This window comes from Gordonia sihwensis NBRC 108236, from assembly GCF_000333035.1.
Lineage (GTDB): Bacteria > Actinomycetota > Actinomycetes > Mycobacteriales > Mycobacteriaceae > Gordonia > Gordonia sihwensis.
This window is the reverse complement of record NZ_BANU01000005.1, coordinates 57,672-113,849: the sequence shown is the minus strand read 5'-3', so window position 1 is coordinate 113,849 and position 56,178 is coordinate 57,672. Positions and strand designations below refer to the sequence as shown.

Below are 56,178 nucleotides of genomic sequence, written 5' to 3'. Positions count from 1 at the left end.
GGTCCGGTCCCACCTTCACCCGGCCCGCGCGGTCGAGTTCGGTGTCGGACTGATCGGCCAGCACCTTGCCGAGCGAACTGGCCTGCACACCGGCCGACCACACCTTGCACTGGCTCTCGATGCGCCGGGTGGTGCCGTCCTTCTCCTTGACGGTGAGACCGTCGTAATCGAGATCGGTCACCATCGCACCGAGTTGCACGTCCACGCCGAGGCGTTCGAGCCTGCGTCGCGCCTTCTCGCCGAGTTTGGGGCCGAAGGGCGGAAGAACGGCGGGCGAGGCGTCGAGAAGGATGACGTTCGCGTCGGTCGGATCGATGTTGCGGAACGCGCCGCGGAGCGTCTTGTCGCTCATCTCGGCGATCTGACCCGCCAGTTCCACACCGGTCGGGCCCGCACCGATCACGACGAAGGTCAGCAGCTTCTTCTGCTCGGCCGGATCGTTGGAGAGCTCGGCCTGCTCGAAGGCGCCGAGGATGCGGCCGCGCAGTTCCAGTGCGTGGTCGATGGTCTTCATGCCGGGTGCGTACTCGGCGAAATGATCGTTGCCGAAGTACGACTGGTCGGCCCCGGCGGCGATGATCAGGTCGTCGTAGGCGGTCTCGGTGACGCGCTCCAGCAACTGCGAGCGGACCACCTGGTTCTCGAGATCGATGTCGAACACCTCGCCCAGGAGGACCCGGGTGTTCTTCTGCTTCCGCAGCACCACCCGGGTGGCCGGGGCGATCTCGCCCTCGGCGATGATGCCGGTCGCGACCTGGTACAGCATCGGCTGGAACAGGTGATGGGTGGTCTTCGCGATCAGGGTCACGTCCACGTCGGCCTTCTTGAGGCGCTGTGCCGCGAACAGACCGCCGAAACCGGAGCCGATGATCACCACCTGTCGGCGGCGCCGCAGGCTGGTGGCTGGGCTGCTGGTCATTGAATGTCTCCTGGGTGGTGGGTTCACATGACGAGGTGAAGCGGATGCTCGGTGATGCCGGGCCCCTGACCGATCACGGTAGTCCGCGACGATCAGGCGGTCATCTCGACGGTGCCGGGGCCGCGCGCACGGTGCCGGGGTCCGGACGGTGCGACGGCTGCGGGCCGGCGGGTCCGGAGCCAATCGGCGCGGCAGATCTCGTACTCCACATCGTGACCGGTGAATCCGTCGTCGAACTGCTCGCGACGCAGGTGTTCGGCCGCCAGACGCATTCCGAGTTTCTGCATCACCCGCTGCGATCGCATGTTGTCCGGGTGAGTGCTGGCGAAGATCCGCTCGGTCCCGGTCTCGGTGAAGGCGACCGAGATCAGTGCGGACGCCGCCTCGGTCGCCAGTCCTCGGTGCCACGATTCGCGCCGCAGCCGGTAGCTGAGCTCCAGCTCCGGCACCGCCGAATGCCGGGGTGCCCGCAGCCAGACCCAACCGGTGAACAGCCGGGTTCGGCGGTCGAACGCGACCCAGAGGCCGGTTCCGCATTCGCGGAACTGCGCCTGGGATCGGGGGATGACCCAATCGGTGATCATCGCCGGCGCAGTGGCTTCGCCTCCGGTGACGAACTCCATCACCACCGGGTCGGCGTCCAGGCCGTGCAGCAGCGGTGCGTCGTGAGGTGCCACGGGGCGCAGCCGAAGTCGTCGAGTCCCGATGTCCACGTGGGGAGTGTATCGGCGACGACCGACATCGCGGCGCGACTTCGGGTCCGTCGGCGAGGCGCACCGACCGACCCGTCCCGGCGGGCCGGACTGTCGGAGGCGGGCGATAGGGTGCACGCATGCCCGACACACCGTTCGTCGTCGAGATTCAATTGCGCTGGGGCGACATGGACCCGCTCAGCCACATCAACAACGTGCAGTTCGCGCGGATCCTCGAGGAGGCTCGGGTCCGGGCCATGCACCTGTGGTTCCAGAAGGACGATCGGCGGTTCGGCTTCCTGATCGCGCGGCAGGAGATCGAGTTCGTCATTCCGCTCCTCTATCACCACGAGTCGGCGAAGGTCGAGATCTGGATCTCGCGGATCGGTGAGAAGTCGTTCGACTACGGCTACCGCGTCCGCGCCTGGGACGGCGCACTCGCTGCGCTCGCCGAGACCACCTGTGCCGTGGTGGATCTCGCGACCGGCCGACCCGCGCCGCTCCCGGAGGCGGTGCGTGCGGGGCTCGCCGAACACACCGGCGGGGAAGTGGAGTTCCGGCGGCGCCGCTGACACCGTCCCAGACGGCCGAGCAGTCCGGTAGCGCCAGTTGAGCAGAGGGGAGAGTCGCCAGTGCTGACCGTGCACCGCGCCGAGCAGGCGGGATGCCTCGTGGAGGCGCTCGCCGACACCGTGTCCCGGCCGCTGGCCGATCCCATGCGGACCGAGATCGTCGCGGTCCCCGAGCGCGGAGTGGAACGCTGGCTCCGGCAGCAGCTGTCGCTGCGGCTCGGCACCTCGTGCGGCGGCGACGGCATCGCCGCGAACATCGCCTTCGACTCGCCGTCGTTCCTGCTGCGTCAGGTGCTCGACGGCGTGTCGGACGATCCCGAGGCCGCCGAGAGCTGGTTCGCCGATCGTCTGCGATGGCCGGTGCTGCGGGTGGTGGACGGCCACATCGACGATCCCGTGCTCCGCGTTCTCGCCACACATCTCGGGACCGGAGACGCCCGCGCCGATCGCGGACGTCGGCTCTCGACCGCGTCGACCATCGCCGCACTGTTCACCTCGTACGGATGGCAGCGGCCGACGATGATCGCCGAGTGGGCCTCCGGCTCCGACACGGACGGTGCGGGAGGAGAACTCGCCGAGCATCTGCGGTGGCAGCCGTGGCTGTGGCGGCTGGTCCGCGAGGAGGTGGGGCATCCGCATCTGGCGGAGCAACTGCCGGTCGTGGTGGACCGTCTGCGCGCCGACGCGGACGCCGTCGACCTTCCCGAACGGCTCTCGTTGTTCGGGGCCACGCGGATCCCGCAGACGCTGCGAAGCGTGCTCGCGGCGCTGTCGGAGCGGCGCGAGGTGGGCTTGTATCTTCCGCATCCCTCGCCCGAACTGTGGTCGGCGGTCCAGACCGCGGGGCCGCAGCGGAGTGGACGGCTGCGCGCCGAACGCCGACCGGTGCGCGTGCGGCACCCATTGCTGGCGAGCCTGTCCCGGGACGTGCAGGAGCTCCAGGAGGTGCTGGCGCCCGCGGTCGGCGCCACCCGCCACCATTCCGCGGAACACCGTCGTCCCGCGACACTGCTGGGTGCGCTTCAGGACGGCATCAGGCGCGACGATCCCGGGCGCCCGGCCGAGGGCGAGGGACTCGACCCCGGTGCCGACGGCAGCGTCGAGGTGCACGCCTGCCACGGTCCGCAGCGCCAGGTGGAGGTGCTTCGCGACCGGCTTCTGCACCTGTTCGACGCCGACCCGACTCTGGAACCGCGCGATGTGCTCATCATGTGTCCCGACGTGGAGGCGTACGCACCGCTGATCGGCGGGGTCTTCGGGCAGTCGAGCCGCGTCGGCGACCATCCGGCCTTCTCGCTGCGCGTGCGGCTCGCCGATCGGGGCATCCGTGCGCAGAACGCGGTGCTCGACGTGCTCGCCCGCGTCCTCGACCTCGCGGCGGGCCGGGTCCGGGCCGGCGATCTGCTCGATCTGGCCGCGACGGAGCCGGTGCGCCGCCGGTTCGGCTTCACCGACGACGATGTCGACACGATCACCGGCTGGGTCCAGCGCTCAGGTATCCGGTGGGGCGTCGACGAGACCCAGCGGCGCCGATTCGGGCTCGGCGGTTTCCCCCAGGGCACCGTGCGGACCGGGCTCGACCGCATCCTGCTGGGCGTGGTCGCCGAGGAAGCGGAGAACGAGTGGCTCGCCACCGCTCTGCCACTGTCGGGAATCGATTCGACGGACACCGATCTCGCCGGAAGATTCGCCGAGTTCGCCGAGCGCCTGACCACACTGCTCGAGACCGTGTCCGAACCCCATGCCTCCGGTCAATGGCTGCGAACGATGATCCACGCCGCCGATCTGCTGACCCACACCGACTCCGAGACCGAGTGGCAGCGGGCGCAAGCCGTCGGCATGCTCACCGATGCGCTCTCGGTTCCCGAGGGAACCCCGGAGTCCGAACTCGAGCTCGCCGACATGCGCGATCTGATGGCGCAGCTGCTCATCGCGCGTCCGACGCGATCGAACTTCTGCACCGGCGAGCTGACCGTGTGCTCGATGGTGCCGATGCGCTCGGTGCCGCATCGGGTGATCGTGGTGCTCGGCATGGACAGCGGTCAATACCCGCGGGCCGGGGCCGTCGACGGCGACGACATCCTCCAGGTCGCGCCGATGGTGGGGGAACGGAATGTGCGCGACGAGGACCGCCAGGTGTTCCTCGACGCGATCTGTGCGGCGACCGAGCACCTGCTGGTGTTCTACACCGGCGCCGATGCGCTGACCGGTGCCCGGACGCCGCCGGCGGTGGTGGTCTCCGAGCTGCTCGACGCCCTGCGCGGGGTGCTCGGGCTCGGCGTCGGCGGTCCGGTTCCGGTGCTGTACCGGCACACCCTGCACGCGTTCGACGAACGGAACTTCGTCGACGACGGTTCCGGGCCCTTCAGCTACGACGCGGCCCTGCTTCCGGGCGCCCGTGCTCTGAGCGCACTCACCCGATGCCGCGAGCGGGGACCCGCGCTGCCGGTGATCGCCGATGAGAGACTCCCGCGGGCGCCGGGCGATGCCGACGTCGACCTCGACGAGCTCATCAGCTTTCTGGCCGCACCGGTGGAGGGTCATGCACGGCAGCGTCTCGGCGTGGGGCTGCCCGAACAGGCCGACGAACATCGGGACGAACTCGCCGTGGAGTTGGACGGTCTCGAACGGTGGGGCGTGGGCAACCGCTACCTCGACGCGTTGCTCAGCGGTGCGGATCCGCACGCCGCGCAGGGAGCCGAACTGCGGCGCGGCAGTCTGCCGCCCTTCGCGTTCGGAACCAGAGAGTTCGGTCCCATCCGCGACAAGGCGCAGGCGGTGGCGACTGCCGCACACGGCTATCGTGACGATTCCGCCGACGCCGTCGACGTCCGCGTGGTGCTGCCCGACGGCCGCCGGGTGTACGGGACGGTCGGAGACGTCTTCGCCGGCAGGCTGGTGCCCGTCAGCTATTCGCGGCTCGGGCCCAAGCATCGCCTCGCGGCCTGGATCCGGTTGCTGGCGATCCGGGCCGGTTCCGACCGCGACGTCGCCGAAGCCGTCGTCGTCGGCAGTGCCTCCGGTCGGTACCCGTCGGCCAAGGTGAGTCGAATCCGCACCCCTGACGACGCAGGGGACCTGCTGGCGGTGCTCGTCGCCATCCGTGACGCGGGACTGACCGCGCCGATCGGCCTGACCCTCGATGCCGCGGTGGCCGCGGCGTCGGAGTTCGGCAGGTCGGGCGACCCGGCGAAGGCCCGGCGTCGAGCCGAATGGGCGTACAAGAAGTCGTACGGCGATCAGAACCGGTACGCCGGGCTCGTCTTCCACGGGGATCCCGGCGCGGCGGTCGGATTCGAGACGATGGCCGCGGCGGTGCCGCAGCCGGAGGCGCTGTCGTCCGTGGCGGGTCTGCTGCCCGGCGACGACGCGACCGACATGTACATCCGACTCGCCGCGGCCCTGTTCGGGTCGCTCCTGGCGCACGAGGAGGACCGATGACGGCACTCGGAAGCGACACCGCCTTCGATCTCACCGGACCGCTGCCCACCGGGACGCTGGTCCTCGAGGCCAGCGCGGGCACCGGCAAGACCTACGCGATCGTCGCGCTGGCCGTGCGCTACATCGCCGGCGGCGTCCCGGTGTCGGAGTTGCTCATGGCGACGTTCTCGAACGCGGCCTCCGCCGAATTGCGGGACCGGACGCATTCTCGTCTCACCGAGTGCGTCGCCGCGCTGCACGATCGGGCCACCGCACGCACGTCCGGCGACGATCTGATCGCCTTCCTGGCCGACGCGGACGCCGACGAGGTCGCACGGCGGCGTCAACGGCTCGCGGACGCCCTGTCGGACTTCGACGCCGCCACGATGGCGACCACCCACACCTTCTGCAATCGAATGCTCTCGGTCCTCGGCTTCCTCGGTGGCCGTCAGCAGCAGTTCCCGATCCTCGAGAACGTCGACGACATGGTCGCCGAGCTCGCGCGAGACGCTTACCTCGCGCGTTTCGCCGGCGACCCGGACTCGGCGCCCGGGTACGCCGAAGCCGAGCAGATCGCCGTCGCCGCGGTCCGCGATCCCGCTGCGGCACTGGCTCCCGACCGGGAGGACGAGCGGACCGAGGAATCGGACCTGCGAGTGTGGATCGCTCAGCAGGCGCGCGCACACACGGCGCTGCGCAAGCGGCTGGCCAGGGTCCGCACTTACGACGATCTGCAGCAGGCGCTGTTCGAGATCGTCACCGACGCCGAGATCGGCGATGAGGCGTGCCGCCGGATCCGCGCACAGTTCTCGGCCGTGCTCATCGACGAGTTCCAGGACACCGATCCTCAGCAGTGGGAGATCGTCAGGCGATGCTTCCACGATCACCTGCCGCTGGTGCTGGTGGGCGATCCGAAGCAGTCGATCTACGCCTTCCGCGGCGCCGAGGTGCTGAGCTACCTGAACGCGGTCGAGGCGGCAGACGAGCGGCAGCGGCTGACCGTGAACTGGCGTTCGGACGCCGCGGTGGTGGACGGGCTCGGCGCGCTCTTCGAGGGCGCGACGCTCGGTCACCGACAGATCGCCTATCAGCCGGTTCGGGCGCGCCGTTCCGGATCGCGGATCCACGGCGCGCCCGCGGTCCGTATCCGCGGATTCCTGCGCGGCGACTTCACCACCACGACGCAGGACGGCACCACTCCCTTGGTCGCCGAAGTCCGCGAGCGCGTCACCGACGACGTCGCCGACGACATCGCGGGTGTGCTGGGCGGCGACGTGACCATCGACGACGGCTACGGCGCCCGGTCGGTCGAACCCGGCGACATCGCTGTTCTGCTCCGCGCCAACCGCACGATCGCACCGCTGCAGCGTGCCCTCGCCGAACGGGGCATCGCCTCCGTCGTCACCTCGGGCACCTCCATCTTCGCCACACCCGCGGCCCGATACTGGTGGTACGTCCTGTCCGCCATCGATACGCCGTCCCGCCAGCCACGCGTGCGTCTGGCCGCGCTGACGCCGATCCTCGGACTGTCGGCCCAGACGCTGGAACGGCAGGGCGACACGGGTGTCGGCGCGCTGTCGGGACGGCTGGCCGAACTCGGTCGCGTCTTCGCCGACGGCGGGTTCGCGGCGATGGCCGCACGGCTCTTCGGCGAGTTCGGCACCGCGGAGCGATTGCTCGGCGTCGACGGAGGCGAGCGTCTGCTCACCGACGTGCTGCAGATCTCCGAACTGTGCAATCGGCATGTCACCGAGTCGTCGACCGGGATCGCCACGCTGGTCGACTGGCTCGGACGACAGATCGACGAGGGTTCGCAGTGGGGACAGCAGCGTGACGCGACGCGACGGCTCGACCGCGACACCGAGGCCGTCCAGATCATGACGGTCCACGCGAGCAAGGGACTCGAGTTCCCGATCGTCTACGTGCCGTTCGGCTGGGACGGCGCCAGCCACCCGAATCCGGCCACCTTCCTGTTCCACGAAGGCGATCGCCGCTATCTCGACGTCGGAGGGAAACAGGCGCGCGGCTATGCGCGCCGCGATCGGCAGTCCCGCTCCGAAGGCGCCGGTGAGGATCTTCGACTGCTCTACGTGGCCGCGACCCGAGCCCGCAGCCAGGTGGTCCTGTGGTGGGCGCCGAGCACGACGACCGCGCGCGGGGCCCTGCACCGGCTGCTCTTCACCGCCGACGAGCGTCGACTGGCCGCACGGTCCGGCGACCTGTCGCCGATTCCGGACACCGTGCCGATCCCGGCCGGGGACACCGAGTGCGTCGGCGCTCTGCGCGGCGTCGCAGCCGGGAACCCCTCGGTCGTCGTGGAACCGGCGGGTCGCCGCGGCCGCACCGAGTGGCGCCCTCCGTCCGACGCGGGCACGCCTCCGGAACTGAGCGTGGCACGGTTCACGAGAAACATCGATCAACGGTGGCGCCGAACGTCGTATTCGGCCATCGTGGCCGCGGCGCACGCGGCATTCCACGCCGAGACGCCCGGACCAGCCTCGCCGGTTCAGGCGGGGAGCGAACCCGAGGACGTGCTGCGGCCCGACGAGCCCGACGACGCGCGGGCGGAGGCCGGTGCGGTGTCCGGAGAAGTCGTGGGCCCACCGTCGCTGATGAACGGGCTGCCCTTCGGCGCCGGATTCGGAACCCTCGTCCACGAAGTACTCGAGCATGTGGACACCGCGGAGCCGGATATGGCGGCGCACGTGCGTCAGATGTGCGTGCAGGGCGCCGCGGCACGGGGAGTCGAGATCGACGTCGATGTTCTCGCCCGCGCGCTGATCGGGGTGCTCACCACACCTCTGGGATTCGGCGATCTGTGGAGCATCGAACCCGGCGCGCGACTGGCCGAGATGGACTTCGAACTGCCGTTGTCCGATACCGCCGGCGGGTTCGGCCTCGAGGAGGTCGGAGATCTGCTCGCGCGGCATCTGCCGGGCGACGATCCGCTGGCACCGTATGCGGAAATGGTCCGGACGGTCTCCGACGAGACCTTCACCGGCTATCTCACCGGCAGCATCGACTCGGTGCTGCGGACCGCCGAGAACCGATTCGTGGTCGTCGACTACAAGACCAACCGCCTGCGTCCGGGGGATCTGGCGGTCGAGGACTTCGGTGGCGAGGCGATGGCCGAGGAGATGATGTCCGCGCACTATCCGCTGCAGGCACTGCTGTATTCGGTGGCACTCCACCGCTATCTGCGCTGGCGGCTCGCCGGCTACGACCCCGCACGGCATCTGGGTCCGGTGCAGTATCACTTCGTGCGCGGGATGGCCGGTCCGCAGACTCCGCCCGGCTGCGGCGTCTTTCAATGGGACCTGCCGCCCGCCCTGATCGTCGAGATGTCGGAGCTCCTCGCCGGCCGAACGGAAGGAGTGGGGCGATGACCGACCCGTCCGCGACCGCCGGAGCACTGTCGGACCGCTGCGCGCCGCAGCGTGTGGCCTCGGGATCGGATCTGCTCACGACGTTCAACGCGGCGGGTGTGCTGAACGCCGCCGATGTGCACGTCGCCAGGCGCGTCGCAGCGCTGTGCGGCGGACCCGTCGACGAGCAGGTGCTCCTTGCCGCAGCGCTGGCGGTCCGTGCCGTCCGGACCGGTTCCACCTGCGTCGAGCTGGACAGGATCGCCGATCTCGCGGCGGCCGGTGACGACCAGACGCCGCTGCCGTGGCCCGCACCCGACGCGCTGCGTGCGGCGCTGGCCGCGTCGCCGCTGGTGATCGGCGGCGGCACCGGCCCACTGCGACCGCTCGCCCTCGCCGAATCGGCCGACGGCCCGCTGCTGTATCTGCGCAAATTCTTCCGGCAGGAACAGAGCATCCGGCAGATCCTCGACGCACGCGCCGCGAGCCGGCCCGCGGTCGACGCAGCCGCGCTGACGGCGGCGCTCGATGCGGCGTTCGGGGCCGGCGATACGAGCGGCTACGACCGCCAGCGTGCCGCCGCGGCGCTGGCGGCCACCTCGTGGACCACCGTCCTCGCAGGCGGTCCCGGTACCGGCAAGACGTACACGGTCGCTCGCATCCTGGCCGTGATGGAGACGCTGTTCGGCGGCGACCTCCGGATCGGGCTGTGCGCGCCCACCGGACGCGCCGCGGCCCAGTTGCAGACGGCGATCGGGGAGTACCGCCGCGAACACCAGACCCTGCGGAGTGACCCCGCCGCGGTGACCGTGCATCGCCTGCTCGGATCTCGGCCGGACGGAACGTTCGTCCGCGGGGCGGGCAACCGTCTGCCTTTCGACGTCGTGGTGGTCGACGAGACCTCGATGCTCCCGGTCACGATGATGTGCCGTCTGCTCGAATCGCTGCGCGCCGACACCCGGCTCATCCTCGTCGGCGATCCGCACCAGCTGGTGTCGGTGGAGGCGGGCGCGGTTCTCGCTGACCTCGTCGACCGGGATGTGACCGCCGGGGCCGGCGCCGTGCTTCCGGACGCGTTCACGGCTGTGTGCGATCTCGCGGCGGCCGACTTCGATTCGGCGGAGACCTCCGCACTGGCGCGCGGCGTCATCACGCTGCGCCGCGGACACCGCTACGGAGACCGCATCGGCGAGGTCGCCGAAGCGGTCAACGCCGGCGACGCGGACCGGGTGATCGAGCTCATCGGCCACGGCGCGCGGTCGGAGCATCCGGTCCGGCTGATCGATCCGGATGACGCCGACGTGGTGCGGACCGAAGCCGTGGGCTGGGCACGGAGCCTGCGCGAGGCGGCGCGGAGCGGCGACGCCCGCGGCGCCGTGGTGGCACTCCGGGGGCACCGCGTGCTGTGCGCGCACCGGGACGGTCCCTACGGGGTCGCGGGCTGGTCCAGACGGGTGATCGGCTGGATCAGCGACGACCTCGGCGGTGCGGCCGGAACGGGCCGCTGGTATCCGGGCGAACCGCTGCTGGTGACCGCGAACGACCGGACGCAGGACGTCTACAACGGCGATTCCGGAGTGGTGATCGACGATGCAGGCGGGCTCGCCGCGGTCTTCGAACGCGGTCATGAGATCAAGCGGCTTCACCCGAGTCAGCTCGCCGACGCGATTCCGGTCTACGCCATGACCATTCACCGGAGTCAGGGCAGCCAGTTCGGCACGGTCACCGTGATCCTCCCGCCCCCGGACGCGGAACTGCTGACGCGGGAGTTGCTCTACACGGCGATCACCCGCGCCGAGCGCGAGGTGAACATCGTCGGCACACCGGAATCCCTGCGCGCCGCCGTCGGCCGCCGGGTGGCGCGGGCGTCAGGGCTGCGCACCGATCTCGTCGAGGTCGTGTCGCCGGCCTGAGCCGGGAGTCAGGCGAGCTCGGCTCCGCCCGGAACGAGATCGCGCCGCAGATACGACTCCCACTGCAGAAACAGTCGCTGCGGATCGCGGGGGAGTGCTCCGAAGGCCTTCATCGACGCGCTGCGCGCGATCTCCGTCTTGTGCGAGACGATCGCGCGGATCTTGCTGCCGAGGCAGTCGTCGACGTCGACGGCGAGGTCGATCCGGTCGCTGGGCGTCCCGGACACGGGAAGATGCGAGTCCTCGGTGAGGTGCGGTTTCAACGTGGTCACGGTGGTCTCGGGAATGGTGATGAAGTAGAGCGAACGGACCTGCCAGGGCTCGCCCGCGTCGGGGCGGTAGGCGCCGATCGCCGCGGCGTCGGCCGCGGCGCACGTGAGCCGGTTGGCGTGGATGTGATCGGGGTGGCCGTACATGCCGTAGGCGTCATAGGTGACGAGGATGTGCGGCTTGATCTCCCGGATGTGTGCCACCAGAGCCGCGACCTGCTCGTCGAAGGGCGCTGAGACGAACGGAGTCGCGCCGGGCGCGGACTCGGGGACGAAACTGTCGGCGTAGCCGAGCATGATGGGCTCGCGAGACAGTCCCAGTTCGCGGGCGGCGTCGAGCAACTCGCCGTGGCGCGCGGTCCCGGGCACCCACGTGCATGTCACCAGCGAGACCTCGCCGCCGCGCCGGGCGTGTCGTGCCATGGTGCCGCCGGTCCACAACGACTCGTCGTCGGGATGAGCGTGGACGAACAGAGCACGTGGAACCCCAGACACGCCCTTCACAGTACGCGCAGCCGCCCCGGTACACTCAGCGGCGCGAAATCAGCTCAACGATGAGGAGTTACGCGGTGACCTCGCAGGTGTACGAGTTCCAAGCCCAGGCACGCCAACTGCTGGATCTGATGGTTCATTCGATCTATTCGAACAAGGACAGCTTTCTTCGCGAACTGATCTCCAACGCGTCGGACGCGGTCGACAAGCTCCGCTTGGAAGGCTTGCGCGACAAGGACCTCGACGTCGACATCTCCGATCTGCACATCCGGCTGACCCCGGACGCCTCCGCTCGGACGCTGACCGTGTCCGACAACGGCATCGGCATGTCGCGCGAGGAGGTCGTCGACCTGATCGGAACCGTGGCGAAGTCGGGCACCGATGAACTGCGCCGGAAGCTCGCCGAGACCGACGCCAAGGACGCCGGGGAACTGATCGGCCAGTTCGGCATCGGCTTCTACTCGGTGTTCATGGTCGCCGATCGCGTCGAACTGGTCACGCGCAAGGCCGGCGAGACCGTCGGAACGCGCTGGGAGTCGACCGGCGACGGGACCTACACCCTCGACGAGGCCCCCGACGCTCCGCAGGGCACGTCGATCACCCTCACCCTCAAGGCCGTCGACGAGGAGAACGCGGTCCACGACTACGCCGACCAGAACGTGCTGCGCGCTCTGGTCAAGAAGTACTCCGACTTCATCTCCTGGCCGATCCGCATGCGGGTGACCAAGCAGGTGCCTGCCGCCGAGGAAGGCGGCGAGCCCACGACCGAAGAGGTCGACGAGACCCTGAACTCGCAGAAGGCGCTGTGGGCGAAGTCGCCCGGCGAGGTGTCCGAGGAGGAGTACGCCGAGTTCTACCGTCACATCTCGCACGCCTGGGACGAGCCCCTCGAGACCATCTCGCTGCACGCCGAGGGCACGTTCGAGTACCAGGCCCTGCTCTTCATCCCGTCGCAGGCGCCGTTCGATCTGTTCATGCGCGAGCGCACCAGCGGCATCCACCTGTATGTCAAGCGCGTGTTCATCATGGACGACGCCGCCGAGTTGATGCCCGAGTATCTGCGGTTCGTCCAGGGCGTGGTCGACGCCGCGGATCTGTCGCTGAACGTCTCGCGCGAGATTCTGCAGCAGGACCGTCAGATCCGCGCCATCCGGCGACGTCTGGTGAAGAAGGTCATCTCGTCGGTCCAGGAACTGCAGGACCGTCGTCCGGAGGACTACCAGACCTTCTGGAGCAATTTCGGCCGCGTCTTCAAGGAAGGTCTGATCAACGACCACGACAACGCGAAGGCGATCCTCAAGGCGTCGGTGTTCGGGTCCACCCACAGTGAGACCGAGCCGACCACACTGGTCGACTACCTCTCGCGGTGCAAGCCCGATCAGGACGTGATCTACTACATGACCGGCGAGTCGCGGACGCAGATCGAGCGGTCGCCGCACCTGGAGGCCTTCCGCGCGAAGGGCATCGAGGTGCTGCTGCTGTCCGATCCGGTGGACGAGGTCTGGGTCTCCTCCGGTCTCGACTTCGAAGGCAAGCAACTGGTGTCGGTGGCCAAGGGCGTCGTCGACCTGGATGACGCCGACGCGGACGCCGACGGCGAGGAGAAGTCGAAGCGCGACGAGGAGTTCGCACCGCTGCTGTCCTGGCTCGCCGAGACGCTCGCGGACGACGTCTCGGAGGCGCGGCTGAGTTCGCGGCTGACCGAGTCGGCGGCGTGCCTGGTCGGGGACACTTTCTCGATGACCCCGCAGTTGGAGAAGCTGTATCGGGCGTCGGGCCAGCCGGTGCCCAAGTCGAAGCGGATCCTGGAGCTGAATCCGGACAACGCCCTCGTCACGGCCCTGCGGAGCAAGTTCGACGCGGACGGCGACGATCACACGGCTCTCGAACCGACCGCCAAGCTGCTGTACGCGACGGCGGTGCTCGCCGAGGGCGGAGATCTCGACGATCCGGCGGAGGTCGCGAGGCTGTTGGCCGACACGCTCACCAGAGACCTCGGCTGACCCGGTGGGGATCCTCACGCGGCTGGCGATCCTGATCGGGTCGATCTCCTGGCTGCCGCGGTACCTCCCGTGGATCGTGAAGGCGGACACCGTGCTTCAGAAGGTCTCGCGCGGCCGAGTGGATCTGCTGCGGATCGCCGGACTGCCCGGGATCACCATCACGGTGCGCGGCCGCAAGAGCGGAGTGCTGCACTCGACGCCGGTGCTCGCGGCGCCCGACGGCGAGGACTGGATCGTCGCCGGCTCGTACTTCGGGGGACCGCGGACGCCTGCGTGGGTCTACAACATCCGGGCCGCCGATTCGTTCGACGTCGAGGTTCACGGGGCGGCGACGCGGATGTCAGCGACCGAGCTCTCCGGCGTCGAGCGCGCCGCCGCGTGGGACCGGCTGCTCGGCGTGTGGCCGAACTTCACGTTGTACGAGAAGCGCACGACCCGGGTGATTCCGCTGTTCCGCCTGCACCGCGTGAGCTGACCGTCGTCGCCGGGCCGTCCGCCGGCCGCTCCTGAACGACGACTTGTTCACAACCCTCCGAAACAGCAGTGGTCCCCGACGGATTCGTTCCGTCGGGGACCACTGCTGTTTCGTGTTGTTCGGGCCGTCAGCCGACGCCGAGCACCGCGACCGGAGAGTTTCCGAGTTGCAGGCTCAGGCGCTCGTTGGCGCTCTGGTTCATCCGCGCGGCGATCCGGCGAATGTACGCGTGAAAGGTGGACGCAAAGGTCGAACCTGTGCTGTTTCGCATGGTGGAGACCTCCTTCGTTCTTTGCAGTCCATACCTTTGTAACCTCCGCGCAAGGTGAAGTCAAGCGTTATTCGGGTCGCGTTAACCTTTCGTTCACCTAATCAAGGTTGCGGTCAACGGCTCAGTCGAGCAATGCGGCGAGGCGTTCCACCTCGGCCACGGTGCCGGGGGAGACGAGCATCGTGGTGACCCCGGCGCGCTCCCAGACAGCCATCTGTTCGCGTACGTGGGCCTCGTCGCCGACGATCGCCGAATCGTCCACGACCGCGTCCGGGATGATCGCCGCGGCCTCCTCCTTGCGGCCGGACCGGAACAGCGCGGTGACCTCGTCGACTACCTCGGCGTAGCCCATTCGGCGGTAGACCTCCGCATGGAAGTTGGTGTCCTCGCTGCCCATACCGCCCATGTACAGCGCGAGGAAGGGCTTGATCGCGGAGTAGGCGGCGACGTCGTCGGTGAGGACGATCTGCGCCACCGCGGCGATCTCGAACGTCTCGCGGGTGTGGCGGGCGCCGGGTCGGGCGAACCCCTCGTCGAGCCAGGCGTTGTACTGGTCGGCCATCCGGGGTGTGAAGAACAGCGGAAGCCAGCCGTCGGCGATCTCGGCGGCCAGGGCGATGTTCTTGGGGCCCTCCGCGCCGAGGTGGACCGGGATGTCCCGGCGCAGCGGATGCACGATCGACTTCAGGGGTTTTCCGAGGCCGGTCGCCGACTCGTCGGACAGCGGGAGCGGATAATGCGGTCCGGGACTGGTCACCGGTGCCTCCCGCGCCCACACCTGGCGCATGATGTCGACGTACTCCCTGGTGCGTGCCAGCGGCTTCGCGAATCGCTGGCCGTACCAGCCCTCGACCACCTGCGGGCCGGAGACGCCGAGACCGACGATGTGCCTGCCGCCCGAGAGGTGGTCGAGAGTCAGGGCCGCCATCGCACACGCGGTGGGCGTGCGGGCCGACAGCTGAAGCACGGACGTGCCGAGTCTGAGGCGTTCGGTGTCGCTCCCGTACCAGGCGAGGGGAGTGTAGGCGTCCGAACCCCAGGCCTCCGCCGTATAGACGGAGTCGAAGCCCGCCCGTTCGGCGGCCTGAACGAGTTCGCGGTGGTTCGTGGGCGGCTGGGCGCCCCAGTATCCGAGTTGCAGACCGAGTTTCATCCCTCGAGGCTAACGGGGCAGTCGCGGGCGAGGCCCGCCATCGGGGGGCTGAACTGAGATCCGTCGGGGCAGCGGTGCCGGAGGGCGGATCACCCTCGGACGCCGCTGACCCGACGGATCTCGGCCTGGTCAGTCGGTCAGCGGTGCAGGTCGAACCGGTCCGCGTCCATCACCTGCGTCCACGCGGCGACGAAGTCGTCGACGAACTTGGCTTCGGCGTCGTCGGCCCCGTACACCTCGGCCAGCGCCCGGAGCTGGGCGTTGGCTCCGAAGACGAGGTCGGCGCGCGTGGCCGTCCACCTCGTCTCTCCGGTGGCGAGGTCGGCGCCGACGAAAGTGCCGTCGCCGGCGTCGCTCCACTCTGTCTCCATATCGAGGATGTTGACGAAGAAGTCGTTCGTCAACGTCTCGGGACGGTCGGTCAGCACCCCGTGCTGCGATCGTCCGTGATTGGCGCCGAGCACACGCAGACCGCCGACCAGCACCGCCATCTGCGGGGCGCTGAGCTGAAGCAGCTGCGCGCGGTCGACCAGCAGGTACTCCGCCGGGATCGGCGCGTCGGCGGCGAGGTAGTTGCGGAAACCATCCCAGCGGGGCTCCATCACCTTGAACGACTCGACGTCGGTGTTCTCCTGCGTGGCGTCGGTGCGGCCGAGTGAGACCGGCACCTGAACCGTGTGGCCGGCCGCACCCGCGGCCTTCTCGATCGCCGCGGCCCCGCCGAGGACGATCACGTCCGCCACCGAGACCTGCTTGACGCCGGACCCGGCGTTGAACTCCTGGGCGATCCCCTCCAGGACGGGGAGCACTTCGTCGAGCTCGGCGGGCTCATTGACGGTCCAGTGGCGCTGCGGCTCGAGACGGAGACGACCGCCGTTGGCGCCGCCGCGCTTGTCGCTGCCGCGGAACGACGCCGCAGCCGCCCACGCCGTCTTGACCAGCTGAGACACGGTCAGGCCCGAATCGAGGATCCGCTCCTTGAGTGCCTGGGCGTCGGCGTCGTCGATCTGCTCGTAGTCCGCTACGGGGACCGGGTCCTGCCAGACCAGGGTCTCCGACGGGACCTCGTCGCCGAGGTAACGGGGAAGCGGGCCCATGTCCCGGTGCGTCAACTTGAACCACGCGCGTGCGAAGGCGTCGGCGAACTCGTTCGGGTTCTCCAGGAAGCGGCGCGAGATCTTGCCGTACACCGGGTCCTCGCGCAGGGCGATGTCGGTGGTCAGCATCATGGGCTGATGCCGCTTGTCGGGATCCTGCGGGTCGGGGACGCTGGTGGAACCGGCGTTGTCCTTGGGCCGCCACTGGATGGCTCCGCCCGGACCGGTGTACGTCTCCCACTCGTAGCCGAAGAGGGTCCAGAAGAAGTTGTTGTCCCAGGTGATCGGCGTGCTGTTCCACGCTCCCTCGAGCCCGGAGCTGATGGCGTCGGCACCCGAGCCGGTGCCGTAGGTGCTCTTCCAGCCCAGCCCCATGTTCTCCATCGGAGCGTCCTCGGGCAGCGGTCCGACATGGTCGGCCGGACCCGCGCCGTGCGTCTTCCCGAAAGTGTGACCGCCGGCGATCAGGGCGACCGTCTCCTCGTCGTTCATCGCCATCCGGCCGAAGGTCTCGCGGATGTCGACGGCGGCCTTGAGCGGATCCGGATTCCCGTTGGGGCCTTCGGGATTGACGTAGATGAGGCCCATCTGGACGGCGGCGAGCGGATTCTCGAGGTCGCGGTCGCCGGTGTAGCGTTCGTCGTCGAGCCAGGTGGTCTCCGGTCCCCAGTAGATCTCCTCCGGTTCCCACTTCTCGGTGCGGCCACCGGCGAACCCGAAGGTCTTGAAGCCCATCGATTCGAGGGCCACGTTGCCGGCGAAGATGATGAGGTCGCCCCACGACAGCGCGGAGCCGTACTTCTTCTTGATCGGCCACAGCAGTCGGCGTGCTTTGTCGAGGCCCGCGTTGTCGGGCCAACTGTTGAGGGGCGCGAACCGCTGCATGCCGTGGCCGGCGCCGCCGCGACCGTCGGCGACGCGGTATGTGCCGGCCGAATGCCAGGCCATCCGGATGAACAGCGGGCCGTAGTGGCCGTAGTCGGCGGGCCACCATGCCTTCGAATCGCGCATGAGCGCCTCGATGTCGCGGCGGACCGCGGTGAGGTCGAGGGATTCGAAGGCCGCGGCGTAGTCGAAGTCGGCGCCCATCGGGTCGCCCTCGGCCGGGTTCTCGGCGAGGAGCTTGAGATTCAACTGCTTCGGCCACCAGTCACGGTTGCCGCCGCCTTCGGCAGGGGCTGCCATCGCGGCCGCGTGGACCGGACATCCTGATGCGTTCTGAACGGGCTGTGGGTCGGACACTGCGGTTCCTTTCGGTGGGTGAAACTCCGGGGTGGCGATCAGTGAGCTGAACTGTCAGGACGACCGGAGTCGCCCGGAACGTCCTCGGCGGCGAGACAGTCGGGGCAGACGCCCCAGTAGATGACCTCGGCCTCGTCGATCTGGAAGCCGTGGTCGGTGGCCGCCTGCAGACACGGGGCTTCACCGACCGCGCAGTCGACGTCGCGGACGTCTCCGCATACCCGGCAGACCAGGTGGTGATGGTTGTCCGCGATCCGCGTCTCGTAGAGCCAGACGTGTCCCGACGGCTGGATCCGCCGGATCAGGCCGGCGTCGGTCAACGCGTGGAGGACGTCGTACACCGCTTGCCGCGAGACGCCGGGCAGTTCTTCGCGAACCGTCGTCAGAACGGTCTCGGTCTCGGCATGCGGATGCGCGTCCACGGCCGCCAACACGGCCAGTCTGGGCCGGGTGACTCTCAGCCCGGATCGCCGGATGACGGTGGAGTAGTCGGTGGCCATGCGCCCACTCTACGGCTTTTCTGGACTAAATCCAGTTTTCTCGAAATCTGCCACGGTGATGACGGCGTCACTCGACACGGACGAGCCCGCCGACCTGGTCAGAAAGGCCCGAGGGACGGCACGCATCATCGTGTCGATGACCTCGCGGCTCACGCCGGCGGCGAGAAGATCTGGAATCACGCGTCCGGTCACCTGGAAGTAGTCCCAGTCCGGCGCGGCCTCGGCCAGGCTCGCAGGTTCGAACCAGTCACTGAAGCAGAAGGCGTCCTGCGACAGCATGATCCGGTCTGAGTACCCGCGCTCGATCAGAGCGAGAAGCGTGCGCATACGGTCGGCGTACGGCAGGAGGACGTCGACGCCGAATCGATCGAGTCCGAGCAGCGAGCCGGCATCGGCCAGCCTCATGAGGTAGTCCAGATCCGTGGTGTCACCGCAATGCGACATCCGGACCCGGCTCAGATCGACGCCCTCTTCGGCCAGGACCCGCTGGGCCACCAGTCCGGATGCGGTGTGCGGGTTCGTGTGAACCACCACCGGCGCGCCTGTCTCGACAGCCGCCCGTCCCACGGCCCGCATCACGCGCTCGACGCCCGTGCTCAATCCCTCGGATTCGATCGCGCAGTAAAGGAACCCGGCCCTGATCGCGCTGCGGCCGATGCCGACTGTCAGGTCACGGACGAACCGGCGCTCGAGCGGGTCCGGCGCGTCGAAACCGAGTCCGGGTCCGGTGTAATGGAACTGAAAAGGCAGATCGTGATAGGTGTACAGGCCGGTGGCCAGCACGATGTTGAGGTCCACGCGGTCGGCTACGGCGGCGATCCGCTCCACGTTGCGGCCGAGCCCGGGCACCGAGACATCCATCAGTGTGTCGATGCCCGAGGCCTTGAGTCGGGTCAGCGTGGCGACCGCCGCATCGATCTGGGCCTGCTCGTCCCAATCCGGCAGGAAGTTGACGCGGTAGTCGTCGTTCACGACGAAGATGTGTTCGTGGGAGAGCACGTTGCCCAGGCGGTCCGCGTCGATCGGACCGGCCGCGGTTTCGATGCTCTCCATGGCGCCTCTCACAGAAATGGGCACCGTAGCGGCGCCCGCGATCATTGCCAACCTAGCCGCAGGAGACGCGCCTTGGCGCCGTAACCGCAGAAGCCGTCCCACCGCACTGCTCATGGTTCGCAGATCGGGCCCCGACCTGCGGACTTCTCAGCGTCTGCTCAGTGAGCGGAGCCGAAGATGGTCAGTATGCCGAAGCCCTCGATGACCGTCGGAGTCCTACTGCTGCTCACGACCGCCGCTCTCGGTGCGGTCGTCTACGACGTCCACGGCCCGCTCGCCGCCGACCGGAGCGTGTGGGAGTGGACGCTCGCACAGCGTTCCGGAACCGCGACCGGCGTCGCCGTGTTTCTCTCCACCGTTCTCAGCCCTGTCGGAACCATCGTGCTCGGCGCGGTGGCCGCGATGGTCCTGTGGCGCCGAGACGGCGGCGTCGAGCGAGCCGCGGCCCTGCTCTCGACGGTCGTGGCCGCGGCCGCCGTCGCGGAGGTGTTCAAGATCGCGGTGCATCGGACCCGGCCTCCGGTCGCCTGGCAACTCGAGGCCCACGAGACCGCTGGGTCGTTCCCGTCCGGACACACCACCGGCACCGCGGCGCTCGCGTTCGGGCTGGTCGCGGTCACCGCGGCGTCGGCGTCCGCCGCGACCAGAGTCGTCGCGGCGTGCGGAGCGCTGGCCGTGGCGCTCGCGGCCGCCGCATCCCGGCTCTACCTCGGAATGCATTGGATCACCGATGTGACCGCAGGCATTCTGGTCGGGGCAGCCGCCGCGCTGATCGTTCCGCCGCTGGTGCACGCCGTGCTGCGGCATGCGCCGCTGCATGCGAGGTCATGACCTAGGCTGTTCCCATGTTGAGCCCGGGCCAGTACTTCGCCAACTACTTGATCGAGCGAAGACTCGGGGTCGGCGGCATGGGGGAGGTGTACCTGGTCGCACATCCGCGGCTCCCCCGGGAAGATGCGCTCAAGGTGCTGCCCGCCGAGCTGACCGGTGACCCCACCTATCGGGCCCGGTTCATCCGTGAGGCCGATCTGGCGTCCCAACTCGATCACCCGGGCATCGTGAGCGTGTACGACCGCGGTGAGTTCGAGGGGCAGCTCTGGATCGCGATGAAGTACGTCCCCGGGGCGGACGGCGACGCCCTGCTCCAGCAGTCGGGACCGCTCGACCCGGCGACGGTCTGCGAGATGATCGGCGCCGTCGCGGACGCTCTCGACTACGCGCACTCGCGGGGAATGCTGCACCGCGACGTCAAGCCCGCGAACATTCTGGTGGACGACTCGACCGCGGCGCACCGCAAGGTGTATCTCACCGACTTCGGAATCGCTCGCACCACCACAAGCGACACCGCGCTGACAGCGGCGAACCTGACGGTGGGGTCGATCCAGTACTGCTCACCGGAGCAGTTGCGCGGGGCCGCACTCGACGGACGCACCGACCAATACGCGCTCGCCTGTACCGCATTCCGGCTCCTGACCGGCCGAGCGCCGTTCCCGCTCGCGAAACCGACCGACATCATCAACGCTCATCTCCATGCTCCGGCCCCGAGCGCCACCGCGGTTCTGCCCACTCTGGCACCCGCCGTCGACCTGGTCCTCGCACGGGCGATGGACAAGGACCCCGCCCGCAGGTACCGGACGTGCCGAGAGTTCGCAGACGAATTGGACGGGGCGCTGCGCAGACCGGGCTTCACACCGCAGGCGGCGACGCCGCAGGCTCCGGCGGCGTACGCGCCGACGATGATCAATCCGGCTCCGACCCCACCGCACAGCGGGGCACAGCCCACCGCGCCCCTCGCGCCGCAGTCGCCGCCGGCGCAGCAGGGCCCGTCGCCGGCGCAGCCCTACCCGCAGCGTCCCCGAATCGGCGCCTTCGGCCCGCCCCCGGTACCGCAATCTCCGGTACCGCAGCCCCCGGCACAACAGCCACCTCATTTCGGGCCGCCGCCCGGAGACTTCGGCCGGCAGCAGCCCTACGGTGCGCCCGGGTATCCGCCCGAGCCGACGGACACCGGCAGGCGGAAAGCCGTGATCGTGGCGGCGGTAGTGCTGGTCGTCCTCGCGGCGATCGCGGTCGCCGGATTCTTCGTCTTCCGCGGCGACGACGGTCCCGACACCGCGGCCGGGACATCTACCGTGCCGTCCACTCCCGAGTCGACGTCGTCGCCGGTGAGTACCTCGGCTCCCTCGACCACTGCCGGCGGGCCCGCGGTGGTCGCCGGCGTTCCGACGCTGTGTGCGGGCGGGGTCACGACGCAGTCGTCGTCCGCGTCCAGAGTCGGGACCGGACCGATCTCCATTCCGTCGAACGACCTTCCGGTCAGCGGCTGGGATCCCGACAACATCTCGCAGATCCCGTTCGCGGTGACGGCCAACGGCATCAAAGCCTCACGCCCGGCCGGCACGTCGGGGTGGATGGCGCAGATCGCCGTCGGCACGCTGCCCGCATCCTTCCGCGATCGCACGGAGCCCATCGCCAGGAAACTGGTGGAGTGTCTGTCGTCGAGTTCGGGGTACTCGGGAGTCGACGCCTCACCGGCCCGGATCGAGGACGTGCGCAACGACCGGCTCGACAACAAGATCACCGAGTACACGCTGATCCGGGCTCGCATCGACGTCCGCAATCAGCGCTCCGGTGTGCTCGGTGACGATGTCACGGTGGTCGTCGTGAACAGTTCTCCGATGACCTTCGCCTTCGGAGTGAGTCCGATCAACGATGCGACCACCAGGGCCGAAGTCGACAAGGCGATCGTGAATCTCCGCGTGCAGACCGGGAATTGATCGGCGCGAGTCAGAGCAGCTGCCAGGCCAGGGCGGCGCCGAGCGCACCCGAGGCGTTGAGAGTCCAGTGCAGGACGATCGGGGCGAGCAGATTGGCCGTTCGGAAGCGCAGCCAGCCGAGGATCCATCCGGCCGCGGAGGTCGCGACCACCGCGCCGACCACGCCGGCGACGGCGGCTCCGACGCCGGCGCCGATCGCATCGGTGACACCGGCGTTCCCCGCCGAGAGTCCGAGCGACGAGGCGATGTGCCACAAACCGAACAGGGCCGCACCGGCGATCAGAGTGAGCCGCCGGCTCATCACTCGCCGCAACGATCCCTGCAGCACACCGCGGAACAACAGTTCCTCGGGAAGCACGGTCTGCACGGGAATCCACACAAGAGCGGCGAGCAGCGCGTCACGCGCGGACGAGTAGCGGTCGTTCAGGAAGAACGTCCGGGTCCAGGGGATGGCGACGCCGGCACCGACCACCACGACGACCGCGACCACGACGATCGCCGACCACCGGAACCCGTACTTCAGCTCCGAGGAGCTGATGCCCATCTCCGACCACGCCAGGCCCCGCATCCGCGCGAGGAGCACCACCGCGACCGCGCCCACCGGAACCGCGAGGAGCCCCGGCCAATGCCCGGCGAAATGCGCCAGGGCGTTGACCGTGATCAATGCCGCGACCACGACGCCGACGATCGCCCAGTCTCGATGGTTGCGCGCCTGGCTCACTCGGCCTCCGGTCTGACGATTCTTCGAGCATCCCCCGCCACCTGAGCTATCTGGCATGCGGCAGTGTGGGAACCACCGAACAATACCCGGACCGGGCCCCTCCCGGAGCGTCCACGCGATCCGGCCCGGGTAGGGGACAATGTGCTCCATGTCTGCCGACCGCCCCACTACCGCGCCCGCCGACAGTCACGACGTCATCAGAGTCGGTGGCGCGCGGGTGAACAACCTCAAAGACGTCAGCGTCGAACTGCCGAAGCGCAGGCTCACCGCCTTCACCGGAGTCTCCGGGTCCGGAAAGAGCTCGCTCGTCTTCGGCACCATCGCAGCCGAGTCGCAACGGCTGATCAACGAGACCTACAGCGCGTTCGTCCAGGGATTCATGCCGACGCTGGCCCGCCCGGACGTCGATGTGCTCGACGGCATCACCACTGCCATCATCGTCGACCAGGAGCGGATCGGTGCGAATCCGCGGTCGACGGTCGGCACCGTCACCGACGCCAACGCGATGCTGCGGATCCTGTTCAGCAAGCTCGGCGATCCCCACGTGGGCAGCCCCAACGCGTACTCGTTCAACGTCCCGACCGTGTCGGGCGGCGGTGCGATCAAAGTCCAGCGAGGCAAGCAGACCAAGGCGGTCAGACGGTCCTTCGAGCAACTCGGGGGGATGTGCCCGCGATGCGAGGGGATGGGAACGGTCTCCGACATCGACCTGAGCGAGATCTACGACGCGGACAAGTCGCTGTCCGGCGGAGCGCTCAAGGTGCCCGGCTACAGCATGGACGGCTGGTACGGCCGCATCTTCGCGGGCAGCGGCTACTTCGACATGGACAAGCCCGTCGGCCGGTTCTCCGATCGCGAACTCGATGATCTGCTCTATCGCGAGGCCACCAAGATCAAGGTCGAGGGCATCAACCTCACCTACGAGGGCATCATCCCGAAGATCACCAAATCGATGCTGTCCAAGGACATCGACTCTGTGCAGCCGCATGTGCGGGCCTTCATCGAACGCGCGGTCACGTCCACGACCTGCCCGGAGTGCGACGGCACCCGACTGGCCGAGCACGCCCGGAACTCCCGGATCGGCGGAGTCAGCATCGCCGACGCATGCCGGATGCAGATCTCCGACCTCGCGGACTGGGTGGCGGGGCTCGACGAGCCGACGGTGGCACCGCTGATCGAGAAGCTCCATGCGGCACTCGAGTCGTTCGTCGAGATCGGCCTGGGCTACCTGTCCCTGGAACGGCCCACCGGAACACTGTCGGGCGGGGAGGCTCAGCGCACCAAGATGGTCCGCCACCTCGGATCATCGCTCACCGACATCACCTACGTCTTCGACGAACCCACCGTGGGACTGCATCCGCACGACATCGCCAGGATGAACGCCCTGCTGCTGCGACTGCGCGACAAGGGGAACACCGTCCTGGTGGTGGAGCACAAACCCGAGGCCATCGTGATCGCCGACCACGTGGTCGACCTCGGGCCGGGCGCCGGATCGCTGGGCGGCGAGATCTGCTTCGAGGGCACCGTCGAGCAATTGGCGGCCTCGGACACCTTGACCGGGCGTCATCTCCACGACCGCGCGCGGCTCAAGGACAGTGTGCGGACCCCGTCGGGATTCTTGGAGATCCGAGACGCCACCACCAACAATCTGCGCCACGTGGACGTCGACATCCCGCTCGGCGTACTCGCCGTCATCACCGGTGTCGCGGGGTCGGGCAAGAGCTCCCTGATCCACGGCTCGCTGCCCGCCGACGCCGACGCGGTGTCGATCGACCAGACGGCGATCCGCGGCTCACGGCGAAGCAATCCGGCGACCTACACCGGTCTGCTCGACGCCATCCGGAAGACCTTCGCGAAGGTCAACGGAGTCAAACCCGCTCTGTTCAGCCCCAACTCCGACGGCGCGTGCCCGAACTGCAAAGGCGCGGGCGTGATCTACACCGATCTCGCCACGATGGCCGGCGTGGCGACGCCGTGCGAAGTCTGCGAGGGGAAGCGGTTCGACGCCGCGGTGCTCGACTACCGGGTCGACGGCCGGGACATCAGCGAGGTGCTGGCGATGTCGGTGGACACGGCGTTGGAGTTCTTCGACGACGGTGACGCACGCACGCCGGCAGCCCACAAGATCCTCAAGCGTCTCTCCGACGTCGGACTGGGCTATCTGACCCTCGGCCAGCCGCTCACCACGCTCTCGGGAGGCGAGCGCCAGCGCATCAAGCTCGCGATCGCGATGACTGAGAAGGCCGGCGTCTACATCCTCGACGAACCCACGACCGGACTGCATCTGGCCGACGTCGAACAACTGCTCGGGTTACTCGACGCCCTGGTGGAGGCGGGGCGCTCGGTGATCGTGATCGAGCATCACCAGGCGGTCATGGCGCACGCCGACTGGATCGTCGACATCGGTCCGGGCGCGGGTGACGACGGCGGCCGCGTGGTGTTCGAGGGAACGCCGCGCGACCTCGTCGCATCGGCTTCCACCCTCACCGGCCGGCACCTGGCCGAGTACGTGGGCGCGGGTACCGGCGCCGGCTGAACCCGGGGTCGGAGGCTCCCGCGCTACGTCGCGGGCCGGCGGACGGCCGGTCCCTGTTCCACGTGCATCCGGGCAGCCGACAGACTGCCTCGCGCTTCGAAGGTGCGCTCGTATCCGGTGGAACTGATGCGCCAGCCGTCGGGTGTCCGCCGGTAGGCGTCGCGGTAGAACGCGGCTCCGATGATGATGACGTCGTACTCCGGAACGATGACGCGGTCCTGCAGGTACCAGCTGCCGGTGGCGGTGTCGCCGTCGGTTTCGATGATCGGATGGTCGACGCGATGCTCGGTCACCATGGTCGGAGCCATGATCGTGCTCAGATGTGCGACCAGAGAGGCTCGGTCGTCGAAGGTCAGCGGCCGGCCGTTCACCTGCGATCCGTATTCGGCGTGCACGTCGTCGGTGAGCGTGTCGGCCAGCGCCGACCAGTCCTTCGTGTCGACGGCTCGCAGGTAGCGGTACTTCACGGTCTCGATGGCGCGCAGATCGTCGGGGGTGGTGATCGTCATGGGGGAGTCCTAGGGGCTGTCGGCGGGAGGTCGTCGGCCGGTGATGGGGCGGGCGGTCAGAGATCGGGGAGCGGCATCACCATGTTGGGGGCGATGAGACCGCCGTCCACCTCGATGGTCTTGCCGGTCATGTACGCCGAGCCGTCGCCTGCCAGGAACACCGCGGCGGCGGCGATGTCGTCCGGCACACCCAGTCGGCGCAGCGGGGTGCGGCTGACGATCTCCTCGCGGATCGCGTCGTCTTCGGCGACGTAACCGAGCGCGGGTGTGTTGATGGTGCCGGGTGCGATGGCGTTCATCCGGATGCGCGGCGACAGGTCCTGCGCGGCCATCCGGGTGTAGTGCGCGAGGGCCGCTTTAGCCGTTCCGTAGGCCAGCAGCCCGCGTCCCGGCTGAGTCGTGATCGACGAGGTGATGTTGATGATCGAACCGCCGCGGTCGTTGGACAGCATGCTCGGCACGGCCGCCAGATTGAGCGCGTGCGCCGTCCCGACGTTGAACGCGAAGGCACCGACGAGCGCTTTGACGCTGGTCTGCAGAAAGGGCTTCGGGAGGGCGCCGCCGACGTTGTTGACGACGATGTCGAGCGCACCGAACTCCCGCGTGGCGGCGCCGACCAGATCGGCGGGGTCGTCTTCGGCGACATTCGCGGGCACGGTGATCGCGCGTCGGCCCAGTCTCCGGATCCGGTCGGCGACCTGCTCGAGTTGGTCGGCACTGCGGGCCGCGATCACCAGGTCGGCGCCGGCTTCCGCGAGACCGAGCGCGATGCCGGCTCCGATGCCGCGGCCGGCACCCGTCACGATCGCTGTTCTGCCCTCGAGGGACTGGGTCTGGCTCATGGGACCGCCTTCATGAATCGAATATTCGAATAGGTGTGATTGAATATCCGTCACAAGGTAGCGGGGTATGAGCCGCGACACAAGATCGGCACGCATGCGGGGGAGGACACACATGGCCGGATCGCCACCGACGCGCCGGGTGATCGACACCCTCGAACTCCTCGCCCGCGTCGAGCACCCGCAGACCATCGCGGAGATCGCCGACGAGCTGGGCGTGGCCCGCGCCACGATGTCGGCGATCCTGGCCGAGCTCGACGACGCGGGGTGGGCCGAGCGCGACGCCTCTCGTGCCTATCGGCTGGGCCCGGCGGCGATGGCACTCGGCGGAGCCTCGCCTCCGGCGCTTCACCTGCCGAATCCGGACGTGGCGCAGGTTCTCGACGAACTCGTCGCGGCCACCGACTGCGGAGTGACGCTCGCGCGGATGGCGCCCGGCGCGATGACCGTCGTCGCCAAACGGCACAGCGAGGTGCGGCCGGTTCCCGGCCTGGGGCTCGGCCAGTCGTTGGCGATCGTCTTTCCCGTCGGGGCCGCGGCGATGGCCTGGCGGGAGGCCGACCAGGAGGCCTGGCTGGGCGAGCGAGACCGTCCGAGACGGAGGCTCCTGCTCGAATCGGTACGTCGGCGCGGTTTCGCGGCGTACCGCCCGGAGTCGTCGGACGCGATGCTCGTCGAGGTGCTCGCCGAGTTGCTCGGCGCGGTGGGTCCGCTTCTCATCGACCCCGCGCTCCGCCACACGGCGACCCGCCGGCTCGCGCAATTGTCGTCGCGTGCGTATTCCGAAGACGAACTCGACGGCGCTGACGCGCAGCCGATCAGCTATCTCGCAGCACCGGTCTTCGCCGGCGACCAGGCCGAGTTCGAGTTGCAGCTGGGGGTGCTCAAATCGGCGGTGGACGGTCGGGAGCGTCGCAGGCTCGTGACCGCGCTCGTCGAGGCGGCGGACCGGATCTCGGCACTCATTTGATCCGGCGGCGGCTCAGACTTCACTCGCCGCCAAGGCGTCGCTGAGGAGTTCGAAGGCGCGCTCGACGAGTTGCCGGTCGTCCGGTTCGAGCGTCTCGAGAGCCTCGGCGATCCGCCGCACCCGGGCGTTCCGCGTCGTCGAGACCACTTCGCACCCCGATTCGGTGGGATAGAGCAGTCGGGCCCGCGCATCGAGTGGATCGGGTCGCCGCTCCACGTAGCCCATGTCCTCCAGGCCGGTGACGATCCGCGAGATGGCGGGGGTGGAGACCGACTCGATCTCGGCCAGCCGGGACAGCCGAAGGGGTGCGTGCTGGGTGATCGACCACAGGGCCGCGGCGGTTCCAGCGCTGAGACCGGAACCGGAGCCGGCCACCCGCAGCACTCGATTGATCCGCACGAGCCGGTGGTGCAGCGAACGCACGTCGACGAGCTGCTCCTCGTTGTCCGACACCTGCTGCCTCCTCCGATGAACCGTTCCCACGCATGGTAGTCGGAGGCTCCCGGAGGGCTCGGGTCGCGTATGCGGCCACCGGCGGGGTCTCCACGCCCGCAGCCGCCGCCGAAGTGTGAACGTCGCTCCTTTGCGCTCTGTCGGAATCGGTGCGCGACGCTAGGTTCTGACCTGCGATTACACCGTGACCGCGCGAACCGTCCGCCGATATGCGCTACGGTGAAAACGCTAATAGAGGGGAATTGTTCTGAACGGGATCTGGGATTTCATATCGAGCCGCAAGTCGCAGCTTGTGGTCGATTCCTACTTGCACGTCAGCGCAGTGATTCAGTGTCTACTCCTGGCGACGATCATCGGAGTGGGCGTCGGAATCGCGGTATATCGCAGCCCCGGAGGCTCGGCTATCGCAACGGCGCTCTCGAGCACCATTCTGACCATTCCGTCGTTCGCACTTCTCGGTCTGCTCATTCCGATAGTGGGCCTCGGTGTTCCGCCGACCGTCATTGCGCTGACGATGTACTCGCTTCTGCCGATCGTGCGTAACACCATCGTCGGTCTCGGCGCGGTCGACCCCGCGGTCACCGATGCCGCACGCGGCATCGGAATGAGTCGTCTCCGCGTGCTGACGCGGGTCGAGTTGCCGCTGGCATGGCCGTCGATCCTCACCGGCATGCGTGTCGCGACGCAGATGGCGATGGGAATCCTGGCGATCGCGGCCTACGCGAAGGGCCCCGGCCTGGGCAATCTCATCTTCTCCGGTCTGTCGCGCGTCGGTAGCCCCACGGCTATTCCGCAGGCGCTGACGGGCACCGTGTTGATCGTCATCCTGGCTTTGATCCTCGACGGGATCTATGTCCTGATCGGCCGATTGACAACGTCGAAAGGGATCCGTTGACCCACAGCAAAGATGACGCAGAGAATGAGATCTCCGGAGTCGAGATCGTTCTCGAGCATGTCTCGAAGATCTATCCCGGCCAGCGCGAACCTGCTGTCGAAGACGTTTCTCTGACCATTCCGGCAGGCGAGGTCGTGGTCTTCGTCGGGCCGTCCGGCAGCGGTAAGACCACGACGATGCGCATGATCAATCGGTTGATCGAGCCGACGAGCGGCCGAATCACCATCGGCGGCCGGGACGCACTGTCGATCGACGCGAACAAACTGCGACAGAGCATCGGGTACGCCATTCAGCAAGGTGGCCTCTTCCCGCACATGACGGTCGCACAGAACATCGCCGTGGTGCCCAAGCTGCTGAAATGGGATAAGAAGCGGATCGCCGACCGAGTCGACGAACTGCTCGACATGGTCGGCCTCGACGCCGACGAATTCGGCGGTCGGTATCCGCGCCAGCTCTCGGGTGGACAGCAGCAGCGCGTCGGCGTCGCGCGAGCCCTGGCCGCCGATCCTCCGGTCCTGCTCATGGACGAGCCCTTCGGCGCGGTGGACCCGATCACCCGAGGCGTCCTGCAGGACCAGTTGATGCAGTTGCAGGCGGAACTCCGCAAGACCATCGTCTTCGTGACCCACGACTTCAGTGAGGCCGTCAAACTCGGCGACAAGATCGCGGTGCTCGGCGCGCGCTCGAAGGTGCTGCAGTACGACTCGCCGGAGGCGATTCTGGCCAACCCCGCCAACGAGACCGTCGAGGGCTTCGTGGGCTCCGGTGCGTCGCTGCAGCAGCTCAACCTGCTGCGCGTGCGCGACGTGGACATCGAGCAGCGGCCGACGGCCCACGAAGGAGATTCGGCCGCCGACTTCGCTGCACGGATCGGCAGTGACTGGGGAATCATCCTCGACAGCCGTGACCGGCCGATCCGGTGGACCGACGGGCGCCATCTGGTCGGCGCATCGTCGATTCGCGGCGTCGGTATCCCGCTCGGTGAGACGGTCGCCACGAGCTCGACCCTCCAGGACGCGCTCGAAGCGATCCTCGCCGAACGTAACGCGTCCGCCGTGGTCACCGGTGCCCGCGGCCGCTACGTCGGTGTGGTCACCATCGAGACGCTGATCGACTCGATTCGCGCGCTGCGCGAGGAGCACGAGGGCAGTCCCGCGATCGTCGACCCGCACGCCGATGACCCAGCTGCGGACCTGACCGCGGACGCCTCGCCGGAAGGCACCAGCTGATGACCAGCGCGGAGGCGGTGTCCAAGGAGACCGGTGCCGGGAGGGCCAGCAATCTTCAGCTGTGGATTCAGCCGACGATCGCGGTGCTGCTCGCGGCGGGCGTGCTCGGTTGGGCCTTCTCCCGCGACCTGACCGCCACCCAGAAGGCGACCATCAATCCGTCGTACATCGGGCAGCTCGTCGGTGAGCATCTGGCCTTGACCGTCGCGATCGCCGCGATCGTCGTCGTGGTGGCGGTACCGCTCGCCGTGCTGGTCACACGACGTCGATTCCGTTGGCTGGCACCGTTCTTCATCGGCGTGGCCAACATCGGGCAGGCGGCGCCGGCGATCGGTCTGCTGGTGCTCTTCTTCCTCTGGACCGCCACGACGGGCTTCTGGATCGGCGTGCTGCCGATCGCGTTCTATTCGCTGCTCCCGGTGCTGCGCAACAGCATGCTCGGTCTGCAGGAGGTCGATGCGGCGACCATCGACGCCGCCAAGGGACAGGGGATGTCGGAGCCGCGAGTGCTGGCCCAGGTGGAGCTGCCGCTGGCGGTGCCCTTCATCCTCGCCGGCCTGCGGACATCGCTGGTGCTCGCGGTCGGCACCGCGACCCTGTGCTTCCTGGTCGACGCCGGGGGACTGGGCATCCTGATCGACACCGGTTACAAGTTGCGCGACAACGTGACACTGGTCGTCGGAGCCGTGCTGGCCGTCGCGCTGGCGCTCGTCGTCGACTGGTTCGGCGCGCTCGCCGAACGGTACCTCGGACCCAAGGGGCTGCGATGACACCGCACCTGCCCGCGGCCGCACGCCGCCCACTGCGCTCGCTCGTCGCGCTGATCGCGGTGGCCGCCCTCGTCTTCGGTGCCGCGGCCTGCGGTCTGCAGTCGGGCGGTGCGCTTCCGCTGCCGGTGAAGCCGGGCTCGATCACCGTGCAGCCCGACCTCGAGGGACAGACCATCACGGTCGGCTCCAAGGACTTCACCGAGCAGGTGATCCTGGGGTACATCCTCGGCTTCTCCCTCGCCGCCGCAGGCGCCAACGTCCGCGATCTGACCAACATTCAGGGATCCAACAGCGCACGCGACGCGATGGCCGCGGGACAGGTGGACGTGACGATCGAATACACCGGTACCGGCTGGATCAACTATCTCGGCAACGAACAGCCGATCCCGGACTCCACCAAGCAGTTCGAGGCCGTCCGTGACGCGGATCTGGCGAAGAACGGCATCGTCTGGATCGACCCGGCGCCGATGGACAACACCTATGCCCTCGCGGTGAATCAAGAGAACGCCGCGAAGACCGGCGTCAAGACACTCTCGGACTACGCCGCGCTGGTGAAGAAGGATCCCGCGACGGCGACCACCTGCGTCGAGACCGAGTTCCGCAGCCGGCAGGACGGCTTCCCGGGTATGGCCGCCAAGTACGGGTTCGATCCGGCGCAGGTGCGGATGCAGATCCTGCAGACCGGCATCATCTACCAGGCGGTCGCCAACGGGAATTGCGTGTTCGGAGAGGTCTTCACCACCGATGGCCGGATCAAGGCACTGAACCTCAACGTGCTGGAGGACGACAAGCAGTTCTTCCCGCACTACAACGCGGCGGTCACCATGCGTTCCGATGTCAACGAACAGTTCCCGTCTATCGCGAAGGTGATGGCGCCGGTGATGGCGAAGCTGACGTCGGAGCAGATCAGCGAGCTGAATCGTCAGGTGGACGTGGACGGACGCGAGCCGGCCGACGTCGCGCGCGACTGGCTGGTCGAGAACGGCTTCGTCAAAGTCTGACTCGACGCTGTTCCCCGTGGTTACGGAACCGTAAGTTACGGTACCGTAGCTCGCATGGACGTAACGCTCGAGAACGCCGACGAGGTGTACCGGTATTACAGCGACCACCGTCAGAGCCGGATGAAGGCGCTCGCCATGTACGGCGTACTGGCGGCTCGACACCGTCCGCGTGTCCGCTTCGAAGACGACGCGCGCGACCGTCTGCGCGCTGTTGTCGGGCGAAACGAGGTGCCGCTGGTGATCGCCGCCAATCACGTGCGCCAGACCGATCCGTTCATCCTTGCCGCATCCGGCTTCTTGTCGCCGCTGCGCCCGCGGATCGGGCGGATGCGTGTGTTGGCCAAAGACGAACTCTTCGACGATCCGGACCGTCGCCGCAAGATCGACGACCTCGGCGGCATCCCGGTCTTCCGTCAGAAGGACCACGGTCTCCGCGCCGCGGCCACCGCGGGCAAGCAGATGATGGACGTCTGCATCGAGCGGATGGGTCGGGGAGACTCGATCGCGATCTTCCCCGAGGGCACGTGCAACGAGGAGGATCCCCGGCTGCTTCAGAAGGTCAGCAGCGGAGTCGGCCACATCGCGAGCGGGGCACTGAAGAAGGGGAGTCGGCCGTGGTTGGTATGCGCGGGCATCGCCTATCCGGACCAGGACCGCCCGGTGGTGGTCTTCAGCGTCCCGATCGCACTCGATGCGGTCGCTCCGGCCACTCCGGCGCAGACGACCCGGCTGGTCGCCGCCGAACTGCAGCGCGCCGTCACGGCCGCCCATGCGTCGCTGCAGATCGGGTGATGCCGGGACGTCATCGCGCTTGAGCCGAGTACTCCGGGTTGGGACGCATGTCGATGCCGCTCGCCACCCGGTTCGTCATGTTGAAGAACGCCGCGGTCGACGAGATGTCGAAGATGTCGCGATCGGTGAAGCCCACCGCGCGCAACGCCTCTCGATCGGCGGCGTCGAGTTTCGAGGGCTGCTCGGTCATCTTCTCGGCGAAGAGCAGCATCGCACGGTGACGATCGGACAGATCGGCGGCCCGGAAATTCATGACGAGCAGTTCGCCCAGTTCGGGATCGCCCGACAGTTGGCGCACGGCGGCTCCGTGCGCGGTGAGGCAGTAGTAGCACTTGTTGATCGACGAGACGACGACGGCGATCATCTCGCGTTCCAGCTTCGACAGTCCCGAGTCGGCCAGCATCAGGTCGTTGTACATCGCGGTGAAGGCGCGAAGCTTGGTCTCGTCGAAGGTGTACGCCTGCAGGACGTTCGGGACCATCCCGAGCTTCTCGCGGCAGACGTCGAAGTACTTGAGCGTGTCGGCGCTCAATTCTCCGGCGGGCAGATCGAGCGCGGTGATTCGGTCGGTCATGGGGAATTCCTCTCGCAGCACGTCGTCCGGCCGCCGAAATGCGCGGCCCTGGCGATCGTATGACGACCGAACGAGTGATCGGTACCGATTAGGCGAGTCAGCGGATGAAGTAGCGCGTCTCCGGGTCGGTCCGGGCCTGCCAGCCCGCGCGTTCGAGTTCGGGCACCGAGTTCACCTCTTCCGGATAGCCGATGCAGAGGTAGGCGACGAATCGCCACCCGGGCGGAACGCCGAGGGCCCGGTGCACCTCGTCGGGTTCGACGATCGAGATCCAGCCGACGCCGATGCCGCGCGCGCGGGCGGCGAGCCAGAGACTGCTGATCGCCGTGACCACGGAGTAGGCGAGGGTCTCGGGCATGGTTCGACGACCGAGGCCGTGTCCCTGCTGCGGGTGGTCCTCACTGAAGACCGCGAGATGGACAGGTGCCTGATCGAGCCCGGCGAGTTTGAGCGAGGCGTACTGCTGGGCACGCTCTCCGCGGTATCCCTCCAGTGCCTCCGCATTGCACCGGGCGAAGGTGGACTTCACCACTGCCCGCAGCTCCGGCGATCGGACCTCGACCCATCGCCAGGGCTGGCTGTTGCCCACGGACGGCGCCAGTTCGGCGGCGGCCACGATCTCCTGAATCAGTCGCGGCTCGACCGGGTCGGTCCGGAAGCGTCGCACGTCGCGGCGCCAGCGGAGGAGTCGGTCGAACTCTTCGATGAACTGCTCGCCGAAACTGCCCTCGGCTTCGGGCGCGGTGGTCATCGTCTGCCTCTCGTCGGATCTCCGGGCCAATGGTATCGGCCGCACGCCGGCCGGTGATCGTCCGGAGACTCCGATCGTGGTCAGAGGCCGAAGGCCGCCGGATAGGCGATGACTCCGGAGGGGACGCGCGCCGCTGCGGTCAGCGGCAGTGCGAGGAAGCTGTCGTCGGGTACCGTGACCGGCGCCGAGATACCGAATCGGGACGCGGGAACGAAGCCGAACCGCGGGTAGTAGTCGGCATGGCCGAGGACGACGACGGTCTCGTCGCCGATCCGGCGGGCAGCGTCGAGCAGTGCTGAGATCACCGCCGTTCCGACGCCGGTGCCTTGCTGTGCCGGAACCACCGCACACGGTGCGAGGGCCAATACCGGCGTTCCTCCGACGGTCGCCCGGGTGAGCAGGGCGTGCCCGATGATCTCGCCGTCCTGTTCCGCGACATACGACAGCCCGTCGATCCACGCCGCCGGGTCGCGACGCAGTTCGTCGACCAGATCCGCCTCGGCCGGCGTCGGGAACGCGGCTGCGTTGACCGCATGAACCGCCTGCGCGTCGCCGTCGCCCTCCGGGCGCACCGACCACGCCCCGGTCATCGCGACGCTCCCCGCGGCACGGCCGACGTCGACCGCACGGCTCGTATCACCACCACGCGCTCGGTGCGTTCGCCCGGTTCGATGAAGCCCTGCGATTCCAGCCAGAGCGCGCGCTCGTGCATCACCGGACCGAAGTCGACAACGACTTCGTCGGTGACTGCCGCGTCGAAGCCCCGGTCCGCCAGTCCGGAGAGGGTGGGCGTCACACCGCAGACGTCCGACTGGACCAGCAGTGCCGCACCCGCGGGCCGAACGAGCTCGGGCAGCACGCCGATGATCGAGTCGACCACGCTCCTGCCGTTCGGTCCGGCGTTCCAGGCGTGTCCGTCGGGCATGTGCGCGGGCGCCGGGACATACGGCGGGTTGGCGACCACCAGGTCGGCGGGATCGAGCCGAGGGAGTGCGCGGACATCGGAGCGGACGACGTCGACGGTCACATCGTTCGACGCCGCGTTGACCGCGACCGCCTCGACCGATTCCCGGGTGTCGTCGACCGCCGTCACGCGGGCGCCGGCCAGAGCGGCGTAGACCGACGCGATTCCACTCCCAGCGCACAGCTCGATCACCGAGGTCACGCCCTTCGGGTGGGTCTGCATGTGGTTCACCATTCGACGGCACAGCATCGCCGAGTCGACCGACGGCCGGTACACGCCCGTCGGCGCGGTCACGGTGGGCTGGGGCAGGGGCAGGGTCCCGAGGATCCGGCCGGCGGTGGCCTCGCCGACCGCCCATCGGCCGATCACCGGGCGGACCCCACGCGCAGCGACGACCGGCCCGCCTCCCACGCGGCCCAGATGTGCTGTGCGGCCAGCCGTTCCACCGCCAGACAGGTCAGTGCGCCGCGCAGGAGGCCGATGCGGCCGTCGGGTGTGTCGCCGAGCGCTCCGGCGACCTCGCGGACGACGAGCTGTTCGTGCACCGCATCCGCCTCGACGTGTTCGTCGAAGAACAGCCGAACCGGGCGCCCGAATCCGAGGCGGCGCAGGCCACGGCTGTACTGCCTGCTCGGCAGTGACGACGTGGTCTCCACCATGCACAGATGTCCGACGAGTTCGCGGACCCTTCCGCGGTGGAGGCCGAAATAGGAGAGTGTGTTGACGGCCGCCAGGGTGGGAGCCGGAATGCTGTCGATATATGCGGCGTATCCGGAATCCAGATCCATTCCCCGCATCAGATCGGCCCACAGAGTGGCATGCATGTAATCGAGTCGGCCGCCGCCGTATTCATCGCTCTGCACTTCGATCAGCGCAGCCTTGGGTGCGCCGCCCAGGCGCGGAATGCCCAGCGTGTGAACATCGGCTTCCCGCAGCTGGTTCAGCGATCGGTGAATCACGAGTTCCCGGAATTGATCGACGGTTCCCGACCGCGCGAGAAATGCCGCCAGCGGCGGACCGTCGTCGTCCGCGCTCGCCTGGAACAACGCTTCCACGACGTCGTCGGGGTCCTCGATCGGGCCGACCAACGCGTTCAGTTCCGATTCCAGACGTTGTTCGAGTTCGCCGCGCACCTCGAGCAGTCGCAGGTCCCACTCCGCCCGATCGTCGACGCCGCGGATGCCGCGCAGGTGCAGTTCATACAGCATCGTCAGGGTGAGCTGGGCGTCTTCGTCGTCCAGCACGGGACTGCGATGTGCGGCGACCGCGGCCGAGAGGGGCTCGGCCGGACCGTCGAGATCGAGCAGCAGTTCGGCCAGTGCCGCGCTCACCGGGCCGCGGGGCGCGGGCATCGGCATGCGCGGCTGCGAACCGTTGGCGCCGTCGTCCGAGGTGAGTAGGCTCGCGCTGAGCGATGAATTCCGCACGTTCCCAGGAATTGAGGACAAATGACCTCCAACGATCAGGGCGGCGACCATCGGGACGATGACGTCACCGTCATTCCATGTCCTTCAGGGCCGCTATTGGTACGCGGGCCGATTTCGGTGATCAAGCCCGATGGTACCGCCTATTCGCCCCGGCGGCGCACGGTCGCATTCTGTCGATGCGGCCGGTCCACCATCGCCCCGATGTGTGACGGCTCGCACAAAGTGCGGACCCGCCCCGGACGGTGACCGAGGCGACGGACGGACCGATTCAGAACCAGTTCGGTTCCATGACCGCGGTGGTGTCGTCGAGAGACGCGAGCAGGGCCGTCCACGGTCCGGTCTGCGGGAGTTCGTGGGCGAAGAAGTAGCGCGTGGCCATCCTCTTGCCGTCGTAGAAGTCGCCGGACCGGTCTTCGCACGCGAGATACTGGTCGAGCCAGAGCCAGGCGACCACCACGTGACCGAAGGCCTCCAGGTACACCGAGGAGTTCGCCAGTGCCGTAGCGGGATCACCGTCCGCCCACAGGGTCCCCGTCACTTCGACCACCCGCCGCCAGGCGTCGTCGAGACCGTCGGCGAACGCCGACGCGGTGCCGCCGCGACCGCGGGCGGCGTCGGCGGTCGCGGAGATACGCGCGCCGAGCAGGCTCAGCCCCCTGCCGCCCCGCATGATCACTTTGCGGCCGAGCAGGTCGAGCCCCTGAACGCCGTGCGTGCCTTCGTGGATCGGATTGAGGCGGTTGTCGCGGTAGTGCTGTTCGACGTCGTAGTCGCGGGTGTAGCCGTAACCGCCGTGCACCTGGATCGCCAGATCGTTGGCCTTCAGACACCACTGCGACGGCCAGCTCTTGGCTATCGGTGTCAGGACGTCGAGCAGCAACTCCAGGTCGGCTGCGGTCTCCGCGTCGGCGGCGGTGTCCAAGTCGTCGACGAGTTTCGCGCAGTACAGGCCCAGTGCCAGACCGCCTTCGACGTAGGCCTTCTGTGCCAGCAGCATGCGGCGGACGTCCGGGTGCGCGATGATCGGGACCGGCGGCGCGGCCGGATCTTTGGCGCCGATCGGGCGGCCCTGGGTGCGCCCGGCCGCGTAGTCGACGGCCTTGAGATATCCCACGTACCCGAGTGCGGTCGCCAGGAAGCCGACGCCGATCCGCGCCTCGTTCATCATGTGGAACATGTACGAGAGCCCGCGGTGCTCCTCACCGACGAGATAGCCGACCGCGCCGGCCTCGCCGCCCGGTCGATGGGTGCCGTCACCGAGGGCCAACGCCGTATTGACGGTGCCGCGATTGCCCATCTTGTGGTTCAGCCCGGTGAGCGTGACATCGTTGCGCTCGCCGCGGCCGCCGTCGTCGCCGGGCAGGTACTTCGGCACGATGAACAGCGAGATGCTGTGCACACCGGGCTTGCCGCCCGGCGTCTTGGCCAACACCAGGTGGACGATGTTCTCCGACAGTTCGTGATCGCCTCCGGAGATCCACATCTTCGATCCGACGACCCGGTAGGTGCCGTCCGGCCTGCGTTCGGCGCGGGTGGTGATGTCGGCCAGCGAGGATCCGGCCTGGGGTTCGGACAGGCACATGGTGCCGAACCAGCGTCCTTCGAGCATGGGCCGGACGAAGGTGTCGATCTGTTGAGGCGTGCCGTACTCGGCCAGAAGTGCCGCGTTGGCCGCGGTGAGCAGCGCGTACGACGAGGTTCCGGCGTTGGCGGCCTGCAGCCAGGCCATCGAGGCCCGCGCGAGGGTGGTCGGCAACTGCATGCCGCCGACCTCGTGGTCGAACGGTCCGGCGATCAGCCCGGATTCGGCATACGCCGCCAGTGCGCGCTGGACGTCCGGGATCATCTCGACCGTGCCGTCCGGACGCATCGTCGGCTCGGAGGCGTCGGCGAGCCGGTTGTGGGGGATGAAGTACTTGTCGGCGAGGTCGGCCGTGAGGTCGAGGACGCCGTCGAAAGTCTCTCGGGAATGATCGGCGAACCGTTCGCGGGCGGTCAGGGATTCGACGTCGAGCCACTCATAGAGCAGGAAGTCGAGGTCGCGGCGAGAGAGAGCGTGCGTCATGGGAGGGTTCCGATCGGTCGGGGGCCGGGCGACGTACGGCTCGGGGCCCCGTCACTCCGTCTGGCGTCATGTACTATGCAAACGCATAGAAACTATGCATACGCATATTTCAGGACTGTGTGCGCCGTGTCAATCCCGACCGGAGACAGGAGAGTTCGATGACCGCCACCGCACCCGGTCCGGCCGACGGTGTACCGGGTTCGAAAGCCGCCGCACGGATCCGGCGGGCGGCCTGCGAGGTGTTCGCGGCGAAGGGCTACGGCCTGGCCACCACCCGTGAGATCGCTGCGAGTCTTGGCATGAGTCCCGGCGCGGTGTATCCCCACTACAAGACCAAGGAGTCGCTGCTCTTCGCGATAGCGACGGAAGGCCATCGGGCGGTTCTGGACGCGCTGCTCGCTGCGGACGATCCGGCGCGGTCGCCGACCGAACGGCTCCGGGCCGCCATCGCGTCGTTCGTGAGGTGGCATGCGGAGAACCGGGCGATCGCTCGCGTCATCCAGTACGAACTGCGGGCGCTGACCGACGATCACTTCGAACTGATCGCCGGTCTGCGACGCGCGACCACGAGAGTGTTCACCGAGATCGCCGAAGCCGGCGCCGCCTCGGGCGAGTTCTCCTTCGGTGACGTCTCGACCGTGACGCTCGCTCTGACGTCCCTCGGGATCGACGTGAGCCGATGGTTTCCCGTCAGGAATCACGCCGACGCGGACGATCTCGCCGACGACTACGCGGAGATCGCGCTACGGATCGTGGGTGCCCGGGCGGCACGGTAGTCGCGGGTGAGGCTCAGCTCAATCGGTCGCGAATCTTCTGGAAACTCGTCGCCAGGACGTTCAACTCGGCGGGACTGAGCACGTCGATCATCGTCTCGCGGACTTCGTCGACGTGCGCCGGGGCGGCGTCGACCAGCTTGGCCAGACCGGCGGGGGTCAGATGCGCCCAGGCTCCGCGGCGGTCGTCGACGCACGGGATTCGCTCCACCCACCCCTTGTCGACCAGGCGGTTCATCGCTCGGGTGACGGTGCTTCGCGACGTGGCGACAGCGTCTGCGACACCGCTCATCCGCAGTTGGCGGCCGGGCGCTTCGGAGAGGGCGACGAGCAGTGAGAAGTCGGTCAGCGACAGCTGTGCGTCCCGGACGAGCTGATGGTCGAGCGTATTCATCAACAGCCGGGTCGCGTCGAGGTAGGCGCGCCATGCCGCCTGTTCCTCGTCGGAGAGCCATCGTGGAGAGTTCATACGTCGACCTTACCGAATTAGTTGATTATGCAATTACTGGCCCTGTCGGCATCAGGCGGTCAGTGCCAGGTAGGGCGCGAGGGCGAGGAGGGCCGCCGTCAGGGCCATCTTCAGCACGCGCGTCGGCAGGGCCTGCGCGACGCGCCATCCCACCAGCACTCCCGCGAGTTCGGGAACGCCGATCAGGGCCGCGAGCGGCCAATCGATCGCCCCTTGCGCCGCGTATCCGACCGACCCGACGACCGCGATGACGATCGACTGGACCTGGGCGGCCGCGAGCGACTCCAGCACTCGGACGCCGCAGGCGATCAGCAGCGGCACGGTGAGCATCGGACCGCCGATCCCGACGATGCCGCTGAACACCGCGACGGTGAACCCGAGCAGTGCCACCACGGCGACGTGCGGATGGCGGTCGCTCGCGGCGTCGGCCCCGAGATACTCGCGCACCCAGATCGACACCGCGGCCACAGCCACCAGGACGGCTAGAACGATACCGAATACCCGTTGGGACACAAGGGAATTGACCCACACTCCGATCGGCGTGCCGATCAGCGCGGTACCGCCGAGCGCGAGTGCGGTGCGACGCGTCGCGGGTCTGCGGAGCTCGCCCGAACGCCGGTAGGCCGCCGTGCCCGCCACACCCGTCGCCACGTGTGTGACGATGGCGGTCCCCGCGACGGTCGGTGCCGCCAGACCGGTGAGCGCGAAGAGCCCGATGGTCGGGAGTACTCCGCCCGGTCCGAGCGCCGTGATCCCCACTCCGCCGACGAATCCGATGACTGCGAGCGCGATCAGGACGGGGACAGCCATTCCGGACAGAGTCAACACCTCGAGGAAGAGATCGGGCTTCGGACCACCGACAGGGTAGTGCCCGTCGAGTGGACCCGAGCGCCGGGGTCACGCGCCGCGTGCGGCCATCACGGCGAGCAGTTCGTACACGATGTGCGCGGCGGCGATTCCGGTGATCTCGGCGTGGTCGTAGGCCGGCGCGACCTCCACGACGTCGGCACCGAGCACGTCCAGACCGGCGAGCGAACGCAGGGTGGACAGCAGTTCCCGCGAGGTGAGTCCACCCGCTTCGGGCGTTCCGGTGCCCGGCGCGTGCGCGGGATCGAGGACGTCGATGTCCACGGAGACGTACACCGGACCCGCGCCGATGCGGTCGAGCAGGAGACCGGACACTGCGGCGACGCCGCCGGCTTCGTACTCGTCGGCGGCGATCACCCGGAATCCGAGCCGTGCGTCCTCGTCGAGATCTCGTGGCGAGTACAGCGGGCCGCGGGTCCCGATGTGCACGGAGCGGTCCACATCGATCAGGCCCTCCTCGCTCGCGCGGCGGAACGGTGTGCCGTGCGTGTAGGCCTCGCCGAAGTAGGTGTCCCACGTGTCCAGATGAGCGTCGAAGTGCACCACCGCCACGGGGCCGACGTCGCGCGCCACCGCCCGCAGAATCGGGAGCGCGACGGTGTGGTCGCCGCCGAGAGTGATCACCCGCAGGTCTTGCGCGCGCAGTTCCGACACCGCGGCGTCGAGCTCGGTGAGCGCTGAGGCGATGTCGAACGGATTCAGCGTGGCGTCGCCGGCGTCCACCACCTGCAGCGTGTCGAAGGGCGATACGCCCAGTCCCGGGTGGAACGGCCGGAGCAGCTTCGAGGAGGCACGGATGTGCGCCGGCCCGAACCGCGCGCCCGGCCGGTACGACGTCCCCGCGTCGAAGGGCGCTCCGAGAATCGCGATGCCGTCGCGTCTGGCCTCCGGCGGCACCTGATCGAGTCGGGGGAGTCTGGCGAAGGTCGTCGGTCCGGCGAATCTCGGAATCACCGTCGAATCCACCGGACCGATCGGCTCTCCGGCCTCCGAGTGCTCCGGACGCGAACTCGCTGAATCCGACATCGCGTCCACCTCCCGTCGCGACTGTCCAGTCCTGATCGTCCAGCCCTGATTGTCCTCTGTGTGCTCGGCATCGCGACCCGATCACCGGAAGCGCCGCGTCCCGCCTCCCGATTCTGGTGAGATGGAAGGTGGCCTCGTCCACAGAGAGATCGCCGTCGAACAGCAGCGAGGAGCCACCAGTGAACGACACGTCCAGCACCGCACCCACCGTCACCGACCGACTGCGCCGACTGCCGTTGCGGCTCGCGACCGGCGCCTTCATCCTCAACTCGGGAATCGGGAAGCTCTCCCTCGACGACGAAGCAGCCGCCGGTCTCCAAGGCATGGCGGCCAACGCGTTCCCGGCGGTCCGGCAGGTGCGGCCGGGACTGTTCGGCAAAGCGCTCGCCGTCGCTGAGATCGGCGTCGGATCGGCGCTGCTGGCGCCGTGGGTGCCGACCGCGGTGGCGGGCGCGGCGCTCACCGCGTTCAGTTCCGGCTTGCTGACGATGTACGTGCGGACGCCCGGGATGCACGAGGACGGGTCGCTGCGACCGACACAGCAGGGGATACCGGTCGCGAAGGATTCGTGGATGCTGGGTATCGGCACCAGTCTGCTCATCGACGCGGCGCTGTCGGGCGGGATGCGCACTCGCCGTACGTGCTGCCGGACCGCGGAGCCCGCGGACTCCGCCGAGTAGCCCCGCCACGGCGGCGGCCGGTTCACCACCTGTCCTCATTCACGCGGCGGCGGGGGAGGCGCACGATGCGAGCTGCACTGTTTCAGGGTCCGGCGTCGACCGGCTTGCCGGCCGCGTCGTCGGAGGTCGCCGCGGTGGCCGTCGCCGCGCAGGAGGCCGGCGCGAGCATCCTCGTCTGTTCCGAGCTGACGCTCACCGGATACCGGAGTCCCCTGGCGCCCGAGCCGCGGCCCGAGGGAACCGGGCGCGGACCGATCGGCCGGCTGATGACCGAAACCGCTCACGCATGCGACCTGGCGATCGCCTACGGGTACGCCGAGCGCGGACGCGGCGGCGAGGTGTTCGACTCGGCGGCGGTGGTGGGTCGCGACGGCACCCTGCGCGCGCACTACCGAAAGACGCACCTGTACCGGCCCGCTGTCGGGACGCCGGCCGGCTCCGCGCCCGACGACACTCCGTTCACCGCGGGCGATCGGCTGGTGGAGCAGTTCGCCTTCGGCGGGCTGACCTGCGGAATCCTCGTCTGCTACGACGTCGAGTTCCCGGAGGCCGCGCGTGCGCACGCCCTCGCGGGTACCGACTGGCTTCTGGTGCCGACAGCGCTCGCGCAGCCCGACGATCACGTGGCCACCACGCTCGTTCCGGCGCGGGCGATCGAGAATCAGATGTTCCTCACCTACGTGAACCGGGTGGGCGCGGTCTCGGATGCCGAGGGTGCCGGTGCGGCCGTCCGGTACTGCGGTCGGTCGTGCGCGATCGCACCGGACGGCGTCGAGCTGGCCCGTGCCGGCGAGGGCGCCGAACTGCTGCTGGTGGATCTGGAGCCGGAGCGTCTGGAGCGTTCGCGCCGCCATAATCACTACCTGCGCGATCGTCGCGCCGACCTGTACGGGGCGAGCGATCCGCGTCGGCGTCCCGATCCGCACGACGCCGGGAGGCGATCGCGGTGAGCATCCCGGTCGCACCGGAGGGCGGAACCCCGCTGTCGATGATCGGACCCGACTTCCCCTTCCCGTACGACCTCTTCCGTGCGCACCCCGCCGGGATCGGTGCGGTTCCCGCAGAAGCCCTCGGGACGCAGGTCGCCGTGATCGGCGGCGGGCTGTCGGGCGTCATCGTGGCGCGTGAGCTCACTCGGATGGGCCTGCGGCCGGTGCTGTACGAGCCCGACCGGATCGGCGGCCGTATGCGGTCGGCGTCGTTCGACGGTCATCCCGGAGCGGTCGCTGAGCTGGGCGCCATGCGGTTTCCACCGTCCTCCACCGCGCTGTTCGGCTATTTCGACGAAGCAGGCGTGGGCACTGTGCCGTTCCCGAATCCGTTGGCGCCGTCTACGCCGGACACGGTCATCGACCTCAAGGGCGTCACCGTTCACGGGCGATCGCTGGACGATCTGCCGCCGGTGTTCGGCCGTGTCGCCCGCGGCTGGGAGGCCGCACTCGAGGCGGGCGCCGGCCTCGGTGCGCTGCGATCGGCGATCCGGGCACGGGACGCCGCGGCCGTGGCGGCGCTGTGGCACCCGCTCGTGGAGCGCTACGACGACACCACCTTCTACCGTTTCCTCGTCGACTCCGCACAACTGCGGTCGTTCGCGGACCGAGAGTTGTTCGGTCAAGTGGGTTTCGGTACCGGCGGGTGGGACACCGACTTCTCCAATTCGATCCTCGAGGTGCTGCGGGTGGTCGCGACGGCGGCCGACGAGGACCATCGGGGCGTGGTCGGCGGGGCGCAGCAGGTGCCCGTCCGGTTGTGGTCGGCGGCGGTTCCCGGTGCCGCGCACTGGCCGGCGGGCACGTCGCCGGCGTCGTTGAACGGCGGTCGCCCGCGCCCGGCCGCGGTCGAGATGCGGCGCACGCATCCCCACCGGATCACCGTCACCGATGCCGGCGGCGGCATCGCCGACTATCCGGCGGTGGTGTACACGGCGCCACTGTGGCTGCTTCTGAGCACCGTCAAATGCGACGAGTCACTGTTCGCCGCCGAGCATTGGAGTGCCATCGAGCGGACTCACTACATGGGTTCCAGCAAAGTGTTCGTGCTGGTGGACCGGCCCTTCTGGCGTGAGCTGGATACGTCGACCGGGTATCCGCGGATGAGCATGACGCTCACCGATCGCATGCCCCGAGGCGTGTACCTGTTCGACGGTCCGCTCGCCGGGAGCGGGGAGCCGGAGTCCTCCGACGGTCCCGCGGTGATCTGCCTGTCGTACACGTGGGCCGACGACTCGCTGAAGCTGATCCCGCTCGACGCCTCCGAGCGGATGGATCTCATGCTCGACTCGTTGTCGTCGATCTATCCCGATCTCGACATCCGCAGTCATGTGATCGCGCCACCGCTCACGATCTCCTGGGAGGTGGAGCGGAACTTCATGGGTGCGTTCCGCGCGAATCTGCCCGGTCACTACCGTTATCAGGAACGGCTGTTCACGCACTTCGTCCAGGAGGGGTTCGCGCCCGGTCATCGCGGTGTCTTCCTCGCCGGCGACGACGTCGCGTGGACGGCGGGATGGGCGGAGGGCGCGGTGCAGACCGCGCTCAACGCCGTGTGGGGCGTGATGCACCACCTCGGTGGGCGGTGTGATCGTCGCAATCCCGGGCCGGGGGACAGGTTCGCCGAGTTGGCACCGATCCGCCTGCCCGATGTCACGTGACCGCGTGGCCACGCGATCGGCAGACCGGAGGAACATGATGAAGGAACCGAGTAGAACCGCACTCGCGACCGCATACGCCCGCGCCTATCACCAGGTGGCCGACAGCCCGCGGATCCTCGACGATCCCTTCGCCGTGCGTCTGATCGGAAGCTCTGGCGAGGCACTGAGCCGCGCGGCCGAGGACGGGCGACTGCCCGTCGCGGCCACCGATCGGCGGCGACGATTGTTCTTCGCGGCCCGCGCCCGATTCGCGGAGGACCGGGTCGCGGCCGCGGCAGCCCGGGGTGTCGGTCAAGTTGTCGTGCTGGGGGCGGGACTCGACACCTTCGGGTACCGCAATACGAATCCCGGCCTGCACGTCTTCGAGGTCGATCACCCGGCCACCCAGGAATGGAAGCGGGAGCGGCTCGCTGAAGCGGAGATCGACGTGCCGGCGACGACGACGCTCGTTCCGGTCGACTTCGAAACCGACGATCTCGCGGAGTCGCTGGCGTCGGCCGGGTTCCGGCGAGACGCGGCGGCGGTGTTCGTCTGGCTCGGCGTGGTCTACTACCTGACACCGGAGGCCGCGCGATCGACGCTGGAGTACGTCGCCGGCCAGACACCGTCGACGGAAGTCATTCTCGACTATCTCGAGCCGGCGACCGACGACGCACAACGCGCACGGATGCAGGCACGGGCGGAGCGGGTGGCCGCCGTGGGCGAGCCGTGGTTCAACTTCTACGACCGTGACGACCTCGGCGCGCTGCTGCGCGATCTGCGTTTCCACGACGTGGAGGATCTGTCCGCCGCCGAGCTGATCGGGACCTACACGGGCCGGACGACCGAGGCGACGAGCCCGAGTCGGATCCTCTGGGCTCGCGGGTGACAGGTACGGCGACGCACTACGCCGTCAGTGGTTTCGTACGATCGCCGGCCCGTCGACGGGTTCCCTCCATGCGCCGTGTCGCTTCGCTCCCTTGGCTTACTCGAAGTGCCTGGGTTCAGGACGATCCGTTCCCTTCGTAGAAATCGAGGTTGTCGCGGTCGTCCGACGAGCGGAGACGTCGAGGACCCGCTGGATCCAGATCAGCGGGGTAGAATGGTGGTAGCGGCAATGGATCCTGCCGAGGCGACGCCCAGAGCGTCCGCCTGAACCGCCGACCCGGCTGATGGACCCTGGGACTCCACCGAGGAGGGGAGCGACAGGTGAACATTGTCATTGGCTACGACGCCCACGCGAACAGCAAAGCGGCCGTCGTATTCGGGGCGCGGCTGGCGCGTGCTCTGCATTCGCAGATCCGCGTCGTCCATGTAGTGGATTTCGGCGACCTGCCGTTCGATCCCGACGAGCCCGACTACGAGGTCGAAACCGATCAGCACCTCGAGGAGCACCGGCGGGTGGTCGCCGAACTCCTGGGTCGTGACGCCGACGACTGGACTTACACGACCGCACGCGGAGAGACCGCCCAGGTTCTCACCAGTGAGGCGCAGTCGTGCGGGGCGACGATGATCGTCGTCGGACGCCCTCATCACGGACTCGGAGCGATGCTCGACCACAGTCTGAGCGGGGCGGTGTTCAAGGGGCTGACGAATCGCGGCAACTGCCCGGTCCTCATCGTTCCCGAGGGATGGGAGTCTCAGCCCGTGCCGGGTGAGGGACTGGCGGCTTGAGGGACGCGATCGTGCCGGCCGATGACGGCCAGCAGGGCCAGTTTGTCGTAGCTTTCGCTGCCCGGCGATGCGGTGTAGACGAGAAGTGAGTGTGTCTGAACGGGATCGTGGAGAATCTGGCAATTGAGTTCGAGCAATCCGACTTCCGGATGCAGGAGGCGTTTCACCTCGTGCGGTGCGACGCCGACTTCGTGACGCTCCCAGAGCCTGCGGAACTCCTCGCAGCGGGCCCGGAGTTCGTCGGAGACCTGTGCGGCTCGTGACTCCGGTCCCCGAACCGCCACCACGCCGCGCAGGTTGGAGACGTACATCCGCGAGTAGAAGTCGTGGTCGTCGGGAGGATAGAGCTCCCGGGACACCGGCTCGGTGAACCATCGGTATGCTGCGCTGCGTGAGAGACCGGTACGTCCACTGAGGTCTCCGACGAGTGCCGCGCTCAGCGGAGTCTGCCGCAGCGTCTCACCGAGTTCTCCGACGATCTCCGCCGGCGTGTCGGCCAGGCGATCGAAGATTCGCAGCATCCCGGGACTGATGTGATCGGTGGAAGAGCCCCGCGGCGGCGGTTGATGTCCGGCGAGCCGGAACAGGTGATCGCGCTCCGCCCGGGTGAGATGCAGGCCCAGCGCGATCGACGCGGTCATCTGCTCCGACGGCTGCGGGCCCTGCGCGCGCTCGAGCCGTGAGTAGTAGTCGGCCGACATGTGGCACAGAACGGCAACTTCCTCGCGCCGGAGGCCCGCGGTGCGCCGGCGACGTCCGCGCGGCAGGCCGACGTCCTCGGGCGCGAGGGCTTCCCGGCGCGTGCGCAGGAACTCGCCGAGTGCGTCGCGATCGGTCATGTGTTTCATTGTGGCGCGGACGTGCCGTGGTTATCCACGGATCGTCATGCCGTGGATAACGGGCTTCCCGCCGGCCAGACTCGAATCAGAGGGTGTTGGCCTCACTCGGCGGTTGAATAGGAGTCATCGGCATGGATCGCGAACGTTACGACATCGCTATCGGTGATCTCTCGGGGCGACGAGCCGTCGTCACCGGGGCGAGTGACGGAATGGGCCTCGGAATCGCCACTGAATTGGCGGGCGCGGGCGCCGAAGTGATCATGCCGGTCCGCAACCCGCGAAAAGGTGCGGCCGCCTTAGCGACGATTCGATCCCGTGTACCGGCGGCGGCTGTGTCTCTGCGGGAGCTCGAACTGTCATCGCTCGACTCCGTCGCGGCGCTCGGCGCGGCCTTGATGGAGGAGGGCGAGCCGATTCATGTGCTGATCAACAATGCGGGAGTCATGACGCCGCCGTCTCGGCAAGTGACCGCCGACGGCAACGAACTGCAATTCGGAACAAATCATCTGGGCCACTTCGCACTCGTCGGACGTCTGCTGCCGCTGCTGCGCGCGGGGTCCGCCCGCGTGACGACGCAGTCGAGCGTCGCAGCTCGCAGGGGCACCATCAACTGGGCCGATCTGAACTGGGAGCGTGGGTACGACGGAATGCGTGCCTACCGTCAGTCGAAGATCGCGTGTGCGCTGTTCGGCCTCGAACTCGATAGACGTAGTTCCGCGGCGTCATGGGGTATCACGAGCAACGTGTCGCATCCCGGTGTCGCTCCCACTGCCTTGCTCGCGGCCAGACCGGAACTCGGACGCCGGCGGGATACGCGTTCGGTGCGCATGATTCGCTGGCTCTCGGCGCACAGCCTGATCGTCGGCACTGTGGAGAGCGCCAAGCTTCCGGCGCTTATGGCGGCGACCGCACCCGACGCGGTCGGCGGCCGCTTGTACGGTCCTCAGTGGCCCGGCCGACTCGGCGGTCCGCCGGGCCGACAGAATCTGTGGAAGACGTTGCGCACCGACGACGCGGCACGACTCTGGACCGTGTCCCAAGAGATGACGGGCGTCAGGTTCGAATGACGCGGCGTTGGCACCGAGACCGTTCCGGCCGTCGCCGCAGACGAGCCCGACAGAACCGAGGGTCGGAGTTAAGGTGCTGTGATGACACCATCGTGGCCCGAACTCGTCGGACGGAACATCGGGGCTGCGATGGTGCCAGTCGCCGGGCGCATGACGAGTACGACACCGAACGACACCGACGTCCTCGATTTCTGGTCCGGTGGAGCCGGACGTTGGCGTGTGGAGCGAGACGGCGAGGTCCAGTACATCAGCGATGGCCGCCGCACGTTCTACCGTGACAGCAACGGCGCGGCAGTGGAACTCAGCGGCCGCGGTATCCGAATGCCGTGGCTGACGACTCACATAAGCCCGATCGACCTCGTGGGGCAATTCGGAGTCCTCCACCAGATGACGCGAGACGTCATCGCACTCACCACGCCGGTGCCCGTCCGCTGCGATGGGCGGCCGGCGTGGTCGACCCTGCTAGGCCGACCCGGTGCCACGGAGCGAGAGCGGCTCACGATCACGATCGACGACCGGTCGGGTTTGATTGTCGGACTGTCCTCGGGGCGAGGCTTCGCTCACCGTGACGAGCCTGTCGAGCGGTCCGGTGGACGATGGCGCATTCGCCTGGCCGTGGCCGGGCAATCCGCACGTGGAGGAAGTGATCTCCGACAGACAGCGGACGATCGATCGTTCGGCGATCCTGGAAGCGATCACGTTGGCTCTCGACCGCCGTACGGAGGTACTCGCCGCCATCGCATCGTCAACAGTGGTCGACGATGCACGGACGGCCGTCGCGGGGCTGCTGGGAACCGACGAGGTCGGAACTGACGCGGTACTGGCGATGCAGTTGCGTAAATTTACCCGGTTCGAGCGAGAAAAGATCAGAGACGAGGCGGAAAACCTCCGCGCCCTCCTCGACAACGCGAATGATGCAACCAATGGCTAGATGCCCGGAAAACGTGAAGCCCTACGACGCCCGGACCGAGCTCACGCTCTACAGAGATGAGAACATTGCCGTCTGGATGGACTCAGTGTACGTCTACCTCGACTCGTTCGAGTTCTCGGTCTCAGTGCGCAAGCGAAGGTGGCATCCGCCAACGTCGACTCCCCAGTCCGGGCGATATCCGCGTGTGGTTCGCCTGACCGTTCTATGGGAATACAAGAGCGATCATTCGTTCTCGACGGAAATCTAATTGTAGAAGATTCGAAGCACGCCATCGAGTTGTGGCCTTCCGAAGGTGCGTCTCCCGACCTCAAGTCGCGAGCCGTGAATTACCCGGTAGAGATCGAACCTGCGAGTTGGTTCGGGACCCGAGTACCAGCGGGGCCAACTATCGCCGCAACCACCATCGGCGACTTCCTGGTCGGCGAGGATGGAGGCTGGGTTCGAGCTGAACTGCACGCGGCGAGCACTTTACGGAGTCGATCGTGGCGACGACACCCGTCCGACTGGCATAGACCGCAAGTGCGAGAGGGATGATCCACCAAGCGGCCCCAGGCGGCGAGCACTTGCTGATGCATGACCGGGGGCGAGGTCAGGCGGCGTCGATGCTGACGGTGAGGCGGGCGCCGCAGGCGCGGGCGAGGCGCTCGAGAAAGTTGACGGTGGGAGTGCGGGAACCGTTCTCGACGGCGGCGACGGAGCTTTGAGTGGTGCCCATCCGTTCTGCGAGCTGGGCTTGGGTGAGTCCGGCGTCGATTCGAGCCTGGTAGGCGATTCCTGCTAGCTCCATCACGACTCCGGCGGTTTCGTATGCCTGGTCGTAGACCTCACGCTCGGCGGCGGTGAGGTCGGCGAGCGCCGCCTGCTTGTACTCGGTGTAGTTGGTCATGATTTCCCTTCCTTCTCCTGATCCCGGCGGCGCAGCACACTGCGGGCTCGCTGGACTTCTTTGCGCTCGTTGTTGCGCTGCTTGCGGAACGTCGTCAACGTGATCACGCGGCGCTCAGGCTGGATGGTGTAGGCGATTCGCTGGTTGACTTGATCACAGCGAAACCGGAGTTCCCAGAGATTCTCGTCGAGCTTGCGACTGTGCGGCATTCGGAGCATGGCACCTTCGACGGCCAGGAGGTCGAGTGCCCGGAACGCCTGTGCCCGTCCCTTCACTGTGAGCCCGTCGAGCCAACTGCGCACCTCTTCACTCAGCTCAATCTGCCACGTCGATCCCCGCTCGATTCCCACCCTCCGAGTATACCGGGAGAGATATATAGCATCAACGGAATAATCAGCAACTGGCGTGCAAGCGTTCGGGGCGAGTTCGGTGTGTATCGGGTAGCCGCCTTCGCGGGTCAATGGCGGCGTGACCGGTCGTGTGGCCTCAGCGATGCACCTTGGCAAGAACGAACCGGACGGTCCACGACGCTGCGAAGTGGTGCTCGCATCGTGGTGGAGGCGGGAGTATTGCAGCGTGTATTGCCCTCGCGCGACCCAATCCTGAGACCTACGAGCGGTCGGGTCACGAGGACGGCGCAGCGGCCCAGGTGCGGCGGCCCGCGCGTCTGGTCATCGTCACAGTGACGATAAACTATGGGACCGCGAACCATGCTTTGGCCAACTGCTTTGATCGAACTGGCCAACTAGGATTGCCGAAAGCTGAGGTTTCCAACAAGCAGACCCAGCTCAATCGGTTAAGTACTTCTCAACAATTGCCAGTTGTGTGCAAAACGCGCTGAACTGTCGTCGACTGGCGAGTTGCATATATGGACATGGAACCCGAGCCGATAAGATACATTATGTCAAGTTGAATCCGGCAGCCCATACGACACGAGTCAACATCCGGCTTGGCACTTACGGGTCGGACTTCGAAGCCGAGTGGACCTCCAAGACCCTCCTGCCCATCTTCTTTCGGGAGGTCGTACGACGGCTGGTCCATTAAGCCACGCGATGCCCGCTTGCACAACGCCCATGGCGGCTACGCTGGCCGCATGCGGGTGTCCCGATTGAACGACCTCGGGCTGGTTATCGGGCCGGCACTGTTCGCACTGTCGCCGGCATTCTGGAAGGACGGACACTACGGCGCTGTCGGCGGCATGCTGATCGCAGTGTCGACCGTGCCGTGGGTGTTCGGACTCATCGGCCAGTACGACCGGGTACGCTCGCGACTTCCTCTGGCGGCCGGACTGTGGCTCCTGCTGGTGCTGATCGGCATGTTCGGGACAGTCGCGTTCGGGTTGCAGGGGTTCTTCGAGGACGTGTTCGGAGTCGACGACGCATCCGCTCTCGCGGCATTCGACGGCTACCCGGCGGCTGGTACGGTGATGTTCCTACTGGCGGGACCGACGTTCCCGCTCGCACTCCTGCTACTCGGAATGATGTTGTGGCACACGAGACTGTCGCCCCGAGCGTGTTCAGGACTGCTCGTGATCGCCGCGATCGCGTTCCCGATCGCACGGGTGTCTCGGGTTCCGACGATCGCGCTCACCGCCGATTTGGTCATGCTCGCTGCGTTCTGCGGCATCGCATGGTTCTCCTGGTCACAGCCGTCGATGACCGAGCATCGCGCTACTTAGACGAACGTCTCATGACGGACAGCGACCGGGTCAGCGTCCGTGCGGAACCAGCCCCGTGACTTCAGCGAGTCTGTCGACAATCGCACCCAGACCGTCGCCTGTACGCAGATTCTGCTGATCGACCGCGCTGGCGCGGGGGTCGCTCCCCTGTCCCGGGATCCGCCCGACGGCTCGGACGGCGTCGGCGACATCGCGTGCACCGTCGGGATTCGCCGGCGCACGGTTGGAGAGCCTGTCGGCGGCGTACCGGGCGACCTCGTCGGCCAACTGCTGCGCCGCATCGACGGCCGGTAACCAGGCCGCGGCCACGGCGTCGCTCGGCGGTGGCTCAGCCAGCGCTCGGTGGAGCCGAGCGCTCAGCTCGGTGAGTGAGGCGGCGGCCGCGCGGCGAGCACGGACAACGCCGTCGTGCCGTCGTCCGACAGGACCCGCATCGTCACGCGGAATCGGAGTTCCGGAATAGGTCAGTTCGGTCGCGATGGATCCCATCGCTTCGGCGAAGACCTGGTGCACCCACACTCTCCTGGAGTGCGGCCAGAGAAGGTAGCCGAAGACGATGACAACAGCTCCGCCGATGGCGGTCGCCGCGATGCGTTGTGCAGAGTAGTTGTCCTGTTCTGCGGGAGTGATCGCGGCGACGAGAAGAATCACCACCGGCGTGATGGCGACTGCCTGTAGAGAGTACGAGCACATCATCAGCCACGGAATGAACGCGGAGATCAGCAGGATGGCGATGCCGAAGCCGACGCCCTTCGGTACCAGCACGATGATCACGGTGGCAACGCCGGCACCGATGAGAGTCCCGATGATACGCAGGATCGCGCGCGAGAACACCGAACCGAAGTCCGGTTTCATCACGAGACAGACCGTCAGCGGCACCCAGAACCAGTGACTGAACGGGAAGTACCACTTGGCCCCGACGGCGATACCGAAGCACAGTGCCAGCCTGACCGCAGCGCGGATCACCTCGGAATCGATCGTCGCCGAGACCGGCGTGACCAGGCGACGCGGCTCTGTGCGCTGCGCTGCGGTGCGGTCAGCGCGTCCTGCAACCGGTCGATGCGCAGCGTGAGCGCCGACGCGCCGTCGGTGCGCACCGGCACCGGTGTCGAGATCGACTCGTGGCGGGTGATGCCGTCGGCAAACGCTTCGAGGCGTCGCGCAGCGGCCTCCGCGACGTCCGGGTCCTCTTCGCCGACCAGAAGAGCCTGAACCCCCTCCGCTGCGTCGAGGACGTCGTCAGTGAGCGACCACCACCTCGTGCGCCGGCGCAGCGGGAGTTCCGCAAGTCGGTCACGCGCGGCATAGTAGGCGGCGTCGGTGCGGATACGTGCATCCGTGGTCTGCGCGCCCCCGACCAGCAGATCGCCGTGCCGAGCCCGGGCGAGTTCCGCCAGAGCTTCCAAGAGCGGTTGTAGCCCTTTGCGCTGCGGTCGGTCTGGGACGATCAGCGCCTCCAGCCCGAGCAGTACGGCATAGAGCGCTGCGCCGGCGCAGTACAGCCCCAGCGGCACCCACCAATTGTGAATCCCGTCGACACCGATCGCGATCGAAGAGGTGAGCAAGAACTGCATTCCGCCCACCGAGAAAGCAGGCCCGAGTCCTGCCAGCAGACCCATCAGGAGTGCGAGCATCGCCATGAGGACGGCGAGCGCGACGAGTGGCATGTCCTGCGAGTATCCGAGGATGTATCCGGCCGCCGCGATCGGTGTCGATACCGCGATGATCGTGAAGTTCAGCCGGTAGGTTCCTTCGCGCTCGCCCGCTGCGAGAAGCAGACAGGCCAGACCGATCCACATCCCGGTGACGATGTGGTCGGTGAGCGCTCCGGCGATGAACGGCACGCCGACCGCCGCTCCGGACCGGATCGCATGTCCCACGGGGAATTCCGCCGGACGAACGCGTACGGTTTCGCGCATCCAGGACCATCGAGGATCGTCGGCGAGCGAACGCATCGGGGACAGCACCGGGACTCCTTGTGCCGAGCAGCACGGGGTGTGAACTGACTCTATCGGTGGTGTCAGACCCTTCAGTGCCATGGCGGACTCCGTTCCGTGCCGAGACGAAGTCCAAGCGAATTCAGAGCAGAGGAGAAGACATGTACGGCCGTCAATCGCGCGCAGTGGTTCTGTCGGGGTGCTCGGGTGGAGGCAAATCCACCGTGCTCGAGCATCTGGCGGCTCACGGATACCGCACAGTCGACGAGCCCGGTCGCCGAATCGTCCGGCAAGAACTCCGCACCGGCGGGCACGCCTTGCCGTGGGAGGACGCAGACCGGTTCGCGCGAGCGTGCATCGACCTCGCGCGCTGGGATTGCGAGGACGTCGTCGCCGACCGGTGGACCTTCTTCGATCGCGGGCTGGTCGACGCCGACACCGCGTTGCGTCACTACGCGGGCCGATCAGCGTGTTCGATCGAGGAGTTGCAGAGCTATCACGCGCGGGTGTTCATGACACCGCCATGGCCAGAGCTGTACGCAGCGGACGACGAACGGCAGTTGGGGCTCGACGAGGCAGTCAGTGAATACGGCCGTCTACTGCGCAGGTACGACGAACTCGGTTACAGCGTCACCGTCCTGCCGAAAGTGGGCGTCGCCGAGCGCGCCGAGTTGATTCTCGCTGAGCTCGGTCTGCGTGGTTGATCGGTCGGCCCGGCCGGAGCTTCCGGGGAGCGCTCACCCGACTTGCCCACAGTATCGATGGACGTCAATATCGAAGTATGTCGAATCAGTCAACGGCCGCCGTCGCGACCGGAACGATGCAGCGGTGCTCCCCTCTCGTCCGCGAGCCGCTTTGCGTCGAGGACGCCGGCGAGGTGTCGTCGGTGTTCAAGGCGCTCGCCGACCCGATACGGTTGCGCCTCTTCAGCTTGATCGCCAGCCACGCCGGCGGCGAAGCGTGCGTCTGTGACATCTCCCCCGCCGTCGATGTCGCGCAGCCGACGATCTCGCATCACCTCAAGGTGCTCAAGGCGGCCGGCCTCGTGGCATCCGAGCGCCGCGCCTCCTGGGTGTACTACCGCGTCGTCCCCGAAGCGCTGGCGACGCTTACCGCGGTCCTCTCTCCGGTGGACCAGCCCACCGGCGCCCCGTGCGCGTCATGACCGGCACCTCTACGGAACCGGTGGCCGCACGGCTCTCCGGACTCGATCGCTTTCTGCCGATCTGGATCGGGGCGGCCATGGCCGCGGGGTTGTTGCTCGGCCGCGCGGTCCCGGGGCTCGGCACGGTTATCGAGAAGATACAGATCGACGGCGTGTCCCTGCCGATCGCTGTCGGACTGCTGATCATGATGTATCCGGTGCTGGCCAAGGTCCGCTACGACCGGCTCGACACCGTGACCGGCGATCGCAAGCTCCTCGTCGCCTCGCTGCTCCTCAACTGGGTGGCCGGGCCGGCGTTGATGTTCGCCCTCGCGTGGCTGATGCTGCCCGACCTCCCCGAATACCGCACCGGCCTGATCATCGTCGGCCTGGCGCGCTGCATCGCCATGGTGATCATCTGGAACGACCTCGCGTGCGGCGACCGCGAAGCCGCCGCGGTCCTGGTCGCGATCAACTCGGTGTTCCAAGTGGTCATGTTCGCTGTGCTCGGTTGGTTCTATCTGTCGGTCCTACCCGGCTGGCTCGGACTGCCGCAGACGCGAATCGACAGCTCGCCGTGGCAGATCGCTCAATCGGTTCTGGTATTCCTCGGCATCCCGCTGGTGGCCGGCTACCTCTCTCGCCGGATCGGCGAACGCCGACGAGGTCGTCAGTGGTACGAGGAGTCCTTTCTCCCGAAGGCCGGACCGTGGGCTCTCTACGGTCTGCTGTTCACGATCGTGATCCTCTTCGCCCTCCAAGGCGACCAGATCACCTCCAAGCCGTGGGACGTCGCTCGGATCGCCCTGCCGCTGCTGGCCTACTTCGCGATCATGTGGGGCGGCGGCTACCTTCTCGGCGCGGCCATG

Annotated in this window: 54 protein-coding genes (2 of these 54 running past the window's edge); 28 read left to right on the top strand and 26 right to left on the bottom strand. The window is 67.9% G+C overall.

Annotation, left to right across the window (positions count from 1 at the left end; translation table 11 throughout):
• Together GSI01S_RS03745 and GSI01S_RS03740 are read right to left on the bottom strand one after the other, a co-directional pair.
• On the bottom strand, positions 1–919 hold the 5' portion of the coding sequence (locus GSI01S_RS03745) for an NAD(P)/FAD-dependent oxidoreductase (RefSeq protein WP_006895064.1). The gene continues 512 nt to the left of window position 1, outside the view; only the first 919 of its 1,431 coding nucleotides appear in the window; its start codon is at positions 917–919; its stop codon lies off the left edge, out of view.
• Positions 920–1,011: 92 nt separating this feature from the next.
• Positions 1,012–1,632 (bottom strand): GNAT family N-acetyltransferase, encoded by a 621-nt coding sequence (locus tag GSI01S_RS03740; RefSeq protein ID WP_006895062.1) that lies wholly within the window; start codon positions 1,630–1,632, stop codon positions 1,012–1,014.
• A 119-nt stretch (positions 1,633–1,751) separates the two neighbouring features.
• On the opposite strand from GSI01S_RS03740, the gene GSI01S_RS03735 reads away from it, so the two are divergent.
• The 4 genes from GSI01S_RS03735 to recD are packed head-to-tail and all read left to right on the top strand — an operon-like array spanning position 1,752 to position 10,881.
• Complete coding sequence (locus GSI01S_RS03735) at positions 1,752–2,183, top strand: acyl-CoA thioesterase (protein ID WP_006895061.1); 432 nt, start codon at positions 1,752–1,754, stop codon at positions 2,181–2,183.
• Positions 2,184–2,243: 60 nt separating this feature from the next.
• Positions 2,244–5,624 (top strand): exodeoxyribonuclease V subunit gamma, encoded by a 3,381-nt coding sequence (gene recC / locus GSI01S_RS03730; protein ID WP_006895059.1) that lies wholly within the window; start codon positions 2,244–2,246, stop codon positions 5,622–5,624.
• Positions 5,621–8,989 carry a UvrD-helicase domain-containing protein gene (locus GSI01S_RS03725; protein ID WP_006895058.1) on the top strand — a complete coding sequence of 1,123 codons (3,369 nt, stop codon included), beginning with the start codon at positions 5,621–5,623 and terminating at the stop codon, positions 8,987–8,989. The genes recC and GSI01S_RS03725 overlap by 4 nt, the downstream gene beginning before the upstream one ends.
• The gene (gene recD / locus GSI01S_RS03720; RefSeq protein WP_006895057.1) at positions 8,986–10,881 is read left to right on the top strand and encodes an exodeoxyribonuclease V subunit alpha; all 1,896 of its coding nucleotides are present in this window, start codon (positions 8,986–8,988) and stop codon (positions 10,879–10,881) included. The genes GSI01S_RS03725 and recD overlap by 4 nt, the downstream gene beginning before the upstream one ends.
• Positions 10,882–10,889: 8 nt before the next feature.
• Here the strand turns inward: recD and GSI01S_RS03715 are convergent, their stop codons facing one another.
• The gene (locus tag GSI01S_RS03715; protein ID WP_006895056.1) at positions 10,890–11,654 is read right to left on the bottom strand and encodes a PIG-L family deacetylase; all 765 of its coding nucleotides are present in this window, start codon (positions 11,652–11,654) and stop codon (positions 10,890–10,892) included.
• Between the two features lie 50 nt (positions 11,655–11,704).
• Here GSI01S_RS03715 and htpG point away from each other — a divergent pair, with 50 nt between their 5' ends.
• Positions 11,705–13,645, top strand: coding sequence for a molecular chaperone HtpG (htpG, locus tag GSI01S_RS03710; protein ID WP_039866851.1), 1,941 nt, complete (start codon positions 11,705–11,707; stop codon positions 13,643–13,645).
• 4 nt (positions 13,646–13,649) lie between these two features.
• Positions 13,650–14,120 (top strand): nitroreductase family deazaflavin-dependent oxidoreductase, encoded by a 471-nt coding sequence (locus GSI01S_RS03705; RefSeq protein ID WP_006895053.1) that lies wholly within the window; start codon positions 13,650–13,652, stop codon positions 14,118–14,120.
• A 127-nt stretch (positions 14,121–14,247) separates the two neighbouring features.
• Here the strand turns inward: GSI01S_RS03705 and GSI01S_RS20035 are convergent, their stop codons facing one another.
• The 5 genes from GSI01S_RS20035 to GSI01S_RS03685 all read right to left on the bottom strand — a co-directional run bounded on the left by GSI01S_RS20035 (position 14,248) and on the right by GSI01S_RS03685 (position 19,436).
• On the bottom strand, positions 14,248–14,391 hold the full coding sequence (locus GSI01S_RS20035) for a hypothetical protein (protein WP_156150511.1): 144 nt from the start codon (positions 14,389–14,391) through the stop codon (positions 14,248–14,250).
• A gap of 121 nt (positions 14,392–14,512) precedes the next feature.
• On the bottom strand, positions 14,513–15,544 hold the full coding sequence (locus GSI01S_RS03700) for an LLM class F420-dependent oxidoreductase (RefSeq protein ID WP_006895052.1): 1,032 nt from the start codon (positions 15,542–15,544) through the stop codon (positions 14,513–14,515).
• A gap of 137 nt (positions 15,545–15,681) precedes the next feature.
• Complete coding sequence (gene katG / locus GSI01S_RS03695) at positions 15,682–17,883, bottom strand: catalase/peroxidase HPI (RefSeq protein WP_006895050.1); 2,202 nt, start codon at positions 17,881–17,883, stop codon at positions 15,682–15,684.
• Positions 17,884–17,921: 38 nt separating this feature from the next.
• Positions 17,922–18,383, bottom strand: coding sequence for a Fur family transcriptional regulator (locus tag GSI01S_RS03690; RefSeq protein WP_006895049.1), 462 nt, complete (start codon positions 18,381–18,383; stop codon positions 17,922–17,924).
• 9 nt (positions 18,384–18,392) lie between these two features.
• Positions 18,393–19,436 carry a phosphotriesterase family protein gene (locus GSI01S_RS03685; protein WP_006895048.1) on the bottom strand — a complete coding sequence of 348 codons (1,044 nt, stop codon included), beginning with the start codon at positions 19,434–19,436 and terminating at the stop codon, positions 18,393–18,395.
• Between the two features lie 177 nt (positions 19,437–19,613).
• Between GSI01S_RS03685 and GSI01S_RS03680 the strand changes: the two genes are divergently transcribed.
• Positions 19,614–20,267, top strand: a complete 654-nt coding sequence (locus GSI01S_RS03680; protein WP_006895047.1) for a phosphatase PAP2 family protein — start codon at positions 19,614–19,616, stop codon at positions 20,265–20,267.
• A gap of 14 nt (positions 20,268–20,281) precedes the next feature.
• Positions 20,282–22,213 carry a serine/threonine-protein kinase gene (locus tag GSI01S_RS03675; RefSeq protein WP_006895046.1) on the top strand — a complete coding sequence of 644 codons (1,932 nt, stop codon included), beginning with the start codon at positions 20,282–20,284 and terminating at the stop codon, positions 22,211–22,213.
• A 10-nt stretch (positions 22,214–22,223) separates the two neighbouring features.
• Here the strand turns inward: GSI01S_RS03675 and GSI01S_RS03670 are convergent, their stop codons facing one another.
• Entirely contained in the window at positions 22,224–22,934 is a 711-nt protein-coding gene (locus GSI01S_RS03670; protein ID WP_006895045.1) for a CPBP family intramembrane glutamic endopeptidase, read from the bottom strand.
• Between the two features lie 148 nt (positions 22,935–23,082).
• Here GSI01S_RS03670 and GSI01S_RS03665 point away from each other — a divergent pair, with 148 nt between their 5' ends.
• Entirely contained in the window at positions 23,083–25,470 is a 2,388-nt protein-coding gene (locus GSI01S_RS03665; RefSeq protein WP_006895044.1) for an ATP-binding cassette domain-containing protein, read from the top strand.
• Between the two features lie 23 nt (positions 25,471–25,493).
• On the opposite strand, the gene GSI01S_RS03660 is transcribed toward GSI01S_RS03665, so the two are convergent.
• Both GSI01S_RS03660 and GSI01S_RS03655 read right to left on the bottom strand, forming a co-directional pair.
• Positions 25,494–25,979: a nuclear transport factor 2 family protein gene (locus tag GSI01S_RS03660; RefSeq protein WP_006895043.1), complete on the bottom strand. Its 486-nt coding sequence runs from the start codon at positions 25,977–25,979 to the stop codon at positions 25,494–25,496.
• A 56-nt stretch (positions 25,980–26,035) separates the two neighbouring features.
• A complete protein-coding gene (locus tag GSI01S_RS03655) occupies positions 26,036–26,821 on the bottom strand; it encodes an SDR family oxidoreductase (protein ID WP_006895042.1) in 786 nt (261 codons plus the stop codon).
• A gap of 112 nt (positions 26,822–26,933) precedes the next feature.
• On the opposite strand from GSI01S_RS03655, the gene GSI01S_RS03650 reads away from it, so the two are divergent.
• A complete protein-coding gene (locus GSI01S_RS03650; protein WP_006895041.1) occupies positions 26,934–27,788 on the top strand; it encodes a MarR family transcriptional regulator in 855 nt (284 codons plus the stop codon).
• A 12-nt stretch (positions 27,789–27,800) separates the two neighbouring features.
• On the opposite strand, the gene GSI01S_RS03645 is transcribed toward GSI01S_RS03650, so the two are convergent.
• Positions 27,801–28,241 (bottom strand): MarR family winged helix-turn-helix transcriptional regulator, encoded by a 441-nt coding sequence (locus tag GSI01S_RS03645; protein WP_006895040.1) that lies wholly within the window; start codon positions 28,239–28,241, stop codon positions 27,801–27,803.
• Positions 28,242–28,488: 247 nt separating this feature from the next.
• On the opposite strand from GSI01S_RS03645, the gene GSI01S_RS03640 reads away from it, so the two are divergent.
• From GSI01S_RS03640 to GSI01S_RS03620, 5 genes are read left to right on the top strand one after another with little or no spacing between them, the layout of a single operon-like run.
• Positions 28,489–29,136: an ABC transporter permease gene (locus tag GSI01S_RS03640; RefSeq protein WP_174302276.1), complete on the top strand. Its 648-nt coding sequence runs from the start codon at positions 28,489–28,491 to the stop codon at positions 29,134–29,136.
• On the top strand, positions 29,133–30,365 hold the full coding sequence (locus tag GSI01S_RS03635; protein WP_006895038.1) for an ABC transporter ATP-binding protein: 1,233 nt from the start codon (positions 29,133–29,135) through the stop codon (positions 30,363–30,365). Before GSI01S_RS03640 ends, GSI01S_RS03635 begins: the two co-directional genes overlap by 4 nt.
• Positions 30,365–31,135, top strand: a complete 771-nt coding sequence (locus tag GSI01S_RS03630) for an ABC transporter permease (protein ID WP_006895037.1) — start codon at positions 30,365–30,367, stop codon at positions 31,133–31,135. The genes GSI01S_RS03635 and GSI01S_RS03630 overlap by 1 nt, the downstream gene beginning before the upstream one ends.
• On the top strand, positions 31,132–32,136 hold the full coding sequence (locus GSI01S_RS03625) for a glycine betaine ABC transporter substrate-binding protein (RefSeq protein ID WP_006895036.1): 1,005 nt from the start codon (positions 31,132–31,134) through the stop codon (positions 32,134–32,136). The genes GSI01S_RS03630 and GSI01S_RS03625 overlap by 4 nt, the downstream gene beginning before the upstream one ends.
• Positions 32,137–32,190: 54 nt before the next feature.
• Positions 32,191–32,928 carry a 1-acyl-sn-glycerol-3-phosphate acyltransferase gene (locus GSI01S_RS03620; RefSeq protein ID WP_006895035.1) on the top strand — a complete coding sequence of 246 codons (738 nt, stop codon included), beginning with the start codon at positions 32,191–32,193 and terminating at the stop codon, positions 32,926–32,928.
• Positions 32,929–32,938: 10 nt separating this feature from the next.
• On the opposite strand, the gene GSI01S_RS03615 is transcribed toward GSI01S_RS03620, so the two are convergent.
• From GSI01S_RS03615 to GSI01S_RS03595, 5 genes are all read right to left on the bottom strand, one after another.
• On the bottom strand, positions 32,939–33,502 hold the full coding sequence (locus GSI01S_RS03615) for a peroxidase-related enzyme (RefSeq protein WP_006895034.1): 564 nt from the start codon (positions 33,500–33,502) through the stop codon (positions 32,939–32,941).
• A 97-nt stretch (positions 33,503–33,599) separates the two neighbouring features.
• Positions 33,600–34,253, bottom strand: coding sequence for a 5,6-dimethylbenzimidazole synthase (bluB, locus tag GSI01S_RS03610; RefSeq protein WP_006895033.1), 654 nt, complete (start codon positions 34,251–34,253; stop codon positions 33,600–33,602).
• 80 nt (positions 34,254–34,333) lie between these two features.
• Entirely contained in the window at positions 34,334–34,843 is a 510-nt protein-coding gene (locus tag GSI01S_RS03605) for a GNAT family N-acetyltransferase (protein ID WP_006895032.1), read from the bottom strand.
• Positions 34,840–35,586, bottom strand: coding sequence for a methyltransferase (locus tag GSI01S_RS03600; protein ID WP_006895031.1), 747 nt, complete (start codon positions 35,584–35,586; stop codon positions 34,840–34,842). The genes GSI01S_RS03605 and GSI01S_RS03600 overlap by 4 nt, the downstream gene beginning before the upstream one ends.
• A complete protein-coding gene (locus GSI01S_RS03595; protein ID WP_006895030.1) occupies positions 35,583–36,575 on the bottom strand; it encodes an iron-containing redox enzyme family protein in 993 nt (330 codons plus the stop codon). The genes GSI01S_RS03600 and GSI01S_RS03595 overlap by 4 nt, the downstream gene beginning before the upstream one ends.
• Positions 36,576–36,665: 90 nt before the next feature.
• On the opposite strand from GSI01S_RS03595, the gene GSI01S_RS19715 reads away from it, so the two are divergent.
• Complete coding sequence (locus tag GSI01S_RS19715) at positions 36,666–36,890, top strand: CDGSH iron-sulfur domain-containing protein (RefSeq protein ID WP_081598062.1); 225 nt, start codon at positions 36,666–36,668, stop codon at positions 36,888–36,890.
• Positions 36,891–36,912: 22 nt separating this feature from the next.
• Here the strand turns inward: GSI01S_RS19715 and GSI01S_RS03590 are convergent, their stop codons facing one another.
• Positions 36,913–38,709, bottom strand: a complete 1,797-nt coding sequence (locus tag GSI01S_RS03590) for an acyl-CoA dehydrogenase (RefSeq protein ID WP_006895029.1) — start codon at positions 38,707–38,709, stop codon at positions 36,913–36,915.
• A gap of 158 nt (positions 38,710–38,867) precedes the next feature.
• Between GSI01S_RS03590 and GSI01S_RS03585 the strand changes: the two genes are divergently transcribed.
• Positions 38,868–39,485, top strand: a complete 618-nt coding sequence (locus GSI01S_RS03585) for a TetR/AcrR family transcriptional regulator (protein WP_006895028.1) — start codon at positions 38,868–38,870, stop codon at positions 39,483–39,485.
• 13 nt (positions 39,486–39,498) lie between these two features.
• Here GSI01S_RS03585 and GSI01S_RS03580 read toward each other — a convergent pair whose 3' ends face one another.
• From GSI01S_RS03580 to speB, 3 genes are all read right to left on the bottom strand, one after another.
• The gene (locus tag GSI01S_RS03580; RefSeq protein WP_006895027.1) at positions 39,499–39,951 is read right to left on the bottom strand and encodes a MarR family winged helix-turn-helix transcriptional regulator; all 453 of its coding nucleotides are present in this window, start codon (positions 39,949–39,951) and stop codon (positions 39,499–39,501) included.
• Positions 39,952–40,002: 51 nt separating this feature from the next.
• On the bottom strand, positions 40,003–40,761 hold the full coding sequence (locus GSI01S_RS03575; RefSeq protein WP_199502569.1) for a sulfite exporter TauE/SafE family protein: 759 nt from the start codon (positions 40,759–40,761) through the stop codon (positions 40,003–40,005).
• A gap of 87 nt (positions 40,762–40,848) precedes the next feature.
• Positions 40,849–41,844 carry an agmatinase gene (gene speB / locus GSI01S_RS03570; protein ID WP_006895025.1) on the bottom strand — a complete coding sequence of 332 codons (996 nt, stop codon included), beginning with the start codon at positions 41,842–41,844 and terminating at the stop codon, positions 40,849–40,851.
• A gap of 179 nt (positions 41,845–42,023) precedes the next feature.
• Between speB and GSI01S_RS03565 the strand changes: the two genes are divergently transcribed.
• From GSI01S_RS03565 to GSI01S_RS03545, 5 genes are all read left to right on the top strand, one after another.
• Positions 42,024–42,524, top strand: a complete 501-nt coding sequence (locus GSI01S_RS03565) for a hypothetical protein (RefSeq protein WP_006895024.1) — start codon at positions 42,024–42,026, stop codon at positions 42,522–42,524.
• Between the two features lie 65 nt (positions 42,525–42,589).
• The gene (locus GSI01S_RS03560) at positions 42,590–43,474 is read left to right on the top strand and encodes a nitrilase-related carbon-nitrogen hydrolase (protein ID WP_006895023.1); all 885 of its coding nucleotides are present in this window, start codon (positions 42,590–42,592) and stop codon (positions 43,472–43,474) included.
• Positions 43,471–45,174 carry a flavin monoamine oxidase family protein gene (locus tag GSI01S_RS03555; protein ID WP_006895022.1) on the top strand — a complete coding sequence of 568 codons (1,704 nt, stop codon included), beginning with the start codon at positions 43,471–43,473 and terminating at the stop codon, positions 45,172–45,174. Before GSI01S_RS03560 ends, GSI01S_RS03555 begins: the two co-directional genes overlap by 4 nt.
• Positions 45,175–45,211: 37 nt before the next feature.
• Complete coding sequence (locus tag GSI01S_RS03550) at positions 45,212–46,042, top strand: class I SAM-dependent methyltransferase (protein ID WP_006895021.1); 831 nt, start codon at positions 45,212–45,214, stop codon at positions 46,040–46,042.
• Positions 46,043–46,362: 320 nt separating this feature from the next.
• Positions 46,363–46,827 carry a universal stress protein gene (locus GSI01S_RS03545; protein ID WP_006895020.1) on the top strand — a complete coding sequence of 155 codons (465 nt, stop codon included), beginning with the start codon at positions 46,363–46,365 and terminating at the stop codon, positions 46,825–46,827.
• On the opposite strand, the gene GSI01S_RS03540 is transcribed toward GSI01S_RS03545, so the two are convergent.
• The gene (locus GSI01S_RS03540) at positions 46,794–47,666 is read right to left on the bottom strand and encodes a helix-turn-helix transcriptional regulator (protein WP_006895019.1); all 873 of its coding nucleotides are present in this window, start codon (positions 47,664–47,666) and stop codon (positions 46,794–46,796) included. The two genes, GSI01S_RS03545 and GSI01S_RS03540, sit on opposite strands and share 34 nt — an antisense overlap.
• Before the next feature lie 131 nt (positions 47,667–47,797).
• Between GSI01S_RS03540 and GSI01S_RS03535 the strand changes: the two genes are divergently transcribed.
• On the top strand, positions 47,798–48,733 hold the full coding sequence (locus tag GSI01S_RS03535; RefSeq protein ID WP_006895018.1) for an SDR family oxidoreductase: 936 nt from the start codon (positions 47,798–47,800) through the stop codon (positions 48,731–48,733).
• A gap of 565 nt (positions 48,734–49,298) precedes the next feature.
• On the top strand, positions 49,299–49,664 hold the full coding sequence (locus GSI01S_RS03530) for a hypothetical protein (protein ID WP_039866843.1): 366 nt from the start codon (positions 49,299–49,301) through the stop codon (positions 49,662–49,664).
• A 589-nt stretch (positions 49,665–50,253) separates the two neighbouring features.
• On the opposite strand, the gene GSI01S_RS03520 is transcribed toward GSI01S_RS03530, so the two are convergent.
• On the bottom strand, positions 50,254–50,550 hold the full coding sequence (locus GSI01S_RS03520; protein WP_006895015.1) for a helix-turn-helix domain-containing protein: 297 nt from the start codon (positions 50,548–50,550) through the stop codon (positions 50,254–50,256).
• Positions 50,547–50,900 carry a type II toxin-antitoxin system RelE/ParE family toxin gene (locus GSI01S_RS03515; RefSeq protein WP_006895014.1) on the bottom strand — a complete coding sequence of 118 codons (354 nt, stop codon included), beginning with the start codon at positions 50,898–50,900 and terminating at the stop codon, positions 50,547–50,549. Before GSI01S_RS03515 ends, GSI01S_RS03520 begins: the two co-directional genes overlap by 4 nt.
• A gap of 743 nt (positions 50,901–51,643) precedes the next feature.
• Between GSI01S_RS03515 and GSI01S_RS03510 the strand changes: the two genes are divergently transcribed.
• Positions 51,644–52,228, top strand: coding sequence for a hypothetical protein (locus GSI01S_RS03510; RefSeq protein WP_006895013.1), 585 nt, complete (start codon positions 51,644–51,646; stop codon positions 52,226–52,228).
• A 30-nt stretch (positions 52,229–52,258) separates the two neighbouring features.
• On the opposite strand, the gene GSI01S_RS03505 is transcribed toward GSI01S_RS03510, so the two are convergent.
• Both GSI01S_RS03505 and GSI01S_RS03500 read right to left on the bottom strand, forming a co-directional pair.
• Positions 52,259–53,194 (bottom strand): FUSC family protein, encoded by a 936-nt coding sequence (locus GSI01S_RS03505; RefSeq protein WP_006895011.1) that lies wholly within the window; start codon positions 53,192–53,194, stop codon positions 52,259–52,261.
• Positions 53,191–54,108 carry an FUSC family membrane protein gene (locus tag GSI01S_RS03500; protein WP_157225302.1) on the bottom strand — a complete coding sequence of 306 codons (918 nt, stop codon included), beginning with the start codon at positions 54,106–54,108 and terminating at the stop codon, positions 53,191–53,193. The genes GSI01S_RS03505 and GSI01S_RS03500 overlap by 4 nt, the downstream gene beginning before the upstream one ends.
• Before the next feature lie 218 nt (positions 54,109–54,326).
• On the opposite strand from GSI01S_RS03500, the gene GSI01S_RS03495 reads away from it, so the two are divergent.
• The 3 genes from GSI01S_RS03495 to arsB all read left to right on the top strand — a co-directional run.
• Complete coding sequence (locus GSI01S_RS03495) at positions 54,327–54,869, top strand: AAA family ATPase (protein WP_006895008.1); 543 nt, start codon at positions 54,327–54,329, stop codon at positions 54,867–54,869.
• Between the two features lie 77 nt (positions 54,870–54,946).
• On the top strand, positions 54,947–55,330 hold the full coding sequence (locus GSI01S_RS03490) for an ArsR/SmtB family transcription factor (RefSeq protein WP_039866836.1): 384 nt from the start codon (positions 54,947–54,949) through the stop codon (positions 55,328–55,330).
• On the top strand, positions 55,327–56,178 hold the 5' portion of the coding sequence (arsB, locus tag GSI01S_RS03485) for an ACR3 family arsenite efflux transporter (protein ID WP_039866870.1). Its footprint extends 240 nt past the window's final position; 852 of the gene's 1,092 nt are visible here — the first part of the coding sequence; it begins with the start codon at positions 55,327–55,329; its stop codon lies beyond the right edge, outside the window. Before GSI01S_RS03490 ends, arsB begins: the two co-directional genes overlap by 4 nt.

Bases quoted from the DNA above. Each gene is read 5' to 3' on its own strand.
- GSI01S_RS03735 (WP_006895061.1), top strand. From the start codon at position 1,752: ATGCCCGACACACCGTTCGTCGTCGAGATTCAATTGCGCTGGGGCGAC.
- GSI01S_RS03725 (WP_006895058.1), top strand. From the start codon at position 5,621: ATGACGGCACTCGGAAGCGACACCGCCTTCGATCTCACCGGACCGCTG.
- recD (WP_006895057.1), top strand. From the start codon at position 8,986: ATGACCGACCCGTCCGCGACCGCCGGAGCACTGTCGGACCGCTGCGCG.
- htpG (WP_039866851.1), top strand. From the start codon at position 11,705: ATGAGGAGTTACGCGGTGACCTCGCAGGTGTACGAGTTCCAAGCCCAG.
- GSI01S_RS20035 (WP_156150511.1), bottom strand. From the start codon at position 14,391: ATGCGAAACAGCACAGGTTCGACCTTTGCGTCCACCTTTCACGCGTAC.
- GSI01S_RS03700 (WP_006895052.1), bottom strand. From the start codon at position 15,544: ATGAAACTCGGTCTGCAACTCGGATACTGGGGCGCCCAGCCGCCCACG.
- GSI01S_RS03690 (WP_006895049.1), bottom strand. From the start codon at position 18,383: ATGGCCACCGACTACTCCACCGTCATCCGGCGATCCGGGCTGAGAGTC.
- GSI01S_RS03685 (WP_006895048.1), bottom strand. From the start codon at position 19,436: ATGGAGAGCATCGAAACCGCGGCCGGTCCGATCGACGCGGACCGCCTG.
- GSI01S_RS03680 (WP_006895047.1), top strand. From the start codon at position 19,614: ATGGTCAGTATGCCGAAGCCCTCGATGACCGTCGGAGTCCTACTGCTG.
- GSI01S_RS03675 (WP_006895046.1), top strand. From the start codon at position 20,282: ATGTTGAGCCCGGGCCAGTACTTCGCCAACTACTTGATCGAGCGAAGA.
- GSI01S_RS03665 (WP_006895044.1), top strand. From the start codon at position 23,083: ATGTCTGCCGACCGCCCCACTACCGCGCCCGCCGACAGTCACGACGTC.
- GSI01S_RS03660 (WP_006895043.1), bottom strand. From the start codon at position 25,979: ATGACGATCACCACCCCCGACGATCTGCGCGCCATCGAGACCGTGAAG.
- GSI01S_RS03655 (WP_006895042.1), bottom strand. From the start codon at position 26,821: ATGAGCCAGACCCAGTCCCTCGAGGGCAGAACAGCGATCGTGACGGGT.
- GSI01S_RS03650 (WP_006895041.1), top strand. From the start codon at position 26,934: ATGGCCGGATCGCCACCGACGCGCCGGGTGATCGACACCCTCGAACTC.
- GSI01S_RS03630 (WP_006895037.1), top strand. From the start codon at position 30,365: ATGACCAGCGCGGAGGCGGTGTCCAAGGAGACCGGTGCCGGGAGGGCC.
- GSI01S_RS03625 (WP_006895036.1), top strand. From the start codon at position 31,132: ATGACACCGCACCTGCCCGCGGCCGCACGCCGCCCACTGCGCTCGCTC.
- GSI01S_RS03620 (WP_006895035.1), top strand. From the start codon at position 32,191: ATGGACGTAACGCTCGAGAACGCCGACGAGGTGTACCGGTATTACAGC.
- GSI01S_RS03615 (WP_006895034.1), bottom strand. From the start codon at position 33,502: ATGACCGACCGAATCACCGCGCTCGATCTGCCCGCCGGAGAATTGAGC.
- bluB (WP_006895033.1), bottom strand. From the start codon at position 34,253: ATGACCACCGCGCCCGAAGCCGAGGGCAGTTTCGGCGAGCAGTTCATC.
- GSI01S_RS03605 (WP_006895032.1), bottom strand. From the start codon at position 34,843: ATGACCGGGGCGTGGTCGGTGCGCCCGGAGGGCGACGGCGACGCGCAG.
- GSI01S_RS03595 (WP_006895030.1), bottom strand. From the start codon at position 36,575: ATGCCGATGCCCGCGCCCCGCGGCCCGGTGAGCGCGGCACTGGCCGAA.
- GSI01S_RS19715 (WP_081598062.1), top strand. From the start codon at position 36,666: ATGACCTCCAACGATCAGGGCGGCGACCATCGGGACGATGACGTCACC.
- GSI01S_RS03590 (WP_006895029.1), bottom strand. From the start codon at position 38,709: ATGACGCACGCTCTCTCTCGCCGCGACCTCGACTTCCTGCTCTATGAG.
- GSI01S_RS03585 (WP_006895028.1), top strand. From the start codon at position 38,868: ATGACCGCCACCGCACCCGGTCCGGCCGACGGTGTACCGGGTTCGAAA.
- GSI01S_RS03580 (WP_006895027.1), bottom strand. From the start codon at position 39,951: ATGAACTCTCCACGATGGCTCTCCGACGAGGAACAGGCGGCATGGCGC.
- GSI01S_RS03575 (WP_199502569.1), bottom strand. From the start codon at position 40,761: ATGGCTGTCCCCGTCCTGATCGCGCTCGCAGTCATCGGATTCGTCGGC.
- speB (WP_006895025.1), bottom strand. From the start codon at position 41,844: ATGTCGGATTCAGCGAGTTCGCGTCCGGAGCACTCGGAGGCCGGAGAG.
- GSI01S_RS03560 (WP_006895023.1), top strand. From the start codon at position 42,590: ATGCGAGCTGCACTGTTTCAGGGTCCGGCGTCGACCGGCTTGCCGGCC.
- GSI01S_RS03550 (WP_006895021.1), top strand. From the start codon at position 45,212: ATGAAGGAACCGAGTAGAACCGCACTCGCGACCGCATACGCCCGCGCC.
- GSI01S_RS03540 (WP_006895019.1), bottom strand. From the start codon at position 47,666: ATGACCGATCGCGACGCACTCGGCGAGTTCCTGCGCACGCGCCGGGAA.
- GSI01S_RS03535 (WP_006895018.1), top strand. From the start codon at position 47,798: ATGGATCGCGAACGTTACGACATCGCTATCGGTGATCTCTCGGGGCGA.
- GSI01S_RS03520 (WP_006895015.1), bottom strand. From the start codon at position 50,550: ATGACCAACTACACCGAGTACAAGCAGGCGGCGCTCGCCGACCTCACC.
- GSI01S_RS03510 (WP_006895013.1), top strand. From the start codon at position 51,644: ATGCGGGTGTCCCGATTGAACGACCTCGGGCTGGTTATCGGGCCGGCA.
- GSI01S_RS03495 (WP_006895008.1), top strand. From the start codon at position 54,327: ATGTACGGCCGTCAATCGCGCGCAGTGGTTCTGTCGGGGTGCTCGGGT.
- GSI01S_RS03490 (WP_039866836.1), top strand. From the start codon at position 54,947: ATGTCGAATCAGTCAACGGCCGCCGTCGCGACCGGAACGATGCAGCGG.